General features: G+C 47.3%; 59 protein-coding genes (2 of these 59 cut by a window edge). 48 read left to right on the top strand and 11 right to left on the bottom strand.

Translation table 11 applies throughout. The features are described from left to right. The 26 genes from sleB to QP794_RS25050 all read left to right on the top strand — a co-directional run. Positions 1-658, top strand: partial view of a spore cortex-lytic enzyme gene (sleB, locus tag QP794_RS25175; protein WP_024630277.1) — the 3' portion only. The gene continues 173 nt to the left of window position 1, outside the view; the window shows 658 of its 831 coding nt (coding positions 174-831); the start codon falls outside the window, past its left edge; it ends in the stop codon at positions 656-658. A gap of 125 nt (positions 659-783) precedes the next feature. Then, positions 784-2064: an EF-P 5-aminopentanol modification-associated protein YfmF gene (gene yfmF / locus QP794_RS25170; protein ID WP_285079481.1), complete on the top strand. Its 1281-nt coding sequence runs from the start codon at positions 784-786 to the stop codon at positions 2062-2064. A 3-nt stretch (positions 2065-2067) separates the two neighbouring features. Then, complete coding sequence (yfmH, locus tag QP794_RS25165; RefSeq protein ID WP_285079479.1) at positions 2068-3348, top strand: EF-P 5-aminopentanol modification-associated protein YfmH; 1281 nt, start codon at positions 2068-2070, stop codon at positions 3346-3348. 1 nt (position 3349) lies between these two features. Then, complete coding sequence (gene ymfI, locus QP794_RS25160; protein ID WP_079346906.1) at positions 3350-4120, top strand: elongation factor P 5-aminopentanone reductase; 771 nt, start codon at positions 3350-3352, stop codon at positions 4118-4120. Between the two features lie 172 nt (positions 4121-4292). Continuing rightward, positions 4293-4556: a DUF3243 domain-containing protein gene (locus QP794_RS25155; protein ID WP_024630281.1), complete on the top strand. Its 264-nt coding sequence runs from the start codon at positions 4293-4295 to the stop codon at positions 4554-4556. A 198-nt stretch (positions 4557-4754) separates the two neighbouring features. Continuing rightward, complete coding sequence (locus QP794_RS25150) at positions 4755-5522, top strand: DUF3388 domain-containing protein (protein WP_024630282.1); 768 nt, start codon at positions 4755-4757, stop codon at positions 5520-5522. Between the two features lie 66 nt (positions 5523-5588). Then, on the top strand, positions 5589-6620 hold the full coding sequence (locus tag QP794_RS25145) for a helix-turn-helix domain-containing protein (RefSeq protein ID WP_285079476.1): 1032 nt from the start codon (positions 5589-5591) through the stop codon (positions 6618-6620). A gap of 73 nt (positions 6621-6693) precedes the next feature. After that, positions 6694-6858: a hypothetical protein gene (locus QP794_RS25140; RefSeq protein ID WP_167434746.1), complete on the top strand. Its 165-nt coding sequence runs from the start codon at positions 6694-6696 to the stop codon at positions 6856-6858. A 154-nt stretch (positions 6859-7012) separates the two neighbouring features. Further along, positions 7013-7504: a YajQ family cyclic di-GMP-binding protein gene (locus tag QP794_RS25135; RefSeq protein WP_017689115.1), complete on the top strand. Its 492-nt coding sequence runs from the start codon at positions 7013-7015 to the stop codon at positions 7502-7504. 321 nt (positions 7505-7825) lie between these two features. After that, positions 7826-8413, top strand: coding sequence for a CDP-diacylglycerol--glycerol-3-phosphate 3-phosphatidyltransferase (pgsA, locus tag QP794_RS25130; protein WP_024630284.1), 588 nt, complete (start codon positions 7826-7828; stop codon positions 8411-8413). Between the two features lie 108 nt (positions 8414-8521). After that, positions 8522-9778, top strand: coding sequence for a competence/damage-inducible protein A (locus tag QP794_RS25125; protein WP_285079473.1), 1257 nt, complete (start codon positions 8522-8524; stop codon positions 9776-9778). Positions 9779-10017: 239 nt separating this feature from the next. Further along, on the top strand, positions 10018-11082 hold the full coding sequence (gene recA, locus QP794_RS25120) for a recombinase RecA (protein WP_024630286.1): 1065 nt from the start codon (positions 10018-10020) through the stop codon (positions 11080-11082). Positions 11083-11406: 324 nt separating this feature from the next. Next, the gene (locus QP794_RS25115; RefSeq protein ID WP_285079472.1) at positions 11407-12144 is read left to right on the top strand and encodes a regulatory protein RecX; all 738 of its coding nucleotides are present in this window, start codon (positions 11407-11409) and stop codon (positions 12142-12144) included. A gap of 310 nt (positions 12145-12454) precedes the next feature. After that, positions 12455-13996 carry a ribonuclease Y gene (rny, locus tag QP794_RS25110; RefSeq protein ID WP_285079470.1) on the top strand — a complete coding sequence of 514 codons (1542 nt, stop codon included), beginning with the start codon at positions 12455-12457 and terminating at the stop codon, positions 13994-13996. Positions 13997-14156: 160 nt separating this feature from the next. Beyond that, positions 14157-14951, top strand: coding sequence for a TIGR00282 family metallophosphoesterase (locus tag QP794_RS25105; RefSeq protein ID WP_024630289.1), 795 nt, complete (start codon positions 14157-14159; stop codon positions 14949-14951). Between the two features lie 117 nt (positions 14952-15068). Continuing rightward, positions 15069-15329, top strand: a complete 261-nt coding sequence (locus tag QP794_RS25100) for a stage V sporulation protein S (RefSeq protein WP_019005392.1) — start codon at positions 15069-15071, stop codon at positions 15327-15329. A 90-nt stretch (positions 15330-15419) separates the two neighbouring features. Further along, the gene (locus QP794_RS25095; RefSeq protein ID WP_483311953.1) at positions 15420-16406 is read left to right on the top strand and encodes a dipeptidase; all 987 of its coding nucleotides are present in this window, start codon (positions 15420-15422) and stop codon (positions 16404-16406) included. A 241-nt stretch (positions 16407-16647) separates the two neighbouring features. Continuing rightward, positions 16648-17220 carry a phosphate propanoyltransferase gene (pduL, locus tag QP794_RS25090; RefSeq protein WP_062326117.1) on the top strand — a complete coding sequence of 191 codons (573 nt, stop codon included), beginning with the start codon at positions 16648-16650 and terminating at the stop codon, positions 17218-17220. 307 nt (positions 17221-17527) lie between these two features. Beyond that, positions 17528-19084: a tRNA (N6-isopentenyl adenosine(37)-C2)-methylthiotransferase MiaB gene (miaB, locus tag QP794_RS25085; RefSeq protein ID WP_285079465.1), complete on the top strand. Its 1557-nt coding sequence runs from the start codon at positions 17528-17530 to the stop codon at positions 19082-19084. A 253-nt stretch (positions 19085-19337) separates the two neighbouring features. Next, positions 19338-19802 (top strand): YlbF/YmcA family competence regulator, encoded by a 465-nt coding sequence (locus QP794_RS25080; protein WP_483311952.1) that lies wholly within the window; start codon positions 19338-19340, stop codon positions 19800-19802. A gap of 246 nt (positions 19803-20048) precedes the next feature. After that, entirely contained in the window at positions 20049-20474 is a 426-nt protein-coding gene (locus tag QP794_RS25075) for a PaaI family thioesterase (RefSeq protein ID WP_285079463.1), read from the top strand. 58 nt (positions 20475-20532) lie between these two features. After that, on the top strand, positions 20533-21336 hold the full coding sequence (locus QP794_RS25070; RefSeq protein ID WP_062326181.1) for an NUDIX hydrolase: 804 nt from the start codon (positions 20533-20535) through the stop codon (positions 21334-21336). A 63-nt stretch (positions 21337-21399) separates the two neighbouring features. After that, positions 21400-21969 carry a cysteine hydrolase family protein gene (locus QP794_RS25065; protein WP_285079462.1) on the top strand — a complete coding sequence of 190 codons (570 nt, stop codon included), beginning with the start codon at positions 21400-21402 and terminating at the stop codon, positions 21967-21969. A 201-nt stretch (positions 21970-22170) separates the two neighbouring features. Then, complete coding sequence (locus QP794_RS25060; protein WP_285079461.1) at positions 22171-23625, top strand: nicotinate phosphoribosyltransferase; 1455 nt, start codon at positions 22171-22173, stop codon at positions 23623-23625. Between the two features lie 481 nt (positions 23626-24106). After that, complete coding sequence (locus QP794_RS25055; protein ID WP_285079460.1) at positions 24107-25126, top strand: acrylyl-CoA reductase family protein; 1020 nt, start codon at positions 24107-24109, stop codon at positions 25124-25126. Positions 25127-25200: 74 nt separating this feature from the next. Continuing rightward, positions 25201-25755: a hypothetical protein gene (locus QP794_RS25050; RefSeq protein WP_285079459.1), complete on the top strand. Its 555-nt coding sequence runs from the start codon at positions 25201-25203 to the stop codon at positions 25753-25755. A 41-nt stretch (positions 25756-25796) separates the two neighbouring features. Here the strand turns inward: QP794_RS25050 and QP794_RS25045 are convergent, their stop codons facing one another. Then, positions 25797-26315: a MogA/MoaB family molybdenum cofactor biosynthesis protein gene (locus tag QP794_RS25045; RefSeq protein ID WP_079346873.1), complete on the bottom strand. Its 519-nt coding sequence runs from the start codon at positions 26313-26315 to the stop codon at positions 25797-25799. 172 nt (positions 26316-26487) lie between these two features. Here QP794_RS25045 and QP794_RS25040 point away from each other — a divergent pair, with 172 nt between their 5' ends. Both QP794_RS25040 and QP794_RS25035 read left to right on the top strand, forming a co-directional pair. Continuing rightward, positions 26488-27621 carry a CobW family GTP-binding protein gene (locus tag QP794_RS25040; RefSeq protein WP_285079615.1) on the top strand — a complete coding sequence of 378 codons (1134 nt, stop codon included), beginning with the start codon at positions 26488-26490 and terminating at the stop codon, positions 27619-27621. A gap of 67 nt (positions 27622-27688) precedes the next feature. Beyond that, entirely contained in the window at positions 27689-28024 is a 336-nt protein-coding gene (locus tag QP794_RS25035; RefSeq protein WP_024630302.1) for a four-helix bundle copper-binding protein, read from the top strand. Positions 28025-28205: 181 nt separating this feature from the next. Here the strand turns inward: QP794_RS25035 and QP794_RS25030 are convergent, their stop codons facing one another. Continuing rightward, positions 28206-28526, bottom strand: coding sequence for a hypothetical protein (locus tag QP794_RS25030; RefSeq protein WP_285079458.1), 321 nt, complete (start codon positions 28524-28526; stop codon positions 28206-28208). A gap of 130 nt (positions 28527-28656) precedes the next feature. On the opposite strand from QP794_RS25030, the gene argS reads away from it, so the two are divergent. The 5 genes from argS (at position 28657) to QP794_RS25005 (ending at position 33444) form a co-directional block, all read left to right on the top strand. Next, positions 28657-30387: an arginine--tRNA ligase gene (gene argS, locus QP794_RS25025; RefSeq protein ID WP_285079457.1), complete on the top strand. Its 1731-nt coding sequence runs from the start codon at positions 28657-28659 to the stop codon at positions 30385-30387. A 5-nt stretch (positions 30388-30392) separates the two neighbouring features. Next, on the top strand, positions 30393-31436 hold the full coding sequence (locus QP794_RS25020; protein WP_285079456.1) for an ATP-binding cassette domain-containing protein: 1044 nt from the start codon (positions 30393-30395) through the stop codon (positions 31434-31436). Then, positions 31433-32143: a hypothetical protein gene (locus QP794_RS25015; protein ID WP_285079455.1), complete on the top strand. Its 711-nt coding sequence runs from the start codon at positions 31433-31435 to the stop codon at positions 32141-32143. Before QP794_RS25020 ends, QP794_RS25015 begins: the two co-directional genes overlap by 4 nt. Positions 32144-32245: 102 nt before the next feature. Continuing rightward, positions 32246-32797 (top strand): hypothetical protein, encoded by a 552-nt coding sequence (locus QP794_RS25010; RefSeq protein WP_285079454.1) that lies wholly within the window; start codon positions 32246-32248, stop codon positions 32795-32797. Beyond that, positions 32797-33444 carry a YdcF family protein gene (locus QP794_RS25005; protein WP_285079614.1) on the top strand — a complete coding sequence of 216 codons (648 nt, stop codon included), beginning with the start codon at positions 32797-32799 and terminating at the stop codon, positions 33442-33444. Before QP794_RS25010 ends, QP794_RS25005 begins: the two co-directional genes overlap by 1 nt. Before the next feature lie 44 nt (positions 33445-33488). Here QP794_RS25005 and QP794_RS25000 read toward each other — a convergent pair whose 3' ends face one another. The 5 genes from QP794_RS25000 to QP794_RS24980 all read right to left on the bottom strand — a co-directional run bounded on the left by QP794_RS25000 (position 33489) and on the right by QP794_RS24980 (position 39183). Continuing rightward, entirely contained in the window at positions 33489-33665 is a 177-nt protein-coding gene (locus tag QP794_RS25000) for a hypothetical protein (RefSeq protein ID WP_285079452.1), read from the bottom strand. 13 nt (positions 33666-33678) lie between these two features. After that, the gene (locus tag QP794_RS24995) at positions 33679-34473 is read right to left on the bottom strand and encodes a DUF4097 family beta strand repeat-containing protein (protein ID WP_285079451.1); all 795 of its coding nucleotides are present in this window, start codon (positions 34471-34473) and stop codon (positions 33679-33681) included. A gap of 5 nt (positions 34474-34478) precedes the next feature. Further along, positions 34479-35165: a TetR/AcrR family transcriptional regulator gene (locus tag QP794_RS24990; protein ID WP_285079450.1), complete on the bottom strand. Its 687-nt coding sequence runs from the start codon at positions 35163-35165 to the stop codon at positions 34479-34481. A 169-nt stretch (positions 35166-35334) separates the two neighbouring features. Next, positions 35335-37425, bottom strand: a complete 2091-nt coding sequence (locus tag QP794_RS24985) for an ABC transporter ATP-binding protein (RefSeq protein ID WP_285079449.1) — start codon at positions 37423-37425, stop codon at positions 35335-35337. 12 nt (positions 37426-37437) lie between these two features. Next, positions 37438-39183 (bottom strand): ABC transporter ATP-binding protein, encoded by a 1746-nt coding sequence (locus QP794_RS24980; RefSeq protein ID WP_285079448.1) that lies wholly within the window; start codon positions 39181-39183, stop codon positions 37438-37440. A gap of 530 nt (positions 39184-39713) precedes the next feature. Here QP794_RS24980 and QP794_RS24975 point away from each other — a divergent pair. After that, positions 39714-40010: a HesB/YadR/YfhF family protein gene (locus QP794_RS24975; protein ID WP_024630313.1), complete on the top strand. Its 297-nt coding sequence runs from the start codon at positions 39714-39716 to the stop codon at positions 40008-40010. Positions 40011-40081: 71 nt separating this feature from the next. Further along, complete coding sequence (locus QP794_RS24970; protein WP_024630314.1) at positions 40082-40531, top strand: NUDIX domain-containing protein; 450 nt, start codon at positions 40082-40084, stop codon at positions 40529-40531. A 119-nt stretch (positions 40532-40650) separates the two neighbouring features. Here QP794_RS24970 and QP794_RS24965 read toward each other — a convergent pair whose 3' ends face one another. From QP794_RS24965 to QP794_RS24955, 3 genes are all read right to left on the bottom strand, one after another. Continuing rightward, positions 40651-41166 carry a hypothetical protein gene (locus tag QP794_RS24965; RefSeq protein ID WP_024630315.1) on the bottom strand — a complete coding sequence of 172 codons (516 nt, stop codon included), beginning with the start codon at positions 41164-41166 and terminating at the stop codon, positions 40651-40653. Between the two features lie 185 nt (positions 41167-41351). Further along, a complete protein-coding gene (locus QP794_RS24960) occupies positions 41352-41795 on the bottom strand; it encodes a DUF441 domain-containing protein (protein ID WP_024630316.1) in 444 nt (147 codons plus the stop codon). A gap of 5 nt (positions 41796-41800) precedes the next feature. Beyond that, the gene (locus tag QP794_RS24955) at positions 41801-42799 is read right to left on the bottom strand and encodes a YpdA family putative bacillithiol disulfide reductase (protein WP_285079446.1); all 999 of its coding nucleotides are present in this window, start codon (positions 42797-42799) and stop codon (positions 41801-41803) included. A 176-nt stretch (positions 42800-42975) separates the two neighbouring features. Here QP794_RS24955 and QP794_RS24950 point away from each other — a divergent pair, with 176 nt between their 5' ends. The 6 genes from QP794_RS24950 (at position 42976) to QP794_RS24925 (ending at position 48315) form a co-directional block, all read left to right on the top strand. Further along, positions 42976-43569, top strand: a complete 594-nt coding sequence (locus QP794_RS24950) for a DUF2087 domain-containing protein (protein ID WP_285079612.1) — start codon at positions 42976-42978, stop codon at positions 43567-43569. A 489-nt stretch (positions 43570-44058) separates the two neighbouring features. Beyond that, the gene (gene rsgA / locus QP794_RS24945) at positions 44059-45141 is read left to right on the top strand and encodes a ribosome small subunit-dependent GTPase A (protein WP_285079610.1); all 1083 of its coding nucleotides are present in this window, start codon (positions 44059-44061) and stop codon (positions 45139-45141) included. A gap of 56 nt (positions 45142-45197) precedes the next feature. Next, positions 45198-45536, top strand: coding sequence for a L,D-transpeptidase (locus QP794_RS24940; protein WP_285079445.1), 339 nt, complete (start codon positions 45198-45200; stop codon positions 45534-45536). A 183-nt stretch (positions 45537-45719) separates the two neighbouring features. Beyond that, positions 45720-46259: a GNAT family N-acetyltransferase gene (locus QP794_RS24935; protein WP_285079444.1), complete on the top strand. Its 540-nt coding sequence runs from the start codon at positions 45720-45722 to the stop codon at positions 46257-46259. Between the two features lie 179 nt (positions 46260-46438). Then, complete coding sequence (locus QP794_RS24930) at positions 46439-47914, top strand: aldehyde dehydrogenase family protein (protein WP_285079443.1); 1476 nt, start codon at positions 46439-46441, stop codon at positions 47912-47914. A gap of 248 nt (positions 47915-48162) precedes the next feature. Beyond that, positions 48163-48315 carry a hypothetical protein gene (locus tag QP794_RS24925; RefSeq protein WP_179132691.1) on the top strand — a complete coding sequence of 51 codons (153 nt, stop codon included), beginning with the start codon at positions 48163-48165 and terminating at the stop codon, positions 48313-48315. 125 nt (positions 48316-48440) lie between these two features. Here the strand turns inward: QP794_RS24925 and QP794_RS24920 are convergent, their stop codons facing one another. Continuing rightward, entirely contained in the window at positions 48441-48680 is a 240-nt protein-coding gene (locus QP794_RS24920) for a hypothetical protein (RefSeq protein WP_024630323.1), read from the bottom strand. A gap of 424 nt (positions 48681-49104) precedes the next feature. Between QP794_RS24920 and QP794_RS24915 the strand changes: the two genes are divergently transcribed. The 7 genes from QP794_RS24915 to QP794_RS24885 form a co-directional block, all read left to right on the top strand. Then, positions 49105-49425 (top strand): hypothetical protein, encoded by a 321-nt coding sequence (locus QP794_RS24915; RefSeq protein WP_024630324.1) that lies wholly within the window; start codon positions 49105-49107, stop codon positions 49423-49425. A gap of 55 nt (positions 49426-49480) precedes the next feature. Next, positions 49481-53485, top strand: a complete 4005-nt coding sequence (gene essC, locus QP794_RS24910) for a type VII secretion protein EssC (protein ID WP_285079442.1) — start codon at positions 49481-49483, stop codon at positions 53483-53485. Positions 53486-53501: 16 nt separating this feature from the next. Continuing rightward, the gene (locus QP794_RS24905; RefSeq protein ID WP_285079441.1) at positions 53502-54332 is read left to right on the top strand and encodes a hypothetical protein; all 831 of its coding nucleotides are present in this window, start codon (positions 53502-53504) and stop codon (positions 54330-54332) included. A gap of 6 nt (positions 54333-54338) precedes the next feature. Next, complete coding sequence (locus QP794_RS24900; protein WP_079346819.1) at positions 54339-54887, top strand: WXG100 family type VII secretion target; 549 nt, start codon at positions 54339-54341, stop codon at positions 54885-54887. 193 nt (positions 54888-55080) lie between these two features. Beyond that, positions 55081-55356 (top strand): WXG100 family type VII secretion target, encoded by a 276-nt coding sequence (locus tag QP794_RS24895; RefSeq protein ID WP_017689071.1) that lies wholly within the window; start codon positions 55081-55083, stop codon positions 55354-55356. A 157-nt stretch (positions 55357-55513) separates the two neighbouring features. Next, a complete protein-coding gene (locus QP794_RS24890; protein WP_285079440.1) occupies positions 55514-57604 on the top strand; it encodes a serine/threonine-protein kinase in 2091 nt (696 codons plus the stop codon). 33 nt (positions 57605-57637) lie between these two features. Further along, positions 57638-57671: the 5' portion of a vWA domain-containing protein gene (locus tag QP794_RS24885; protein ID WP_024630329.1), read on the top strand. 719 nt of this gene lie beyond the right edge of the window; 34 of the gene's 753 nt are visible here — the first part of the coding sequence; the start codon lies at positions 57638-57640; the stop codon falls past the right edge of the window.

The raw sequence follows: 57671 nt of genomic DNA, 5'->3' as shown, positions 1-57671 counted from the left end.
TGGCCAAGATGTATATGAGCTTCAAGGCCGACTGAAGTATTTGGGATTTTACAATGGTAAAATTGACAGTAATTTCGGCAGCACCACACTGAAATCGGTAAAATGGTTTCAATCTGAATTCGGGATGAAGGTAGATGGTGTGGTTGGAGCCAAAACCAAGCTGAAACTTTACAATGCTTCAAAACAGTGGTCGCCAACAGAAACGCCGTTGCATAAGGATCAAGGTTCAGGAAATGGTGGCAACAACAACAATACGGCAGACAAAGAGCAGGACAATATGGGCTCAGCCAATTCCATGGGGCTGTCGGAGAACGAAATCAAAATTATGGCTAACGCCGTATATGGTGAATCTCGCGGAGAGCCATTCGAAGGTCAAGTGGCCGTAGCGGCTGTTATTCTGAATCGCGTTAAATCGCCGAGTTTCCCGAACACACCGTCAGGAGTAATTTTCCAGCCAGGTGCATTTACCGCCGTTGCAGACGGCCAGATTTATCTGGAACCGAATGCCCAAGCTAAAAAAGCAGTTGAACAGGCGATAAATGGTTGGGATCCATCGGGTGGATGCCTCTATTATTTTAACCCGAAGACAGCTACATCCAAATGGATCTGGACTCGTCCTCAGGTGAAAACAATCGGGCAGCATATATTCTGTATGTGATGATCTTGGAAGCAACCAGAAGGCGTGACTTCGGTTGCTTCTTGCCTTTTGAATGGGTTAAAATGGTTGTTACGTTTAAGCTTCACTTATTGACGACAAATGACGCCGTAAAGGGGTTTTGACATTTGAATACATCAGGATTTGAACGAGGAAATCGGAAAGAATTCCGCATACATGTTCTTCCTACGAAGCGGTTTAAGACATATGCGATATCACTTTACGCAGGGGTTCCTCTGCAAGAAGATACGGTTACCAAAGTAGCCTTAACACCTTTCGTACTTCGGCGCGGGACCGAATCCTATCCGGAAACAACGCAATTTCGTGAACAGTTGGAACATTTGTATGGAGCGGGTTTTGGCTTTGATGTTTATAAACGTGGAGATTACCAGATCGTACAGTTCCGTATGGACACCATTAATGATTCCTTTGTTGGCGGGGACGAGCAGTTGCTGGACCGTTCTTTTGCTTTCCTTGGAGAGGTGCTTACACGCCCTGCACAGGAGGATGGACATTTCCGAACCTCTTATGTACATGCTGAGCGGGAGACTGTTCGCAAAATGCTGGAGTCTATCGTCAATGACAAAATGCGTTATGCTGCTGAACGCAGTATTGAGGAGATGTGTAAAAACGAACCTTACCGCTTGCACCCGCTTGGTGAACGCAAAGATTTGCCGGGCATAGATCCAGAAACATTGACAGCTTCGTATCAGGAATGGTTGCAGCAGGCAAGTATGGACTTGTATGTGGTGGGCGACACCACGCTGGAAGAGGTAGAAAGCCTGGTCCAGCGATATTTCAATGTAGACCGTGTGACCTCTTCAGACTATCACACACGGGAAGCGGTTCGTGGAGATAAAGAAGTGCAAACCGTGGTAGAACGGCTTAATGTTAACCAGGGCAAGCTGAATATGGGACTTCGTACGTCGATCACTTATGGTGATCCGCAGTATGCAGCAGCTTTGATGTATAACGGCATTCTCGGAGGATATCCTCATTCCAAGCTGTTTGTTAATGTTCGTGAAAAAGAAAGTCTGGCGTATTATGCCTCTTCCCGTTATGACGGACATAAAGGTATTGCGACGATCCAATCCGGGATTGAAATTCCCAATTACGAAAAAGCCGTCAAAATTATCAAGCAGCAGCTGGATGAAATGAAGAACGGGAATATTACTGATTTGGAAATGTCCCAGACCAAGGCGATGATCCGGAATTTGCTTAGGGAAATGCAGGACTCTGCATTTGAGCTGATCGCTTATGATTTCAATCGGCAGTTGTCCGGCAAAGAGCGTACCGCCGAGGAACTGCTGGCCCAGGTAGAACAGATCAGCAAAGAAAATGTTCGTGAGGCGGCAGAAAAATTCCGTCTGGATACGATTTATTTCTTGCGTGATGAGAAGGAGGAATAGTCGGTGGAGAGCATAACTTACGATCGTTTGCAGGAAACGCTTTTTTACGAAGTAATGGATAACGGGCTGCATGTTTATATTTTGCCTAAACCGGGTTTCCAGAAAACATATGCTACATTTGCAACCAAATACGGCTCGGTCGACAATCATTTTCAGGTTGAAGGACAGGAAGAAGTGAAGGTTCCGGACGGAATTGCTCATTTTCTGGAACACAAAATGTTTGAAGAACCAACGGGTGATATTTTTGCCACATTTGCTTCTCATGGAGCGTCTGCCAATGCTTTTACCAGTTTCGACCAGACGGTTTATTTGTTTTCGGCCACGGAACACGTCAATGAAAATATACAAACATTAGTTGATTTTGTGCAAAATCCTTACTTCACCGATCAGAATGTGGAAAAGGAAAAAGGGATTATCGCCCAGGAAATTAATATGTATGCTGATAATCCGGATTGGCGCGTTTATTTTGGCTTGATTGAGGCGATGTATCAGAAACATCCCGTTCACATTGATATCGCCGGAACCGTTGAATCCATTGGCACCATAACGAAAGAAACGTTGTATACATGCTACAACTCTTTTTATCATCCAAGCAACATGCTTCTGTTCGTCGTGGGTGGAGTAGACCCGCAGGAAGTGCTGGATATGGTTCGTTCGAACCAGGCGGAGAAAAATTATAAGCCTCAAGGCCGAATTGAGCGGATATTTGAACAGGAACCGGAGCAGGTGGGGGAAGCCAGACGTGAATCCAAATTGGCTGTGTCTCTGCCCAAATGTTTGTTTGGTTTCAAGGAAACCGATGTGGGGCTTACAGGAGAAGAGCTGTTACGTCGGGATATGACAACCAAATTGATGATGGATTTGCTCTTTGGTTCCAGTACCCCGCTATTTCAAAAACTGTATGATGAAGACCTCATTTCGGACAGCTTTGGACATGAATATAACAGTTCACCGCAATATGCTTTTTCTGCTATTGGCGGGGACACCAAAGACCCGGATCAACTGCTTGCCCGCATCCGTGAAGAAGTTGATGCTATTGTGGAAAAAGGGTTCGATGCAACCGACTTTGAGCGCGCACGCAAAAAGAAAATAGGTGGATATTTGCGCATGCTTAATTCACCGGAAAACATTGCAAATGAATTTACGCGGCAGCAATTCCGTGGTGGTGATTTTTTCAACATGCTCCCGTTGTATGAATCGCTCACACTGGAAGAGGTAAACCGCAGACTGAAAGAGCATATTCGTTGGGATCAGCTGGCGATATCGCTTGTCGTGAGTCCTTAATATGGAGAGGGGAACAGGACAATTGAAGCCAATCGGGGAAATGACGGTACTTGTAACAGGCGCTAGCGGAGGCATTGGAGCAGCCATTGCGGAGCGCTTTGCCAAGGTGGGCATGAATGTCGTAATTCACTATATGAAATCGCATGAAGCAGCTAATGAAGCTGCGAGAAGATGTATGGAACAGGGCAGTGGTAAAGTCATGACGGTGTCTGCTGATCTTCGCAGCCGGGAACAGATCGAACGTATGCGTGAGAAGCTGGAATCACATGGGCTGATGCCGGATATTCTGGTGAACAATGCAGGAATATCACATTATGGATTGCTGTCCGATGTTACGGAAGAGATCTGGGATGAAGTCATGGCGATCAACCTGAAAGGCACGTTCTTGTGTACACAGGGAATGATGCCCCACATGATCTCTCAAAGATATGGTCGAATCATTAATGTGTCGTCGATCTGGGGACTGTCAGGTGCCTCTTGTGAAGTGTTGTATTCTACGACCAAAGGCGGTGTAAATGCATTCACTAAAGCTCTTGCCAAAGAGTTGGCTCCATCTGGCGTGACGGTGAATGCTGTGGCTCCGGGTGCCGTTCAAACATCCATGTTAAACCATCTGGATCAGGATGAACTAAAGATGCTGGAAGAGGAAATTCCGGCAGGAAGACTTGCCCAGCCAGATGAAATCTCATCACTGGTCTACTTCCTTGCACTTCCCGAGTCAGGCTATATTAACGGGCAGATTATAAGTCCAAATGGTGGCTGGCTCACGTAACAACTGAGTTGAATTCAATGTTGATTACTCTTCAGGGTAGTGTCCTGATGGAAATTGTTGATTTGAAGCAGATCTTCGATGAATTCAAAAATGCTCGTATATAAAATGGCCGGGAAGCACATATTACAACTGTTGATTTTAAATCTCATGCGTCAGCAAAGGAGGATTTATCATGTCAACTGAAAAAACAGTGCTCTCAAGTTTTGACACATGGAAGAAGTTTTTGGGTGACCGAGTGAAGCAAGCAGAAAAGATGGGGATGAATGAAGAAACCATCAACAAACTTGCATACGAAATCGGTGACTTCCTGGATGAGAAAGTTGATCCAGCGAACCATTCCAACCGGGCATTGAAAGAATTATGGGATGTCGGCGATGCAGATGAGCGTCGTACGATTGCGTGCCTGATGGTCAAATTGGCCAAACAAAACGCATAAGAGTTTCAGATGGAAAGCTCCCGCAAGGGGGCTTTTCTCTAATGATTACAAACGGATTACAGAGCTGTTCTTGTAATTCATTTTCATTTTATATATCATTAACGTGACCCATTTTTAGAAGATGTCTCAGATTGACGTCCAGTGGATGCGTTCTGTTGCTGTCGAATAATGTGGAATAATGCTTTACGGGGTGTTGAAATGGAATCTAAACAATGGTACATGGAATATAAAATACATAAGAACAGACCCGGTCTGTTAGGGGATATTGCCTCTATGCTGGGGATGCTTGAAGTGAATATATTGACCATTAACGGTGTTGAGGGCAAAACCCGGGGAATGCTGCTGGAATCGGATGATGACGAGAAGATTCGTCTGCTGGGTGAAATGCTTGGCAAAGTGAACAGCATAACCGTGTCTGCTTTGCGTCAACCAAAATTGGTGGATATTCTTGCTGTACGTCATGGTCGATATATTGATCGTGATTCGGATGATCGCAAGACATTTCGTTTCACTCGGGATGAACTTGGGTTACTTGTGGACTTTTTGGGTGAAGTATTTAAGAGGGAAGGCAATCAAGTTATTGGTTTGCGTGGAATGCCGCGTGTGGGTAAAACGGAATCCATTATTGCAGGCAGCGTATGTGCAATGAAACGGTGGACATTTGTTTCCTCCACACTTCTTCGTCAGACCATAAGAAGCCAGATGTCCGAGGACGAATTGAATCCAAACAATGTGTTTATCATTGACGGAATTGTCAGTACGATTCGTTCAAGCGAACGGCATTATAATCTGTTACAGGACATCATGACGATGCCTAGCACCAAGGTTATTGAACATCCGGATATTTTTGTGCAGGAGTCGGAATATGATTTTAATGATTTTGACATTATTATTGAACTGCGCAACAATCCGAATGAAGAAATTATTTATGATACGTTTACGGCCAGCTACACCGACGAACTGTAACGCTCCGTACGGGATCATGAAATAGATAAGCAACAACTATAGAGATAAACATAAGGAGGAGATGGCATGTCTGAACTGGGTCAGCAGTTAAGAGAGGCCCGGCTGCAAAAAGGGATGAGTCTTGACGATGTACAGGAAATGACTAAAATTCGCAAGAGGTATTTGGAGGCAATAGAGGCAGGAGACTACAAAGTGCTGCCTGGAAGCTTCTATGTGCGTGCATTTATCAAAACCTATGCGGAAACCGTGGGGCTGAATCCTGATGAGCTGCTGGAGGGACATAAGAAAGATGTACCTGCAGAAGAAACGGAAGCAACAATGGAGCCGGTTATTCAGAAGCGTTCAAGTCGTCCGGTAGAGCGCAGTAACCGCTGGATGTCTGTTGCACTGATGTGGACTTTTCCGGTGTTGATTCTTGTGCTGTTGTACGTGTACGTCGTGATGAACAAGGATGATTCCGATACACAAGGGCTGGATCAAACGAAGATCACAGACAGCCAGCAGCAGCCTCAAGATAAACCGGATGAGCCTACAGATAATGGTCAGGCTTCTAATCCTCCGGCTGAATCGGGTAGCGAAGGCCAGGCCGGTGGTAACGGTGGTGGAACGGCAGAGGGACAGGCCGATGGACAAACGGATGGTCAGACAGATGGACAAACAGATGGGCAAACGCCTGATGAAAATCAGGGGAACCCAACGGATACGCCATCAACTGCTGTAACTGTTGCTGAAGACGGGAAATCAGGCAATATTACCAACTTTAAAGTGAACGGTAGCGCAGGACAGCCTGTGACGGTTACGATTAAAGCAACAGGGCATAGTTGGCTGGAAGTATACAAGGGCGAGAACTCTAGCGGAGAAAAGTTGGAGTACGGCAACACCGCTGAGGGAGACAGCTACACCTTCGAATTGGATAGTGCAGGAATGTACATCAAGTCGGGTTACGCTGCGGCAACCACAATTGAGGTTGCAGGGCAGGTTGTGACTGACGGAAAAGCGACGAACCGCATTCGGTTAAGACTTGGTGAGGATACGTCTTCCACAGGTACAACTGAAGGCACTACGACGAACGGAAGCACTGGCACTAGCGGCGAATAACCAAAGTTTCTGCGGGAGACACTAACCTTGTCTTAACTTGCAGTCAACTTTTGGTGAAGTGAGGTGGATGGCTGTGACAGTCAGCTGGATCGTAACAGGTTTGGGGATCATTGTCAGCCTCCTGGGTTATTACTTGACTCCAACTGCCTGGGGTTACGGAATTTTGGGTTTTGGACTTGCACATGTGCTTCTGGGCGTGCTCGACATGTTCAGACAGCCTAATCGCAGCCGTTATTAGAATGGCAGCCGCACGGAAAGCATTTTTGGCAACCATCTCAAGTGGCGGCCAAAAATGCTTTTTTTTAATTTGAAAACCCTCATAAAATTAGACTTTTGCTTGGCGTATCCTCTATAATGTTACAGAACATATGATTACTGAAAGGGTGACTGGTTTGAGTTCAGAAAATTCATTTGATATCGTGTCCAAAATGGACTTGCAGGAATTGACAAATGCCGTTACACAAACGGAAAAGGAAATTGGCACGCGTTATGACTTCAAGGGCAGCAAGAGCAGTCTGAAACTGGATAAGGATGCGTTAACGATCGTATCTGATGATGAGACCAAACTCAAGGCTGTTATCGATGTGCTTCAATCCAAGATGGCTAAGCGGGGTTTACCTTTAAAAAACATTGATTATGCAAAAGTAGAGCCGGCTTCTTCAGGCACAGTCCGCCAGCGTTTGAATTTCAAGCAGGGAATTGATCAGGATATCGCTAAAAAAATCAATATTTTGATTCGTGACTCCAAGATGAAAGTGAAGAGTCAGATTCAGGGAGATCAACTCCGGGTAACAGGTAAAAGTAAGAATGATTTGCAAGCTGTGATGCAGTTGTTGAACGGCGCCAATCTACCTCTGGATCTGCAATATACAAACTTTAAGTAATATTTCCTCATTGTAGCTTGCATGTTTTTTGACACTGCAATTGGCGTATATTATACTAAGTGTGCATTGCTGGCAAATAAGCATCAAAGCCCAGTCATCATCGTTTGCTGACTTTGTGAAAAGCAGTATATCTTCTGAAAGTCACCGGAACGTTTAAAACGGTTTTGCGTTTGAACGGTTGACTTTATTTTTGCGTTTTTACATAGTGAGAGCACTTTAGTGCTGATTTGACAGTGAAACTGTAAATTTCATGTTCCGGATGATGAATGCGGGATTAAGATGAATGTTTGGAGTAATGGAGGATAAGAGGGAGGGCGTCTTGTGAATTTACCCAACCGGATTACGCTTGCACGAATTTGCTTAATCCCTTTTTTGATGGTGTTCCTGCTCGTAGATTTTCCGTTCTATCCAGAGCCGTTGCAATTGGGGAGCTTATCGCTTCCGTATAATCAATTGATTGCTGCTGTCATTTTTATCATTGCGGCAAGCACGGATGGAATTGACGGCTATCTGGCGCGGAAAAATAATATGGTCACCAACCTGGGAAAATTGCTTGATCCGCTGGCTGACAAATTGTTGGTTACTGCGGTGCTGATTTCTCTTGTAGAAATGGGTAAGTTGGATTCCTGGATTGCTGTGGTCATTATTAGTCGTGAGTTTGCGGTTACCGGCCTGCGTCAGATTGCATTACTGGACGGTTCGGTTGTTGCGGCAAGTGCCTGGGGCAAACTGAAGACTGTCGTGCAAATTGTCGCGATTGTGCTGCTGCTGTTGAATAATTTCCCGTTCTCATTCACGGGTATTCACATGGACGTTATCGCCGTTTGGGCTGCAGCAATTATTACGATTTGGTCAGGTATTGATTACTTTATCAAAAACAAAAATTTGCTTCATTTATCAAAGGTGTAACGGTTTGCGGTTAAATGGGGAAGCATGAAGAAATCATTTGTACGAAGGGCAATAGGGAATTATCCTATTGCCCTTTGATCACTCACCACGTGTACAGGAGGATGCTGAATGAAGGCAGAAATCATTGCAGTTGGCACAGAATTGTTGCTTGGACAAATTGTGAATACCAATGCCCGATATTTATCTCGTGAATTGGCTGCGATCGGGATTGATGTATATTTCCAAACGGTGGTTGGTGATAATCTAAATCGACTTAGTGACGCGATTCGCATCGCTCAGGGTCGTGCAGATGTCATTTTATTTTCAGGAGGCATCGGTCCTACACAGGATGACCTGACTAAGGATGCGATCGCGGCGGTCTTGAACCGCAAGCTGCATATAGATCGAATGGCTATGGACAAAATTGAGGGCTTCTTCCGAGATCGAAATGTAGATATGACGGAAAATAATCGTCGTCAGGCAATTGTTATAGAAGGCGGGACACCGCTGGCGAATGAAACAGGCCTTGCCGCAGGAAATGCGATCTCTGATAATGGTAAACATTATGTTGTGATGCCTGGACCACCGAAAGAGCTGATTCCAATGTTTGAACAGGAGGTTAAGCCTTGGTTGTTCCAGCATGTACTGACTGAAGAAATGCCCATCTATTCAAAAATGCTGAAATTTGCAGGAATCGGTGAATCGGCATTGGAAGACCGGCTCCTTGATCTGATTGATACACAGACAGATCCTACCATTGCACCGTATGCAAGTGAGGGAGAAGTTACGGTACGTGTATCCACAAAGGCTCCAAGTGAGAGTGGGGCGAAGCTGAAGCTGGATGCAATGGAAGTGCAGATCCGGGAACGATTGCCAGAGCATCTCTACGCGAACGAGGACGTGCCTATAGAGTACACAATTGTGACCATGATGTCTGATATGGGTCTGACCCTTAGCGCGGCTGAGAGCTGCACAGGAGGGCTCGTCATGCAGAGCCTGACATCAGTTCCTGGCAGTGCATCGATGCTTAAAGGCGGAATTGTATGTTACTCCAATGAAATTAAGGAAAAGCTGCTCCATGTGCCGCATGCCTATCTGGAAGGTGAAGATGCACCGGGCGCAGTGAGCCCGGAAGTGGCCAAAGTGCTGGCAGAGCAGATTCGCATGATTGGGGATGCAGATTTCGGTTTGTCAGTTACAGGTGTTGCGGGACCTGGTTATTCCGAGCGCAAACCGCCAGGACTTGTATTTATCGCTCTGGCGGAGCGTGGTAAAGAGACAGAAATTCATGAACTGCGTATTAATGGCAATCGCGAGACGGTTCGAATCCGTTCAGCGAAAGCGATTCTTTACCGTTTGTGGCGCAAGCTTGTGGAGATGGACTAGTTCACAACTCGGATTGCATTTGCTAAGCCAAGCAAGTATAATAAAGGAAGACGGAAGAACCGTAGAATCAGGCTTTGCAGCCTTGTTTACGGTTCTTTTTTCTGTTTAATGGAAAGTTTCCTTGAGGAAGAGGCGCCTCGGCCTTCACAAAAAAAACGAATGTATGTTCGAAAAAAAGCTTGGCAAACGTGTTAAAACAAGGTATCATTATCTTATAAACAGTAAAGGGTGTGAGCTTATTGTCAGACCGTCGTGCCGCGCTTGATATGGCGCTCCGTCAAATAGAGAAGCAATTTGGTAAAGGATCCATCATGAAACTGGGTGAGTCGACTCACATGAATGTGGAAATTATACCCAGCGGTTCCTTGGCTTTGGATATTGCATTAGGAACAGGCGGCTTGCCTAAAGGCCGTATTGTTGAAATATATGGACCTGAATCATCTGGTAAAACAACTGTTGCATTGCATGCGATTGCTGAAGTACAAAGAGCGGGTGGACAAGCTGCATTTATCGATGCAGAGCATGCTCTTGACCCGCAATATGCAAGCAAACTGGGTGTTAACATTGATGAGTTGCTTCTGTCCCAGCCAGATACGGGTGAGCAAGGGCTTGAAATTGCAGAAGCGCTTGTACGTAGTGGTGCTGTGGATATTGTCGTTATTGACTCGGTTGCTGCATTGGTACCAAAAGCAGAAATTGAAGGCGAAATGGGTGATTCCCATGTCGGTTTGCAAGCACGTCTGATGTCTCAGGCGCTGCGTAAACTGTCTGGTGCAATTAGCAAATCCAAAACCATCGCAATCTTTATCAACCAGCTTCGTGAAAAAGTCGGTGTTATGTTTGGTAACCCGGAGACAACACCTGGTGGTCGTGCCCTGAAATTCTACTCTACAGTACGTCTGGATGTACGTCGTATTGAGAGTATTAAATCAGGCAATGACATCATCGGTAACCGTACCCGTATCAAAGTTGTAAAAAATAAAGTGGCACCGCCGTTTAAACAAGCGGAAGTGGACATTATGTACGGTGAAGGTATTTCGAGAGAAGGCAGTATCATCGACATTGGTACAGAGCTGGACATCGTTAACAAAAGTGGTGCGTGGTACTCTTACGAGGGCGAACGTTTGGGTCAAGGACGTGAGAACGCGAAGCAGTTCATGAAAGAGCATGCAGATATTGCTCAAGTCATTGAGCAAAAAATCCGTGTAGCCAGCAACTTGACTACTGCAGTTCCTGCGCCTACTAGTGAAGATCAACAAAAAGAAGCGGCAGAAGAACAAGAATTATTTGAAATTAACGAATAAGCCCTCTTGACTCCCAAAGCTAGCCTGATTGAGCTTGGCTCAATCTAGCTGCTAAGGTGTTGGGTGTGTACTCTCGCTGTCCAACAGCCTCTGTCCAAATGGACAGGGGCTGTTGGCACGCTTACTGTTAGTGTGAGGCCGGACATTGTTTCCGGCCTTTTGTATTAGCGTCAGATGTCTTCAGTGAGATAGCAAAGCGTTTAGTGAAGATGCGTTTCCATTGGAGACAAGCTAGGCGTATGTGAAGAAGTCTTTTGTTTTGCTGTGTGCTTTCACTTAGGCCATGCAGTTCAGACACAAAATGATGTGGAAGGGGAGAACTGAATGGATCAACATGATGAGGAATTATACGAAGAAGCAGAACTTGAAGGAATATCGCAATTCCCGGATAACGAAGAACTTACCATCACACTGGTCGAACGAACGAAGAGCAGGGAAGCTCGTTACCGGATTACCTTTGGTTTATATTCAATCACGGTGCTTGAAGATGTAATGATTAAATATCGGATGACCCGAGGAAATACATTTTTGAAGAAGGACTTGGAAGATATCATTGTAGCGGATGAGCGACAGCGGACGTATGTGCAGTCTTTACGATATTTGGAACATAAACCCCGCACTCGCCACGAATTAAGTCAGAAACTTCGTCAAAAAGAGTTTGCCGCACCGTTGATTGAAGAGGCCCTGGATCGGCTTGAGAGGGAGAATTTGGTCGATGATGAACTGTTTGCGAAGGAATGGACACGTCAGCGTATGGAGGGCCAACGGAAGGGAAAACTGTGGATAAGGCAAGAGCTGCGTCAGAAGGGCATTGCCAGTGAGCTGATTGCTGAAGCGCTGGAAGGTATAAGTACGGATACGGAATTTGAGACTGCTCTAACCGCCGGACGCAAAAAATGGAATCAGGTCAAAGGAGACATCCAGGAGAAGAAACGTAAAACGCTTCCCTTCTTGATGCGACGAGGTTTTTCCATGGATATGGTGCGTCGGGTCGTGAATTGTTTAATTGAAGAAGATGAGGCGGGGGACCCCGAAGATGACGAAGCATTGTTATGGGATTAGCAGACTGGACTCACTATACTGCATTCTCTTGACAATTTCTTTCGTCAAATACTAAAATGGACATGAGTCTGTAAGAAATGGACAACCCTTTTTCCTTCCAAAAAAGCGGTTTCTGTTTTTGAAGATTTATACCATTCATGATTATGGGTTTGCCGGAGACGGTGAATAGTGCGTGGAGACATGTACACTTGAAATGAAAATCGGCGGGGGATCGCCGTAAGTATTCGTTATTCCCAAAAATATGTAAGGTTTGAAAACTGCAAATTGACCCAAGGAATGCCTTGGAGGAACCAACGAGGAGGTGAACAGTATGCCAACTGCAATCATGATCGTTCTCGTTGTTGCCGCGCTATTCATTGGGTTCGGAGTAGGATATTTTATTCGCAAATCTCTTGCAGAAGCTAAGATCTCCAGTGCGGAAGAAGCTGCCGTACAAATCGTGGAGAACGCGAAGAAAGAGGCAGAAGCACTGAAGAAAGAAACGGTGCTGGAAGCGAAGGACGAAATTCATCGCATTCGCGCTGAAGCTGAAAAAGACACTCGTGAACGTCGGAACGAAATTCAACGACAAGAAAGACGATTGTTGCAAAAAGAAGAGTCGCTGGATAAAAAATTGGAATCGCTCGAACGTAAAGAAGAGCAAGTGGCTAACAAAGAGAAACGAATTGATGAGACACAGCAGCAGATCGAGATGATCTACAAAAACCAGGTGACGGAGCTGGAGCGCATATCCAACCTCACCATGGAAGACGCACGCAGTATCATACTGTCCAACGTAGAACAGGAAGTTCGTCATGAGACGGCTCAAATGATCAAGGACATTGAACAGCAAGCGAAGGAAGAAGCGGACAAAAAGTCCCGCGAGATTATTACACTCGCCATCCAACGCTGTGCGGCTGACCACGTGGCAGAGACAACGGTATCCGTTGTTACCTTGCCAAATGAAGAAATGAAAGGCCGGATTATCGGTCGTGAAGGACGTAACATCCGTGCGCTTGAAACCCTTACTGGGATTGACCTCATTATCGATGATACGCCAGAAGCAGTTATTCTGTCGGGCTTTGACCCGATTCGCCGTGAAATCGCCCGTACTGCCCTCGAAAAATTGGTGGCTGATGGACGTATTCACCCGGCACGGATTGAAGAGATGGTGGAGAAATCCCGCAAAGAAGTGGATGAGCGTATCCGTGAATACGGTGAGCAAGCTACCTTTGAAGTGGGCGTGCATGGTCTGCATCCGGACTTGATTAAAATTTTGGGCCGGTTGAAGTTCCGTACAAGCTATGGTCAAAACGTCTTGAAACATTCGATGGAAGTAGCTTATCTGGCTGGACTGATGGCTGGCGAACTCGGAGAAGACGTAACCCTGGCAAGACGTGCAGGTCTATTGCATGACATCGGTAAAGCGCTGGATCACGAAGTGGAAGGATCACACGTCGAAATTGGCGTGGAACTAGCGAAGAAATACAAAGAACATCCGGTTGTAATCAACAGTATCGCGTCCCATCACGGGGATTGCGAAGCGACTTCGGTTATTGCCATGTTGGTTGGCGCAGCAGATGCGCTCTCCGCAGCAAGACCAGGCGCACGCCGCGAAACGCTGGAAACGTATATCAAGCGACTGGAGAAGCTGGAAGAGATTTCGGAGTCGTTCGAAGGTGTCGAGAAATCGTACGCTATTCAGGCCGGACGCGAAGTTCGCGTTATGGTACAGCCTGAGAAAATCGACGATGCCGAAGCATTCCGCCTCGCGCGTGACATTACGAAGATGATTGAGAACGAACTCGATTATCCGGGTCACATCAAGGTCACCGTCATCCGGGAAACCCGTGCGGTTGAATACGCAAAATAGAGCATTACGGAAAAGTGGCCGCAGTAGTGGGCCACTTTTCCTGTTGATAGCCTGTTAAAGGCATTTTCATAATAAAATTGATGAGCAAGAGATAGAGGTCCTGCGAAGTTTGGATGCTTTGAAGAAGGCTGCGCTTGGTAGGGATTAAGGAGGCAGTAAAATGAAAGTTTTGTTTATTGGTGATATTGTAGGGAATGTGGGGCGTAAGGCGTTAAAGGAAAACCTTCCCTACCTCAAAACGAAGTATAAGCCACATGTAGTCATTGTAAATGGGGAAAATGCAGCGGCAGGCCGAGGCATTACCGGTGCAATTGCGAATGAATTTTTCAACTGGGGTGTGCATGGCATCACCCTTGGTAACCATACCTGGGACAATAAGGACATTTTTGATTTTATAGATGATGAACCTCGCATGATTCGTCCTGCGAACTTTCCTCCAGGAACACCGGGGCGCGGTTACACGGTAGTCAAAGGCGAAGGCAAGGAGCTGGCGATTGTCAATCTGCAAGGGCGTACGTTCCTGCCTGCTCTGGATTGTCCATTTCGCGTTGCCGATGAAATTGTGGATGAACTACGTCAAGATCATAAATGCATTCTCGTCGATATGCATGCTGAAGCAACGTCAGAGAAGATTGCCATGGGCTGGCATCTGGATGGACGTGCGTCGCTGGTCGTAGGTACACATACACATGTGCAGAGCAATGATGATCGTATTTTGCCAGGAGGAACAGCTTATTTAACCGATGCGGGCATGGTAGGCCCGCGTGACGGCATATTGGGCATGGAGCGTGAAGCAGTGCTTCGCAAGTTCTACACCCAGCTTCCGGTACGCTTCGTTGTTGACGATGGCAAGTGGCATTTCCACGGTGTTTTTGTGGAGATTGATGAAGCCACAGGTGCTGCAACACGCATTGAGAAAATTCGTCTGATGGAAGACGAGTGGCGCATGGAATAGGGGTATTGTCTCATTTTGCAGGGAAACCCGTCTAAAAAGAAGGAATTTTTTTGCCTCCCGCGAATAACATCTAGTAAGTGGAAACAAACATTCAACATTCCCAGGGAGGTACTTACCATGGAAGTATTAAAAGTTTCAGCAAAGTCCAATCCCAATTCCGTAGCCGGCGCTCTTGCAGGTGTTCTTCGTGAACGTGGAAATGCTGAACTGCAGGCAATTGGAGCGGGAGCACTGAACCAAGCCATTAAAGCGGTAGCGATAGCCCGGGGATTTGTAGCACCAAGCGGGGTTGACTTGATTTGTATTCCAGCTTTTACAGACATTGTGATCGACGGCGAGGACCGAACGGCCATTAAGCTGATTGTGGAGCCCAGATAATACATGCACTTATGCATTGAACCTGTTTACGAAGTAGACAGGTTTTTTTGCGTTTTAATTCCATAACATAACCGAGCAGAAGGAGAGATTATGATGCACAACTGGCGAGTAGCCGATTTTCATTGTGATGCTTTGAGCAAAATACTGATGAACCCTAGCTTTCCATTTGAAAATGCTCCACAGCTGGATGTGAATCTGGAACGTATGAGGGCAGGTAACATTGGTTTACAGGCTTTTGCCGTCTATTTACCCGAAGTGCTTGGCAGAGGCAAGTTTGAACATGTAATGGGCCAGTTGGACATCTATCGAAAACGAGTGGAGATGTCTAAAGACCGAACGGAAGGCACACATACATTGTTATGGCGAGAACAGCTTACGCAGGTAGGGCAGACGAATAGACCGTGGGGACTGCTTACACTGGAAGGTGTCGATGGGCTGGAAGGCAACCTCTTTTATCTGGAGTTATGTTATCAGATGGGTGTGCGGATCGTTGGGCTTACCTGGAACTATGCCAATTGGGCAGCTGATGGTGTATTGGAGAAGCGCGGGGCAGGGCTGACGGAGAAGGGCAGGGAGCTGGTTCACCTGTGTAACGAAATCGGCATGCTGCTGGATGTATCTCATCTGACCGAAAAAGGGTTCTGGGAACTTGCTGACCTTAGTAAGCGTCCTTTTATCGCCTCTCACTCCAACAGTTATGCCATATGCCCGCATGTGCGCAATCTGAAGGATGATCAGATTCGGGCCATTATTGCCCGGGAAGGACGTATTGGACTGACGTTTGTGCCTTGGTTTGTGAAGCAGGAAGGCGAAGTGCGTATCGAAGATCTGTTGCCACATATTGAGCAGATTTGTTCCCTGGGTGGGGAGCATCATCTGATGATGGGGTCTGATTTTGACGGGATATCTACGTATATTCATGAGCTTGAACATACCGGGCAATATCCGAAGCTAATTAATACGCTGCTCAAGCATTACAACGAATCACTGGTTCACGGTTGGATGTGGGGCAATGCGATGCGTTATTTAGGAGATAACCTGCCGGAGAAAAACTTGAAGATGGAACATTCAAAATGAAGAAGCTGTTGGTATGTTGAAGAGTCTCCTGAAGAGTCTTCTGAAGAAAACGGAATGGAAGCAGAAAAGTCTATGTTACAGCAGTGAAATTACTAAATTCAGGATATAATGATTGAAAAATAAGTGTATTTCATGAATTTTCAGCAGTTCGTTTTCATTTCACTTCAAAAAGGGGTATAATACCATAGGATTGTTAAGAGCCTGTCTACAGGCCATAGATAAACAAGGAGTGAAATTCACAATGAGCAAAACAGTATCTGTGGGCGTATCTGCCCGTCACATTCATGTATCTCAAGAGCACGTTGAAATTTTGTTTGGTAAAGGCTATGAATTGACTGAGTTTAAACCTCTGTCCCAACCTGGACAATATGCTGCTAACGAAACCGTAGCGGTTATTGGTTCGAAAGGACAGTTTGATAAAGTGCGTATCCTTGGACCTGTTCGTCCTGAAACACAACTGGAAATCTCGATGACAGACTCTTTCGCTATTGGTGTTAAAGCACCTGTACGTGAATCCGGAAGTATCGAAGGTACTCCAGGTATCACAATTAAAGGACCTGCTGGCGAAGTAACCATTGATAAAGGGGTTATCGTTGCTGCTCGTCACATCCACTTCCATACTTCTGATGCTGCTAAATGGGGTATCGAGGACAAACAAATGCTGAAAGTTCGCCTGGGTGGAGATCGTGGTCTGGTACTGGAAAATGTACTGGCTCGTGTATCGGATTCCTTTGCACTGGACATGCATATTGATACGGATGAAGCTAACGCAGCTGGCGCGCGTAACGGCGATACTGCTGAAATCATCGACTAATCACATGGAACAATCTTCAGCCCTGACTATGGGGCTTGAATGAACGTATAAACCTGAGTATATCCACAGCGTCGCTACATTCGGCCTGAGGATAGCTCAGGTTTTTGTGTGTTTTCGGGCTGTTCAGCAGACCTGCGCAGATTTCGGGATAGGCGAAGGGGCAGCGGCTTTGGATGTGGAACTACAGCCCAATTCATGTTATAATTTGCTGTAATGCTCTTTTGATGTATAAAGCGTGCAAATCACGTGAAACAAGATGAAATAACGATTTTTTATTAATAGAGGCTGTAAGGAGTGACCGAAGGAAATGGCTAAAGACTCAAAAAAGGATTACTCCCAATATTTTGATTTCTCCGATGCCAAAGTAATTTCGCAAGATGAATTCAGCAAAAAGATAAGAATCCGGGGCCGGGAGATTAACATCAAGTCGGAACCCAATCATCGTCAGGAGAAACAACGGGGCAAGGAAGACGTCCAGGTGCTTTACGAAACGGCCGTACCCGATGAACTGAAAAACGTGGGGAAAGGCAAACACTATATCGTATATACGTATGGATGCCAGATGAACGAGCATGATTCAGAGACCATCAAAGGATTGCTTGAATCGATGGGGTATCAGGCTACCGAGGATCGCAAAGAGGCAGATATCATTCTGTTAAACACCTGTGCGATTCGGGAAAATGCGGAAGATAAAGTGTTTGGTGAGTTGGGCCACCTGAAAACCCTGAAAACCGAGCGTCCAGGCTTGTTGCTGGGTGTGTGTGGTTGCATGTCACAGGAAGAAGGCGTTGTGAACCGGATCATGCAGAAGCATGGCTTTGTGGATATGATTTTTGGTACACACAATGTACATCGGCTGCCACATCTAATTCAGGAAGCGCTGTTTAGTAAAGAAATGGTTGTTGAGGTATGGTCCAAGGAAGGCGATATCATCGAGAACCTGCCGAAAAAACGTGAGGGCATGCGCGGCTGGGTGAACATTATGTATGGTTGCGACAAGTTCTGTACATATTGCATCGTCCCGTTCACACGGGGTAAAGAGCGCAGTCGACGTCCAGAAGATGTTATTGCCGAAGTTCGTGAACTGGCAAGACAAGGCTTCAAGGAAATCACACTGCTCGGTCAGAACGTCAATGCCTATGGCAAAGACTTCACGGATCTGAAGTACAGCTTCGGTGACCTGATGGATGACATTCGCAAAATCGATATTCCACGAGTCCGGTTTACGACCAGCCATCCACGTGACTTCGATGATCATCTGATTGAGGTGCTTGCGAAGGGCGGCAACCTGGTGGAACACATCCATCTGCCTGTGCAGTCTGGCAGCACGGAAGTGCTGAAACGTATGAGCCGCAAGTACAGTCGGGAACACTACCTGAAGCTTGCTAACAAAATCAAAACTGCGATTCCGGATGTTGTGTTAACCACGGATATTATCGTTGGTTTCCCGGGAGAGACGGAAGAACAGTTTGAAGATACGTTGTCACTGGTCAAGGAAGTCGGTTACGACTTTGCCTATACATTCATCTACTCTCCGCGTGAAGGTACACCTGCTGCGGTGATGGAGGACAACGTGCCAATGGACGTGAAGAAGGAACGTTTGAAACGCTTGAACGAGACGATTAACGCATACAGCCACAGCAGCAATGAAAAGCAGCGTGGCAAGGTTGTTGAAGTGCTCGTCGAGGGTGAGAGCAAACGGAATTCCAATGTTCTGGCAGGGCGTACACGCAGCAACAAGCTGGTGCATTTTGAAGGACCTAAAGAGTTGATCGGTACTTTTGTACATGTGGAAATCACCGATCCAATGACTTTCTATATTCGAGGCAACCTGCTCTCAGAGCCAGTAGCCGCCAATCAGTAATACACAAACCCTAATAAGATGAATGTCTTTTTGCACTTAGCGGGTTACGGCCTAGCGTAGCGAAGGGGACGGAATCGATTCTGCAGAAGCGAAGCGTTCGCCTTTGTCTCCAAATTTTAACCACAGACCATTACAATCAGAAAAATTTGGAGACAACAGCGATTGAAAGAACGATCCGTAACCGCAGCGGTCACTCAAGCAGTTAACTAAGCTTAGTGCAACATCGAGTATTCATCTTATATCATCTCATAGAATGGAGCGATTTCGAGTGGCGCAGGAAGAAGTGCAGTACAACCAGTATGGAATGCCTACCTACGATACGCGCAATCTGGTCATACGCGACGACATTATGGGAAAAGCCAAAGAATTGGCTGATATGCTTGGAACGAGCGAGGAAGTGAAACAGTTCCAACAGGCAGAGTCCAAAATTCGTGATCATGAACGCATCCAGCAATTAATTGGAACGATCAAGAAGAAACAAAAAGAAATCGTTGCTTTTGAAAGCTTCAAAAATGCAGACATGGTCAGCAAAATTGAACAGGAAATTGAGGATCTGCAGGAAGAGCTGGACAGCATTCCACTGGTTACAGAGTTCCAGCAAAGTCAAAGCGATATCAATTATTTGCTTCAGCTTGTTATTTCTGTAATTCGGGATACCGTCTCCGAGAAAGTGAACGTGGAGGCAGGAACGGATTCACCTCCGACCAGCTGCGGGTAAATGAAGTGAAGGGTGCGGACGCAGTCCGTACCTTTTTTGATCATATCATGCTCCACGTTGTGGGGTTATTTTGTGTGGTGGGCTGTTCAAGACAACTTCACTGGATAAGACCTGTTCCGTAAGAGCAGGCTTAATATAATGACGAAGCACTTTAGATCAACTACGAAGAGAACCAATGCTGGGAATCATCATAACAACATACATCATGGGCTTTATACTTAAAGTGCACTAAAGGGGAAATCAATAATGGGTATTTTGGACAAAATGGTTGAAGAAGGAAGCGGAAGATTTTGGGGCTTTCTGGGTTGTCGTTTTATTAAAGGCGACGGGAAGGAAGTACAGATCGCACTGACAGCGGGCGAACACCACACCAACTCCATGGGGATTATTCATGGGGGTGTGTTGACATCCCTGATGGATCAGGCAATGGGCATGGTAGCTACAGCCGCAATGGGGGTAGACAGTTGTGTGACGACCAATCTGAATGTACATTTTTTGGCACCTATGAGACAAGGCGAATTAATCGTGACGTCCACAATACTGCATCAGGCTGGCCGCAGTGTAACGGCACAATCCGAGGTACGTGATGCATCGGGTACATTGGGATGCATGGCAACCGCAACATTCCGCGTAGTGCGGGCAAAAACGCCAAGCACGGAATCTCAAGGTTGACAAAAGATATTATTATGTCATAATGAAAATATCAAAATGAGAATAGTCGGTGGTGCCCATGAGCGAAAACTACGAACAATTCAATGCTGAAAGCGATGAACAGGCAGCACGTGCCTATAGTTCCAAGAAATATCGTACCCCCGATGGTGTTCCCGCAGATATTGTCATGTTCACCTTGACCAAGCGGGAGCGCAAGACGGTAACCAAGACACTTCCCATTCGGGAGTTGAAGGTGATGCTGATCAAACGCAAAGGTTGGCCTTTTGCCGGAAGATGGGCATTGCCAGGTGGATTTTGTCAGGAAAATGAATCCATCTATGGGGCTGCAAAGCGCGAGTTAATGGAAGAGACAGGTGTGGATGGCGGACATCTGGAGTATTTGAATGTATATAGTCAGCCTGGGCGTGACCCCAGAGGATGGATTATCTCACATGCGTTTTTTGCGCTGGTAGAGGAATGGATGCTGGAACACCGTCAGGCTGCGGATGATGCCGAGGATGTTGGATTGTTTACAATTCAGGAAGCCTTGCAAGAGCTTGAGCTTGCCTTCGATCACCGAACAATTATAGAAGATGCGTACCGACGTATTCAGCAGCAAATGCTGGAAACGACGATTGCACGACAGTTCCTGCCTCGTGACTTTACACTAAGCGAGCTATACCAAGTGATTCAGAGTGTTGTACCTGATTTTGAAGAGCCAAACTTCATTCGTAAGATCACTTCAACTCGTAGTCGTAAAGGCATTGTGGAGGAGGTTCGGGATGAGGAGGGCAACCTGTTAAGCTCCAATCAGTACTCACAGCGTCCGGCCCAGTTATATCGCTTTACGGAGCTTGTACCTCGTCTTTCGATCTATACTTAATTTGCAAGGGAATCATAAAGGATTGAATCAGATCAACCTATTCTCAAAAAGGGAGTGTGGACGATGAAAGCACTGATTGTAATCGATTTTACACGTGATTTTGTGACAGGTTCGTTGCCTGTAGGGCAGCCTGCTGTGGAGATCGAAGAGACGATCGCAGCAATAACGGAGGCTTATTGCAATAATAAGCATGAGGTTATTATGGCTGTGGACTTGCATGAAGAGAGTGATCCTTACCATCCGGAAACGGTCCTTTTTCCGCCCCATAACATCAGAGGTACGGAGGGAAGACAGCTTTATGGTCGTCTGGCTCAGGTCATCGAAGAACGGAAAGCTCAGATCCGATGGATGGATAAAACAAGATACAGCGCATTCTGCGGTACAGATCTGGAGCTGCGACTGCGTGAACGTGGAATAACAGACATTGCGCTGATCGGTGTATGTACGGACATTTGCGTACTTCACACGGCAGTGGATGCTTATAATAAAGGTTTTCACATAACGGTATATGAAGATGCCGTAGCGAGCTTCAATCAAGCGGGACATGATTGGGCGCTTGGGCATTTTCGTTCCAGCCTTGGGGCTCAGGTGATCAAAGCGAGCGATACCGTTCTCGCAGGCCTGAACCTGTAAACGAACCTTTGATCCTATCCCTCATATCCTGTTAAAACAACTGTTATGTTGCTGGGGAATATGGTGAATAGGAATAACCGGAGACTTATGCAATGGTACGTTTACCAAAATCATGAATCATGAGCAATGAATCTCCACATGTTGACCCGTGTCTGCAGGCTGGGCCTGCGGCACAAGCGGAAGTCAGAGAGGATGAGACAAATGCAGACGACTAGCCTGGCTTTACATACGGATAAATATCAAATCAATATGATGTACGCCCACTGGGTGAATGGAACTCACAAACGGAAAGCGGTGTTTGAAGCCTATTTCCGTAAGCTTCCTTTTGGTAACGGATATGCCGTATTTGCCGGATTGGAACGGATTGTGAATTATATCAGCCAGCTTCGTTTTACAATGGAGGACATCAAATATTTATCCAAACAAGAGGAAAATTACGATCCTGTCTTTCTGGAAGAGTTGCTCCAGTTTTCATTTCAGGGGACGATTCATTCCATGAAGGAAGGGGCGATCGTTTTCCCTGATGAACCGCTCATTCGGGTAGAAGGCTCCATTATGGAGACACAACTGGTGGAGACGGCGATACTTAACTTCATGAATTATCAGACGTTAATTGCAACGAAGGCTTCCCGGATCAAGCAGGTGGCGAATCAGGACACGTTGCTCGAATTCGGAACACGACGTGCACAGGAAGCCGATGCGGCCATTTGGGGCGCGCGTGCCTCGTATGTGGCCGGATTCCATGCTACGTCCAATATGCTGGCTGGAGAGCGCTTCGGAATTCCGACAGCAGGAACACATGCCCATTCATGGGTGCAAAGTTTTATGAGTGAGCAGGAGGCGTTTGACGTCTATGCCAAAGTGCTGCCAGATCAAGTGACACTGCTGGTGGATACCTTCGATACATTGAACAGTGGTGTTCCCCATGCCATCAACACAGCCAAGAAGCTGGAGAGCCAAGGCAAAAAGATGAACGCGATTCGTCTGGATAGCGGTGACCTTGCGTATCTATCCATTCAAGCCCGGCAGATGCTGGACGACGCTGGACTGGATTACGTCAAGATTGTAGCTTCCAACGACCTGGATGAAAATACAATTTTCAACCTTAAAGCTCAAGGAGCTCGCATCGATACATGGGGAGTGGGTACACAGCTAATTACCGCTTCCGACCAGCCTTCTTTGGGTGGTGTGTACAAATTGGTGGAGCGTGAAGTGGACGGTGTCATGCTGCCTACAATCAAAATCTCGGCCAATCCCGAAAAAGTCTCCACACCAGGTAAAAAAGAAGTCTTCCGGATCATTGATCCGAAACATGGCAAAGCGATTGCAGATTATATCTGCTATCCAGGAGAAGAACAGCCGCTGCAGGGCGGGCCGCTCAAGCTGTTCAACCCGCTACACCCTTATTTGAAAAAGACGGTAACCCGCTACGAAGCAGTGAATATGCTGGAACCGATCTTTGTGAATGGGCGCAAAGTGTATGAACTGCCTACCCTGGATGAGATTCGTAGTTATCACCGGGAGCAGATGGATCTCTTCTGGCCTGAATATCTACGTAAACTCAATCCTGAGATTTACCGTGTAAATATCAGCCCTGTGGCATGGAATATGAAGCAGAAGCTCATTGCTGAACACGTGCAATCCACCGAAGAATAAATCAAGTATGGGGCATAACCGGAAGGAAGAAAACCGGGTTATGCCCTTTTGGTTCCCACTTTCTCAGCATTGTGTGTCCAACAGGACGAGGGACGGTGTGTCAAACATCATGGACAGACTGCACCTGAACTGAGGTATACTGTACCTTCCAACGGGCGCAGGCTCACTAGGAAATGAAGCAATTATTTCTCGGGAAAGCGCAGGAGACGCCAAATCCCGCATCATTCCGAGCTTGCCTTTCGACATAATCCATTTCTGTGACTGCTGTTTCAACTGTGTATCGGTCGGGGATGAAAGAAAGAGGAGATGCAAGTAACCTTGGCTGCTGACCGTATTTTCGTGGCTTGGGATTTATCCGCGATTTTCGCTTGAAGAGCTTGAGTCTGACGGATTTCCGAATTATGTTTATTTGAGCTGAAGGCGAACAATTCACCAAGTGAATAGAAATATATGTAAATTATAACCAAGGAGAGGATATCAAATGGAAAATACGTTTCCTGCTTATGTCGTACGTAAAGAAGAACAGGGTGGCCTGAAGGCAGCTATGGAGCAGCTGACGAAAGAAGATTTGCCTAATGGTGACGTAACCTTACAGGTTCAATACTCAAGTGTCAATTTTAAAGATGGACTTGCCACAACAGAAAAGGGTGGTGTGGTTCGTGAATATCCGATCGTGCCGGGAATCGATCTTGCAGGAATTGTGGAGGAATCCGTTAGCGGTCGGTTTGCACCTGGGGATCGGGTGATCAGCACAGGCTTCGAGCCGGGCGTGTCTCATTTTGGCGGGTATAGTCAATATGCGCGTGTGCGCAGCGAATGGCTCGTTCCTCTACCCCATGGACTCAGTGAGAAGGAAGCGATGGCGATTGGAACGGCAGGCTTCACGGCAGCACTTTCGGTAGATGCTTTGCTGCGGGCTGGAGTGACTCCGGAGATGGGCAATGTTCTGGTGACAGGAGCTACCGGAGGGGTAGGCAGTATGGCGGTGGCTATTCTGGCGAAGCTGGGATTTGAAGTGACTGCAAGTACAGGCAAAAAGGATCAACAGGAGCAGCTGCTTCGGAATTTGGGTGCTACTCATGTCATTTCCCGTGAAGAAGCGGATGCGCCAGCCAAGGGTGCGATGGGCAAACAGCTCTGGGCAGGAGTAATTGATCCTGCAGCTGGCCCTGCACTGGCTGAGCGTCTGAAACAGATTCAATATGGAGGGGCTGTTGCCGTATCAGGATTAACCGGAGGAGCTGCCTTCGAGTCCACCGTATTTCCGTTTATTTTGCGGGGGGTTCAATTGATTGGGATTGATTCAGTCTATTGCCCGATGGAACGACGGGAGCGGATATGGAAGCTGCTTGGCGGAGAATGGAAGCCGGATCGTGCACTTGAGCTGGGGATTCAGGAAATCTCATGGGCACAGCTGCCTCAGACACTGGAGACGATCCTTAAGGGCGGTGCCGTAGGTCGTACTGTGGTTAATACGATGTCTGAGGTGCCTGCCGAATAAGATTCTTTTCCCCTAGACATGCTAACTCTACCTGAGAGCGTCACGGTGCATGTGGCGGGAAAGGAAGGATGAGTATGCGTGATAGCGGAAAAGGATTGCACTCTAACTCTGGACGTGTGAAGTCTGCCCTGTTCAGTACAATTATGGTGATATGTGTATTATCCATAGTGGCTTGTTCGGCATCATCAGTTGAGCAGGAGCGGAAAATATATACCCGACAAGCGACGGATGAAGGCATTGTACGGGCAAAGAGCCAGGGCCACGGGTTAAACGGTCGATTGATTCAGGAGCTGGATGACGCTTTTGCTGCAAAAGGCATCAAATTGATGAATAACATGTCCGCAGACGACGGTGAGGGCGGAATCTCTTATGTGTATCTGTTGAATGGAAGTGGCAGGCATATTGTAAAGGTCCACATTTTCAGTGATGTCGGTACACGAATTGCCCGGATGAATGAAATGTATGGTAATGATAGCGATGAGGCTGTAATGGAAAATGTTCTTGGCAAAACAACGATTCGCAGCAAAAATTACGTTTCATTGGTCTATACGGCTTCAGGTGGAGAAAAGGATGATTATGAAGAGGACGTCATGCAGGTATTCCAGCATGTGCTTGAGCAGCTGAAGTAATGGACTCGCCTAAAATAAACCCGAAAAACCCGTCTGATCCTTCAGACGGGTTTATATATTTCACGCATGACATGCCTAAGTTCCGGCAAAATGAGCTTTTCCATTGCCAGTTTAACCGCTCCCTTGGAGCCTGGCATAGAGAATACGGCTGTGCGCCCAATCGTTCCGGCAACCGCCCGGCTAAGAATGGCAGCAGAACCGATATCCTCGGTATAACTGAGGAAGCGAAAGATTTCTCCAAAGCCCGGCAGCTCCTTATCGAGTAGTGAGGATACCGCCTCGTAAGTCGTATCACGGGGGGCTATTCCGGTTCCACCGCTGAGCAGCACGGCTTCGATATCGTCTCGAACCGCTGCATCTTGCAGGATGCTTCGAATGGTTTCGGTCTCATCCGGTGTAATGATATAATCGACGATCTGATAGCCTGATTCAGTCAGCAGCTTATGCATAAGCTGTCCGCTTGTATCCGTGTCCTTGGTTCGGGTATCCGATACGGTTACAATCATGCAAGATACCGTGTCAGGGGCTTCCTGACGATGTTGTTCCACTGAATTGGTCATAACACATCCTCCTCCAATCAACATGTTCTCATAGCATAGACCATTCAGTAGATTGAGGCAATGGACGTATAGAGAAGAGAAGGTCAGGATTGCGCAAAGATTGCAGGATAGTGTACACTCGCTAGGATAGAGATAGACCAGTTTCATTGGACAAACAGAGAGGTGAACTATGATGAGTGAATTAAAAGTAAATGAATCATCCATACCTGTATATATATTGTCAGGATTTTTGGGAAGTGGCAAAACGACACTGCTTGTTCAATTGATCGAACATTGGCAACAACAGGGTCTCCGACCCGCAGTGGTCATGAATGAATTGGGTGAAGTCAACCTGGATGGTCAGATGGTGGATTCTAGCGTTCCGATGACAGAAATGTTGGGAGGATGCATCTGCTGTACCGTGCGCGGTGATTTGGGGCTGCAACTTGCCGATCTCGTGCAGGAGGAATCGCCAGATGTCATTATCATCGAAGCAACGGGAGCGGCGAACCCGATGGAGATATTGGATGCAGTAACGGAAACTTCACTCTATATGCGACTGGAGCTGAAAAGCCTGATTACCGTGGTGGATGCTGCGCATCTGTCAGGACTGTACCAGGAGCAGAAGGGACAAACCTTCAAGCTGATGCAGGAGCAGATTCGCTGTGCTTCGGTACTACTTCTGAACAAAACGGACCGTCTGAATGAGCAGCAGCTGGCAGATCTGAGGGACCTGTTAACACGCTGGAATGGTTTTGCTCCCGTCATCCCTACGGTGAGGTGTGAAGTCGATATGGATGTACTGCTTCGTAGTGGAGATAACGTACATGCCTATCAATCTGTCGATGAAACGAGTAAAGACGCGAAAAAGGAACAGCACGTTCATTCCGAAGCTTGTGCAGAGCATGGCTGCAGCCATGAACATGAACATGAACATCATAAGCATATGGATCAGGAAGCACATCAACATTCCGTCGTGAATGTCCAAGGTCATCCTCATGATCACGACCATAGTCATGTCCATCCCCATGCTTCGCATGAGCATGTCATGGTGTACACCCACTATTTCACCCAGCCGGTGAACAGTGAAGCTTTTGAGCGTTTGATTGCTGAGTTACCACGGGATGTGTACCGGGCAAAAGGGATTTTATCTTTTAGTGATACATCCAGTCGGTTCTGGTTCCAATATGCTTATCGGGAATCGGATTATATGAAGATCACGCCTCAAGGTGATGTGCCGAACGTAGCTGTGTTTATAGGTGAGCACTTTGATCAAACGGTCATCCGCAACCAATTGCTGGAATTAGAAGCGATAAATGAGTCTTAATGATTCAAGGTTCCTCCAGACGGGGTATTAAGAAGCATAGCAAACTTAGTCTGGGAGGTAACTTTAAATGACACAACAACAATATCAGCAATGTATCGATGCTTGCCTGGAGTGTATGAATGCTTGCAACGTATGTTACATATCGAGTCTGAAGGAATATGATCTGGCAATGTTGCGTGATTGCATTCGTTTGGATCGGGAATGTGCAGAAATCTGCAGCTTTGCTGCTCAAGCCATGACACGCGGAAGTGATTTTATCTCCGAAATTTGCGATCTGTGTGTGAAAGCATGTGAAGCTTGTGCTGCTGAGTGTGGCAAACATGAACATGATCACTGTCAGGCTTGCGCGGAAGCTTGCCGCAAATGTGCAGAGGCTTGCCGTATGATGGCCGCAGTAGCGTAAATATAAACTCAATTAAATTAAACATACAAAGCCGAGTCATCTGCATGATATTAGGCTGATCCCCTCATAGTAGGAAACGAAATAAGGACATCGGACAGATGGACTTCAACGTTGCCTGCTGGAGGGGATTTTTTACGAATACAGCAGGATAAGAAAGAATCTTCGCAATCCGATGGTGAGATCAACTATCGCCAGCAGGGCCTTCATTGGCAAATGCATGTAACAGGTTGCCAAAGCAGATTGTGATCTGTATAATGATGGCAATGAATTGAAACGAGAAATATCCGTGATCGGGAGAGTAGCCAGAATTCATGCATGACAGCGAGCCGGGGCAGGTGGAAGCCGGTATGACATGACCTGAGTGAAGCGCACCCGTGAGATGGTTGTCCGAAGCAATGCCTGCATTCTTGAGAGGGTGCAGAGCATGGATTAGAGGGCAATCCGGCAGGCGGCCGTTAATCGCACCGAGCGGAGCAGGCTGGGAATGTATATCAATGTGCATTCACGACCTGCTCACCTAGAGTGGTACCGCGGGAACTGTGAAGATCAGCTCTCGTCTCTGATATAGAGACGAGGGCTTTTTTTGTTCTCGATATTACAGCCAAATACGATAATGAATAGGAGTGTTCAACATGTTGATGAAACAGGCAGCAGCACATATTGCTCCCTTAACGGGACTGGAGCAAGAAGAGGTGTTGAGATTATTGGAGGTTCCACCACAGGCAGAGCTGGGAGATGCTGCGTTTCCCTGTTTTACTTTGGCAAAGTCACTGAAGAAAGCGCCCGCGGTGATCGCGGCGGATATCGCAACTGGAGTGCAGACAGTTGGGTTGGATGCTTCACCAGCAGGACCCTATGTGAACATACGTTTCAATCGGGAAGATCTGGCTCCGAAGCTGCTGCAAGAACTGGGACATGAAGCATTTGGCAAGCTGCAGCTGGGTGCAGGTGCACGTGTCGTAATCGACATGTCGTCGCCCAACATTGCCAAGCCATTCGGAATTGGTCATCTGCGCTCCACCGTGATTGGGGCAGCATTGTATCGGTTATATAACGAGGCAGGCTATACTTCGGTCAGTGTGAACCATCTGGGCGATTGGGGAACGCAGTTCGGCAAACAGATTGCAGCCTACAAGCGTTGGGGCAATGATGAAGAGCTACAGGCTGAGCCGATTCGGACATCATTGGAACTGTATGTGCGTTTTCACGATGAGGCCGAGAATGATCCATCTCTGGAGATGGAGGCAAGAGATTGGTTCCGCAAGCTGGAGCAAGGAGATGAAGAGGCGCAGAGGTTATGGGCCTTTTTTGTAGAGGTGAGCATGAAAGAATTCAACCGGATGTATGAGCGTCTGAATGTACAGTTTGACCATACGCTGGGTGAAAGCTTTTATAATGACAAGATGGGTGCGGTGGTCGAAGAACTGAAAGGCAAAGGGTTGCTGGAAGAGAGTGAAGGGGCTTTGGTGGTACGTTTGGAGGAGGAGAATATGCCGCCATGCCTGATTATCAAAAAGGATGGGACCACCATCTACCCAACGCGGGATTTGGCAACAGCAGTTTATCGTCATGATGTGATGAAGGCGGATAAAATGTTGTACGTGGTCGGGGGTGAGCAGAAGCTTCATTTCCGGCAGGTATTTGCGGTATTATCCCGGATGGGGTACGCGTGGTCTGAGATTTGTGAACATATTCCGTTTGGCTTGATGCGTTTCGAGGGACGGAAGATGTCTACCCGCCGGGGTAAAGTCGTTTTCTTGCAGGAGGTACTGGATGAGGCGGTTGCCCGGGCATTACAGATTATCCAGGAGAAAAATCCGAATCTGCCAAATCCGCAGGAGGTTGCGGAAGCGGTGGGTGTAGGTGCAATTGTATTCGGTGATCTGCGTAATAACCGGTTGAACGACGTCGATTTCTCGCTCGAAGATGCGGTGAGCTTTGAAGGGGAGACAGGACCTTATGTGCAATACACTCATGCCCGGATTAACAGTGTGCTTGCGAAGGCAGCAGAGGCAGAACGCGTGGAAAATGAAAATCATTCGCAACAGGCTAACAGCATAAATGCTGCAGCCAGCACCGAGAACAAGCCAGTCATTGTCGGTGACACATCTTGGGCATTGCTGAAACTGCTGGCGGATTATCCGCAGCATCTGGAAAAAGCAATTCTTCGCAACGAGCCTTCGGTCATTGCCAAATATGCGATCGATGTTGCCCAAGCCTTCAACCGCTTCTATCATGCAGAACGGATTGCCGACGCGCCGGCTGACGTGAAACCCTTCCGGGTGGCGCTAACAGAGCGTACGGCGGAGCGTCTGGCCTACAGCCTGTATTTACTTGGGGTCCAGGCTCCTGAACGGATGTGACACCTATGGGATGGATGGGAATTGGAAGTTTCGATAAAGCAGGAAAAGCCGCAACGGACTCAACAGGACGAAATATATCACTTCAACGTGTGAGCAAACGACTTGGGGATGCGCAGGTACTGAATGATATCAATTTGGAAGTAGGCAAGGGAGAGTGTATCGTCCTGGTGGGCAGAAATGGCTCAGGCAAAAGCACGTTGCTGCGTGTGCTGGCTGGCATATTACTGCCTGAAGCCGGTTCGCTGCACAAGCCCATGCATGGACGGGTTATGTATGCACTCGATGGACTGCCACGTTTGCCCTTCACCTCAAGAGAGTACCTGTGGGAAATGGGACGAATACGTGGCATGCGTCCTGAAATACTGCGTCAGCGGATAAGTGAACTGAGCGAGCTGTTATTCTTGGGCACGGCACTGGATCAAAACCTGCCACAGTTGTCCAAAGGTACCTTGCAGAAGGTGAATCTGATTCAGGCTCTTCTGCCTGGACCTGATGGGTTATTGCTGCTTGATGAACCATTGTCCGGTCTGGACGTCCCTGCGCAGGAAGCGATCGTAGCCTTGCTCGGACAGTGGAAAAAGGAAGGAAGTCAAATCGTTACAGCTTGCCATGAACCCTTACTTATAGAACGTCTCGCGGATCAGGTCATCGTATTACACAAGGGAACAGTGCTGCGTCGCTGGAATCAGGAAGATTTACAGCAAGCTGGAGAGCCCGCTGTGAGCATCCGGAGTGTGATGGAAGGATGGGAACAATCCGTTATTGATGCGCTGGTTATTGAACAACCGGGAGTCATTGCATGCCATCGCAGCGTAGTTCGTCAGGATTATGAAGGCGAAGTATGGGATTGGAGGGTGTCACGCAGTTCGGCAGACCGGATCATTGGAAAGATTCTGGCTTTGGGCGGTTCCATCCTTTCCGTGAATCCGGAAGAAAGCCGATTACATATGGAAGGATTGATGGAGGGGCGTCATCCGGGTGAGGCTATGAACAGGGAAGAGGCAGAGATCCTTTCCTCCATGTCTAAGGTAAGAGGTGACCTCCAATGATCCACTTGACCCGTTATTTGTTAAAACATTACATACGTTCACAGAAATATGTTGCACCGGTGATCTTTTATATCATTACAATGCTGCTCATCTATTCCTACAAACCTAATCCTGTTGCGGACAGTTACAGCGTTACGGCCATGCTGCTTTTTTTTGGTGCGGCCTGGCTGGGCTTAACGGTAATGAATACGGAACCTGCAGGGCAGTATCAATTGCTCGTTCTCCATGCAGGAAACAAACGCAAGGTTGTCTTTGCACAATTGATCTGTGCGTTAATCATGCAATTCGGCCTGACAGCAATTACCGTGCTATATCCAGTTGTTACGGGCATGTTTGGAAGACTGCCGAGTGCTGGGGAGTGGATCATGGCTTGGGCCGGGCATCTGGCGTTGTCGCTCCTGGGTCTGGGCCTCAGTGTTTTCTTTCAAAAATCATACATTCCCATGCTGAGCCGCAGTATGCCGCCGTTCATTGTTGTACTGTTATTATCGTTAGTCCAAGGTTCATTAAGCGGACGTTTGCCTGAATCCATGCAATGGGTTGTCAAGGTCTTGCCTCCGGCATTTTATCTGGTTCGTGAAATGATGTTATTTGAAGAATCAAAGCTGGGGGCTGTTCTTCTGACGACAATGTGGGCTATACTCTATGCCGTAGTTCTGCTCATCATTCATATATGGCTATCGGGAAAAAGGGATTTGCGGAGTTAGAGGCTATTATTCCCCTTAACTTGAATGTTGCTCTGTGTTTCGTTACCATAGAGGGACGTTGGAATGCATAGTAATGTACGGAGATAAAGGGGGCGCTCGCTTATGCAAAATACAGACATGCAAAATACAGACATGCTGGACAGCGAACACTCCAGAGAATTGTTTGCCTATTACGGATTGGCTGTATATTATGGACAGGCGCTTGAACAGCAACTGGTCAATCTGATTTTATTAATGAAATTGTCTCAGGGCAAGGTTGTATCCGAAGAAGATCTGGAAGATCTGTATGAACGAAAGATGAGCAGTTCACTCGGGCAACTCATTCATGAGGTGCGCCATCATTTTACCTTTTCTGAGGAAGAGACTCGCCAGTTGAACGAACTATGGAAGCAGCGTAACAGCATTGTACATCACTATTTCAAGGAACGGATTCATGAGACATTCAGTCCTGAAGGAAGATCGCGCATGATTAAGGAACTGGAAGATTTCAAAGATCGTGCGCAGAAGCTGGAGATTAGTCTTCAGCAGTACACAGGTGCCTGGATTGCAGAGCTGGGATTGGATGCAGAATCCGCGGCAGCGTTGCACACACTCGAACGTATGCATGCAGTGAGTATGAACGCCCGGGCGCTGGAAGAGGATGAATCATTGTGATGGAAGGCAAGTCCCGAATTCGTAAAATAAAAAGTAAACACTGGCTGGCAATCTCCATTGCATCGCTCGTGTTGATTGGAGTCATATGGACTATAACTACGGCGTTGCTTATCTGGACGTACACTGATGAGGAATCCTCCAGACAGAGTGATGCAGCCATTATCCTCGGTGCAGCCGTAGAAGGGGAGAACCCTTCACCCGTATTTCGCGAACGTATAGAGCACGCCATTTTATTATATCGCCAGGGGACGATCAGCCATCTGCTCTTTACTGGTGGTTCTGGCCGGGCTGGAGAGCGTTCTGAAGCCGAAGTTGGACGAGATTACGCCGTTGCACATGGTGTAGATCTGGCAGATATTCAAATCGAGACGGAATCGAAAATTACGGAGGAAAATCTGGTGAATTCGTTTAGTGTCGGGGAACAGGCGGGGTTTCACACCTACACGATTGTAAGTGATCCGTTACATATGAAACGGGCGATGAAGCTTGCTAGCGGACTCGGCATGGATGCTGTCCCATCCCCGACACGAACGACGGCTTACCAGACCTGGCGCACCCAATTTCCTTTTCTGGCAAGAGAGACGATATTATATATGGGGTATATGGCTAAAGGATGGATAGACAATCCGCAGCAGCACGGAAAGTGACTGACTGCGCGATTGTCTTTTTTTGCGCAAGTTGCCCATCGTATCTATGTACCGGGATAATTGATCGCTGCACTGACCAACGCGGCTACTCCAAAACCGATGAGCCACCAGGGCCAACGTCGATGATTTTTGCTTTTGCGTATGCTGATGAACAAACTGATGATCCCCACAAGTAATACGAGGGTAGCCAAGCTGCTGCCAACGATCCAGCCGATGCTCATATATTTACCTCCTCTATGTGGAATGTAATGAATAGCTGCCTATGGTGAGCTTTCCACCTCTGACCTCAGCTTTAAATGGATACATTCCGTTACGATACGTGTGTTGATTATGATTGGAGTGAAGCGGAAAATCACTGTTAAATCGGCCCCCGGCCTGCTTGAAGTCTAACTTGAATCCATCTTTATCTGGTGGGATGCGCACTTCAACGTTACAACCTGTGGAGCGACTATCCAGAGATTGAAGCATCGTTGAGGAGTTTATGCTAAGCTGGCTGGCTGTCACTCTGGATTGAATATGTGAGAATTGACCGGACAACTGAACAGGTGAAGAGGTGGCTTGGAGTTGGATATGGTTTGCATGCAGGTCTGTTGCTGTAACCCGACCGCCCACGGATTGCAGATGGATATGCTGGGCATGCCCTGATAAGGTGAGCTTGCCGGATGTACATTGACAATCCCAGTGTTCGGAAGAAACGTTATCCACAACAAAGCGGGAACCCACCCCGTTGATCGACAGTCTTTGCAATACTGTAGGCGGCAGTACGATGTGAAGCGATGTGCGATGGAAGTTTATACCCAGGGGAAAAGCTTGTTTTCGTCCATCGATTAGATGTAATAATCCATTGCTGACTTTAGTTTCAAAACATCGGGTCCTTGGGAAACGAGCGGAGCCCCGTTGAGTAACACGGATAACAGCTTCTGTACCTTGGCTAATATGCACTTCGCCTTGCATCCATTCCAGAGAAAGGGCGTGAAAGGGGTCTTCAGACAACCATTCTTTGCAAATCATATGTCCATTAAGTTTCAAAATGGTTATCCCTCGTTTCTGCTATTGTCTTGATCATCCAACTTAGGGTAAGCGCCGATTGCAGCATGTTGGTCTAGAATACGCTCAATGAGCGAATCACTCACAATATCGGCACCGAGCATATTCATCAACCGCTGTAAAAAATAGAGACGCTGCTTCGTTTCACTGAAATTGCGGCCGAACAGTGTGGGATTAATCCATATGTTGACTAGCATCATAAATACTTCTGCACAAGCTTCGGGATCTTCGGTATGGATAGATCCATCTGTAATGCCTTCATGCAAAATCGCTGCAATCACCGGAGCATCTATTCGCACGGCCTGTTGGATACCGCGTACAATAAATACCGGATTTTTGATCTGGGTTCGAAGTACGTGATCCAGGGAATGGGCCTGCTGATCAGAGACAACATGCTCCAGAATCTGAATTAACTTCTCTCGAGCTGTGGTGGCCGTTGTATTTGAAACTAATCGATCCAGCATTTCAGCTGAATAGTTGAATTGTTGCTCCATGACCGCGTCCAATATTTCCTCTTTGGATTTAAAGTGATGATACACAGCCCCCTTGGACATGCCTAGGGCAACAATGATGTCCTGAATACTTGTCTTCTCAAATCCTTTATCTGTGAACAACTGGGCAGCAACGTTCAGAATCTGCTGTACCGTTTGTTCAGGGTGCTTATTTCTAGCCATAATACCCTCCTTTATTTAGATACCGACCGTTGGTATGTATAATACAGGCAGATGTTTCTATTGTCAATAAGAGGAACGGACAAAATAAAAAACCGATCTGCCGCAGACCAAGAGGTCCGCGGGCATATCGGTTGGTTAATGTATTTATGTTCATTTATTCCCGTTCTACTTACACGCCGCCTCCAGCAAAGGAGGAAGTGGTTCGAATGGCCTCGCCCAGTGCGTTGTTTCCATTCATATCCGGTGCTGATTGAGCACCTTGCTGTAACTGATACATCTGATAATAGCGTCCCTTGAGTTCCATCAGCTCATCATGTGCACCTTGTTCCACAATACGTCCGCGGTGCAGGACCAGAATCTGGTCTGCTGAACGAATGGTGGACAGACGGTGGGCGATGATGAAGGTGGTACGTCCTTTTTTGAGGACTTCGAGTGCATTTTGAATTAAGGCTTCCGTTTCGGTATCAATGTTAGCTGTAGCTTCATCGAGAATCAGAATCGCTGGATCGAAGGCCAGTGCTCGAGCGAAGGAGATTAATTGCCGTTGTCCGGCAGATAACGTACTTCCTTTTTCGATAACCGGCTCGTCGAATCCTTGCGGAAGATGGGCGAGAATTCGTTCTGCACCTACGTCTCGCAGCGCCTGTTCGATCTGCGCACGCGTAATCTGCTCATCACCCAGACTGACGTTGGAGGCTACAGTACCTGTGAACAGGTAAGGATCTTGAAGTACAATGCCCATATGTTCTCGAATCCACTGTTTAGGCAGGTCCTTCACGTTCTGACCGTCGATCGTGATCTTGCCTTTCTGTGGGTCATAGAACCGAAACAGCAGGTTGATGATCGAGCTTTTACCCGAACCGGTATGGCCCACCAGGGCGACCGTTTGACCTTGTGATGCTTTGAACGAGATGTTGTTCAGCACATAATCTTTTTTGTAAGCAAAGGATACATCGTCAAACACGACATTTCCCTTATATCTCGGCATCGAGCCATCAGTTACCGGTTCACCTTTCTCATCCATCAACTCAAAGACACGTCCGGCCGATACAAGGGAGGAATCCAGGTTAGCCAGTTGGTTTACCATACCCGTAATCGGCTGGAACAAACGCCCGAGGACGTCAACGAATGCATACAGCACACCCAGCGAGATGATACTTGTGCCGTCCAGCACACTGGAACCGAAGTACCACAGGACAACCGCAAACGCCATATTCCGCAGTACGTTAACCAGGTTGTGTGAGGTGAAGGCGTTCAGATTGAGCATTTTGTTCTGGTGTTTCATATAATCATCATTCAGATCCTCGAATTCCTGCTTGGTCTGCTTCTGATGACGGAATACCCGGATAATGGACATCCCCTGGATGGATTCATTAATAATGGCATTAATCTCACTCAGACGTGAACGAATAATCGTGTTGTAACGAGTCGCGATTTTACGATAGAGCACAATCCACAGCACCAGCATCGGTACAACGAACAATGAGATTAATCCGAGGCGGAAATCCAGCAGGAAGAGCGCAACATATACGCCCGTAATCGTAATGATCCCTGAGAAAAAGTTCGACAGAACTGCAACGAACAGATCCTTGACGGCTTCGGTATCGTTGGTGACCCGGGAAACCACTTTACCTGCAGGCAGGTTATCAAAAAAGTGTACCGGCAATCGTTGGATATGTGCATACACATCGTTACGCAGTCTTTGAATGACTTTGTTGGCAGATGATTGCAGCCAGTATGTTTTACCAAACTCCATAATGACCGAGATGACAAGGAAAATCATGTAATACATAATCAGTTGATAGATGCTTGGCATTTCCGGTTTGTAAAAGGCAAAGAGTTCACCAGCGGATAGTGGCACCGCCGCATATTGACCCGTCACTTCGCCTGCGCGTGTAACCGTCAGTGTTCCGTCTGCATAGGTACGATCCCCATCGGGGGCACTAACGGGTTCATTCACAAAATAAAAACTTCTTCCGGCCTGCAGTACGCGTACCTCTGTACCTTTTGTTTCATTCGGTTCATACCGGCCTTCACGTTTGTAGTTCTTTCCATTGTAGACCGCAGCTTCACTTGAAGCTGTAGTCTCATAGAAAGGCTGCTCAATGGCGAGCAAATGATTGTCGATCATGGACTTGGCGATGAAAGGGCCGGCAAGCTCAGCCGCAACCCCGATTGTAAGCATAATTAAAGCGGCAATAAACGTACCTTTGGCTTTTAGGGCGTATTGAAGCAGCCGTTTGCCTGTATTAGACTTCAAAGCGTTGACCTCCTACGTGGACAAATTAGACTCCACCTGCTGCCGTTCATACTGTTCACGGTACCAGCCGTTCATAGCAAGCAGTTCTTGATGGGTTCCTTCTTCCGTAATTTTCCCGTGCTCCAGTACGATGATTCGGTCAGCGTGTTCGATAGCGGACAGGCGGTGAGTCGAGATCAGCGTTGTTTTGTTTGAGCGTTTGTTGCGTATATTTTCAATAATTTTGGCTTCGGTTCGTGCATCGACGGCAGATAAGGCATCATCCAGAATCAATATGTCCGGATCGGCGATAAAGGCACGGGCCAGCGATACCCGCTGTTTCTGTCCACCGGACAGCGCAATTCCTTTTTCACCAACGAGTGTGTCCAGACCATCGGATAATGTACCCAAATCTCCATCAAAGGCTGCGGTGCGAATCGCTTCCATAATCACACCATCATCTGCACCTGGTTTGCCGAATTGAATGTTCTGGCGGACAGATTTGGAGAAAAGCACCTGTTCCTGAGGAACGTATCCAATCCAGCTGTGCAGGTCGTCTTTGGCGATATCCTGAATTGCATGACCGGAGATGCTTAACTTACCCGATCCGGCCGGGTATTCATGAAGCAATTGTTTGAGCAGGGTGGACTTGCCGCTACCTGTACGTCCCACGATACCAAGTGTCTGCCCACGTCGAAGCGAAAAGCTGACATGACTGAGATTGTCGATGGTGGAACTAGGGTAACGGAAGGTGACGTCCTGCATCGCAATCTCTTCCGGATTCGTAATGTGAGCAGGCTGCTCAACATCTTTTACGGCAGGTTCTACAGATAGCGTCTCGTTAACACGATCGAGTGAGGCGCTACCACGCTGCATCAAGTTAATCAATTCGCCAATGGCGAACATTGGCCAGATCATCATCCCCAGGTACATATTGAACGATACAAGATCCCCCAGGGTAATTTCATTGTGAAAAACAAGATAGATGCCGTAGGCAAGTGCTATCACATAACTGAGTCCGACAAATAACCGGATGGTGGGTTCGAACAGCGCATCCATCTTGGCAACCGCCAGATTTTTGCGGTACACATCTTCGGTGACATCGGCGAATCTTTTCTCGTCCAGACGTTCCTGCACATAGGCACGCACGACTCGAATGCCGGCAATCGATTCAAGCACCTGATCGTTCATATCCCCGAATGCATCCTGTGCCAATGTGTATCTTTGGTGCACAGCTTTACCATAGATCATCATGGCGATGGCGATAAAAGGCAGAGGCAAAATTGCAGCTAGGGTCAGCTTCCAGCTAACCAGGAAACCCATGGCGAATAATACGGTTGCCAGAAAAGCAGTGGAGTCGGTTAACGTCAGCATGCCGAAGCCTGCTGTGGTGGCAATGGAACGAAGATCATTCGTAGCACGTGCCATCAGATCGCCAGTTCTGTTTTTCTCAAAAAAAGGCGGGGTCATCCGCAATAAATGGTCCATAAAGCGTGACCGCAGCAAGCGTTCAACCAGATTGGCACCGCCAAACAGTTTGTGCATCCATATGTACGTTGTCAGATAGATAATGATGACCGATCCAAGGATAAGAAAAATGTAACGTGTGAGTGAGGCGCCGGTAATGGAACCGCGTACAATCTCGTCAATGGCATTGCCCAGAAGACGAGGTGGCAGCAGTTCAATGATGCCCACCATAATAAGCAAGGTGACACCAATGAGGTATCGTTTGCGTTCCAGCCGGAAGAACCAGGCCAGATTTTTAAGTACAGAGAACAAGTGGTATCCCTTCCTTTCAAGTTCGTGAAATGCATGTTCCGTTCATGTTTAGCCAGCTGAACCCACAAAAAAAGACATACCGCACGCAGGCGGTATGTCTTGGGTATCATTCATACGGCAGCATGGCTCCGAGAGCAGAGCCACCACCGTAGATAAAGTTCGATTGTGAGAGTACAAAACAGCAAACCTGATTAGAGGCTTCTGTGATGCGGTCTTATGAACGGAATAACGATTTCATGGGTGCTCCGGTATTTAGTTGTGTGCTGAATTGATGTAGATCGTCATAGTTAAACACCGTAATCACCCTTTCTTTTTTGGTAATAAATTGCATGTGGATCTCGTATGTTTGCATCTTAACACCGACTTTTACAATCTGTCAAACGTTTTTCAAAACAGAAGATGCTGCGGATTGTGATGGAATAATGAGGCGTGAATCAACTTTTTTTGTGTATTTGGTGTGGTTGAGGTTTGTAATCAGGCCATTCTAGCGATATGATGGAACATATATATAGAGAAGGAGCTGACACCAAATGAGTACCATACATGTATCTGACCGCGCTGCTCGCTGGTATAAGGAAGAACTGAATTTGAACGAAGGAGACAGCATTCGATTCTTCGCCCGTTATAGCTCCGGCGGAGGTCTTCATCCCGGCTTTTCCCTCGGGATCGCTGTGGAGGAACCGAGACATCCTGCGGATCAAACGAAGGTATCGGGTATCCAATTTTTTATGGAAGATCATGATTACTGGTATCTGAAGGGTCATCAACTTCATGTAGATGTCGTTGAAGAAGGACAGGATATCGAATATCGCTACACTGAGATTTAAAGTGATATCTCTGCGTATATAGAATGGCTCATCACCGGACGCACCAATTTTCGAACAGGAGGAGATACGAAGTGAATCCGCCAGCCCGAGATTTGGCCCAGTATATCGCGAACCGCTCTCATATTGTTGTAAAGGCGGCGGTTCGGGCCGAGAATGAAAAAGGTGAATTATTGCTGATTCAGCACGCTGAACACGGACATTGGCGTATTCCTGCGGGACAGATGCGCCCGGGAGAAGCCATTGAGGACACCGCACACAGGGAACTGTGGGAAGAGACGGGGTGGACCGCCACTCATATGACACTTGAAGGTTTGCACTCCGGTCCGAATCTGAGACATTTGCATGCCAGTGGGGATGAAGAATATTTTGTTATTGCCCTGTTCAGGGCGCACATTGTTCAGGATTCGCTCGTAGAATCACGAGTGAATAGCGAAGCCGGACTGAAGTTTTTTGATCTCAAATCATTGCCCAGGCTGAATGATCTTAGTCGCTTATTGCTGAGGTACTCCGAGATAGAATAAATACAACAAAGAAGAAGCCTTTCCTCCCGGGAAGGCTTCTTCTTTGTTATGGCAATCAGCAATCGATGGACCAATATCCATGAGTACGATGACCCTTATCATAAACTAGGGTTTCCTACCTAGACTTGATCAAGTGGTTCTTCATCATCCATCGCAAAATCAAAATCGTCAATATCGAATACCTGCACAGGGGATGCCGATTCAATGATGCGTGCAATCAATTCGACCTGATCAGTAAGGATAGGGGTATCCAAACGCTGTGAAGTGAGAAGCAGTTCGGTCTCAATTGGATCAAAATATTCACCATATTGTGCGGTATCAATCGCATTAATGATGGCAATGGAGACCTGATCACCAAACAGGATGGACGGACTTTTGGCCCAGGGAACAGCAAGGGCACGCTCTATTTTTTTCTTATTCAACGGTTCTTCAAAATAAGAAATGATTTCGTTAATCTTGGATTTCACATGCTGGTCATCTGCCGGATTATCCATCAAAGGGTCAGGGCTGGTCTGGAATTCATATAACTCAAGGATGGTGGTATAAGGAACAATATATTCAACAGGCGCCGGCGGCGCGAGTAATTGACCGTAAATTGCCACCATCACGGCTTCTGTAACAAACTGACGTGACATGGGTTCCTGAATCCTCCTGCGGCCATTAATAGTTGCGAGGTGAATCAATTTAATACGGAATGAAGGATCATTCAATTGATTTCTCTGCTATGGACTTGGGTGCTTGAATTGCATGAATAGAAGTATATCATACAACGGTGGGAAAAACAGCCAGTCGGCAGAAGGATGTCAAGTCCCAACTTTGATTATGATTTTCCCAGCAGTAAGGATAAAATTCCTGCTGCAATCAGTGGGCCGACTGGCACACCCTTAAACAAGGCAACGCCAAGCACAGTACCTATAAGCAGTCCGGCAACGACAGTAGGCTGTGTACTCATCAGCGTAGCTCCTCGTCCTCCCAGATGGGCGACAAGTAATCCGACACCAATGGCGAGCAATGATTTCCAGTGCAGAAAAGACTCTCCAATCGTCTGCAAACTGATCTTGCCGCTGGCAAGTGGTGCCATAACACCAATAGTCAGGATGATGATACCGATCGTGAGTCCATACTTTTCCAGCCAGGGAAAAGCCTGATTCAGGTTCAGTACCCGCAGCAACAACAGAAATACCATGGCTACGGTTACGGGTGTATTACTGCTGATAATACCTAGCGCCGCAAACACGAGCAACAGCAGTGAGGTCATATCCATTGATTTCATTCCCCTTCGGTCTGCCCGCGATGACGACCTACGATATGTTCTGCAATATATCTTCCATGCCAGCGCCCGGATTCGATAAACACTTCATTGGCGTTGCGTCCTGATGCGATTACTCCGCCAACGTATATACCTGGTACGCTGCTCTCCATTGTCTGCGGATTATATACTGGTTTATCCATATCCTCGGACATCTCGACACCTACGGAAGAAAGCAGTTTGCGGTCAGGACGGAAACCGGTCAAGGCCAGCACAAAGTCATTTTCCAGTTCACTTGTTGATCCATCAGAATGCAGCAGACGAATGGAATCGTCCAAAATTTCATTTACACGTGAGCCAAGATGAAGTGAGATTTTGCCTTTTTGCACCATACTTTCGAACAATGGACGAACCCACGGTTTAATGTGCTCTGAAACACCGTTCCCACGATAAACCATGTCGATATGTGCGCCGACACGAACGAGTTCCATGGCAGCATCGACAGCTGAATTACTACCTCCAATGATGGCGACACGTGTACGTGTATAAGGATGAGCTTCGCGGAAATAATGAGTGACTTTATCCTTGTCTTCTCCAGGGATGCCAAGATAGTTAGGGTGGTCAAAATAACCTGTAGCAACAACAACATTTCGTCCTTCATGAACGACTACCTGCCCACGACGATTGACTGTATGTACCTCGAACGTGCCATCGTCCTTGTGTTTGATTTCTTGGGCTTCCTCATAATTATGAACGCGAAGACCGAAATGTTCGGCTACCTTGCGATAATAGGCGAGTGCCTCGTAACGAAAAGGTTTGTCGTTCGGTGTGCTGAACGGAACATTCCCAATCTCTAGCAATTCCGCTGTACTGAAAAACTGCATATGGGTTGGATACAGATAAATAGATTGGACGATATTGTATTTCTCAACAATGACAGCGGACAGTCCCAGCCGCTCGCATTCAATGGCAGCAGACAGACCGCATGGGCCTCCGCCGATAATAATGACATCTTCCATGTTCTTAATCCTCCTTATTTCAAGCATTATAATCCTACCGTAAATACGGGCTCAATGCCAGTTCTAGAAGGATTCTGACGCAAAGATATGATCTTGATGCTGGGGAATTGACTTAGGAGAGGGAAAAGACTAATATCAAATTAGATGAACATCTAAATGAAAGTGAGTTGAATGAAATGCAACTGGAGAAGATTGTGGCTTACCATAAAGCCCTGGCTGATCCTACCCGGCTTCGGATGCTGCTGCTGTTGTCCCAGGGAGAACTTCACGGTCAAGCGCTTGCTGAGAAGCTTAACCTGTCACAGCCAACCGTTACACATCATGCATCCAAGCTAAGAGAAGCGGCGCTAATCAAGGAACGAAGAGAGAAAAATACGGTGTTTTTCTCGCTCAATCCCTATTTTATTCGGGAGCATGCGCAGGCTTCAGTTGATTTTATTTTTAGACAAGAGGAGGTTGCCGATATGAGTGATGTGAATGAAACGCTGAAGGCATCCGTGATGCGGAATTTTTTCTCCAAGGATGGACGACTGCGTCAAATCCCGGCTCAATATAAGAAAAAGCTGATTGTGCTGGGTCATTTGGTGGAGCAGCTTGAATTCGGACAGAAGTATACAGAGAAAGAAATCAATACATTTATTCAAAATTATCATGAGGATTTTGCCACCATTCGTCGGGAGTTTATCATGCACCAGTTCATGTACCGTGATGATGGGATCTATGAGCTGAATCCGAAGGAGATGTGGACACGGTGGGATCAAGTGAAATAAGTGAATAAATAATTAGACTTGACAAGAGCGGTTGAAGCTGTGTAACATGATGGATAATTCTACAAGGGAGGCGATGTTAAATGACAAATCTAATGGCAGTATACGTTAATTTGAATATGAACAGCGTCTCCGGAACGGATCAATGCATGTAATTTTACGGCAGTTGGCAATATTGTTCGCAATATTGTCCATGTACGTAAAATACAATAACATGCACAAATGAAGCCACGGGTGACGTACCCGTGGCTTTTTGTATGCCGAAAATGGGTTGTTTCTGGATAACGAGTATTGGATTGTCGTAATGATGCATCCAATATGAATACCGTACAAACAATCATTTATTCGGCTAACTTCTAATTGTCGCGGGTGCAGTGCTGCTCGTGGCTTATTTGCTTTTGATGCCGGATCGGAGCGCTCAGTGTTGATCGTTGTCAATGTCAATGAAGGATAAAACACCATATATCGGGAGGAATTTTTATTTTGAATAACATGATGGAGAAATACGGCTGGTCTGCAAAGTGGCAGGAGCAGTGGCAGCAGACGGGTATGGAAGAACAAGCAAGAAAACCGGCAAGAATTATTGCGGATCACGGGCAATTGCTTCGGCTGATTACGTCTGAGGGAGAATGCTGGGGACGGGTATCCGGACGGATGCGTCATGATCATCTGGAAACGGGCGTTGTGCCTGCCGTTGGGGACTGGGTCGCTGTTACAGGGCAAGCTGGAGAAGAAGCCATCATTCACAGCATTGTGCCGCGTCAGAGCAGGGTATCCAGACAAGCCGCTGGTTCGGTGACCAAAGAGCAATTGATTGCGGCGAATGTGGATACATTGCTGATCGTTGCTGCTCTTAATCATGATTTTAATCTGAGACGGCTCGAAAGGTACATTATGATGGCCTGGAATGGTGGTGTCAGACCGGTCATCATTCTAAGCAAAAGCGATCTGTGTGAGAATGTGGAAGAACAAATTTCGCTGGTGGAGGGCATTGCTCCAGGGATTGAAGTGTTGGCATTGTCAGCTGTTCAGGATCAGGGCAAGTCTTTACTTGAAAAATTTCTGTCTCCAGGCACAACGGTTGCCTTAACAGGTTCTTCTGGTAGTGGCAAGTCGACTCTCGTCAATTGGATGATGGGTGAGAGTGTACAGCTCACGCAGGCCGTTCGTGAGGATGACAGCCGTGGACGGCATACGACCACTCATCGGGAATTGTTCGTACTGCCGCAGGGAGCGGTATTGATTGACACGCCGGGAATGCGTGAACTTAATCTGTGGGATGAAGGTCAGGATGGTTTGTCTCACGCCTTTGGTGAAATTGAGCAGCTCGCTGCGGAATGCAGGTTCCAGGATTGCACCCATACCCGGGAAGCCGGTTGCGCAGTGAAGGAGGCCATTCAGGAAGGTTCATTGGATGAAAAAAGGCTGGGTAACTACTTGAAAATGCAGAAGGAACTGAAGTTTCAACAACGCAAAGAAGAGATAGCCTCCAAACGACGGACCGCTTCAAGCAAACCTGTCAGTTCCCGCAAACCAAAACATGTCCGCAGTACAAAAGACTGGGAAGAGGCCTGAGACCAGGTGGGCATCCCTTTGTATCCTGCATAGGATAGGTTAGGAGGGATGTCATCATGCCTGATTACAGCATCATCGTAGACCTGTCGGATCACATGTTATATCTTGTGGATGGCTCGCAGGTGGTTAAGGGCTATCCTGTCGCAATAGGCAAGATGCTTACGCAAACGCCAAACGGTGTGTTTACAATTATTAACAAGCAGGAGAATCCTGGAGGGCCATTCGGTGTTCTTTGGATGGGGTTGTCGGCGCCGCATTATGGAATTCATGGAACCAATGATCCTTCATCCATTGGCAAGTCTGTTTCCCATGGATGCATACGCATGTATAACTCGGATGTGCTGGACCTGTCTTCCAAAGTGTCAGTAGGCACACAAGTAACGATCCGGCCCTAGGGCCGGATTTTTACGCCAACGAATAGAAGCGCTTAGCGATATCCATAGAGAAGGACCAGACTCCTCCACTGATCTGGAGAATCAATTCGGATAATGGTCCATATGGATGGATTTGGAATTGATACGCATTGCACATATACTATTGTAAAGCCACGGAAGTGATGAGAGAAAGTGAGTGATTACATGCGGATTAGACCGGCGCGTGAAGGGGATGCGGAAGCCGTAGCTCATGTACATACAGAGAGTTGGAAGACGACTTATCGGGGGATCGTGCCTGATGATTTTTTGGATAATCTGACTACGGAATCAAGGCTGCCCCAATGGGAGCGAAATATTCGCTCTGGCGAAAAGGATCAGATTCTGGTGGTGGCTGAACAGGACAACGGGGAAACTGTCGGATTTGCCTGCGGTGGGAAGGAACGTGAAGGCAAGCTGCCTTACGATGCTGAGCTATATGCCATTTATTTACTGAAAGAAGTGCAACAAACGGGGATTGGCCAGCAACTGGCAAGACACGTTGTTCGTTATCTCCATTCCCTGAACATGGGGAGTTTGTTGATCTGGGCACTGGAGCAAAATTCAGCCTGTCGTTTCTATGAAAAGATGGGCGGAATTCCTGTCCAAACACAGCAAATCCGGATTGGCGGTCAAGATCTGGCAGAGGTTGCTTATGGCTGGGAGGACTTGACGTTATTTGGAGGAAAAGACCTGACCAGACAGTAGGGTGATGAAAATATGGCTGAATATGTAGCTAAATATGTAGACCATTGATGAGCTTTTTCCTATGTTAGGATGAAAGGATTCGACTGTTCTTCACGTTTGCGTAATCCTTAACAAGGTTAATGAACTATTACACCGCTTTAAGGTGTGACATTCAATCTTGATTGGGAGGCGTTATTCAGATGACTTTAATGGAGACAGAACATACAACATGGACGAAACAATTTATTAATGGCGAATGGGTAGAAGGCTCCGGCGAGAAAACACTGGAAAATAAAAATCCGTACACGGGAGAGGTCATCGCAACCTGGCGATCCTCGAACAAGGAAAATATAGATCAGGCATATGAGGCCGCCCAAAAGAGCTCGGTGGAATGGAAGAAATCCCTGCCAGCGGTAAAAGAAGGTGTACTTCGCAAAGTGTCGGCTCTCATGACAGAGCGCAAAGAGGAAATTGTAAAGCTGCTGATTACGGAATCCGGAAGCACACGCATCAAGGCTGAGGCAGAGTTTGCTTCTGCGAAACGGATTGTGGATGAAGCTGCTTCGTTCCCTTATCGAATGAAGGGGGAAATACTACCTTCAAATACACCAGGGAAAGAGAATCGAGTTGTGCGCGAGCCCAAGGGAGTCATTGGTGTCATTGGCCCTTGGAATTTTCCTTTGCACTTGTGTCTACGTTCTGTAGCTCCAGCTATTGCTCTGGGTAATGGAGTCGTTATTAAGCCTGCGTCCGATACCCCGATTACGGCTGGTTGGCTTATTGCAGATCTGTTTGAGCAAGCAGGATTACCTGAAGGCGTACTGAATGTGGTTGCTGGAAGCGGGAGTGAGATAGGCGATTATTTTGTAGCGCATCCCATACCTAAAGTCATTTCCTTTACAGGCTCCACAAAGGTGGGGCAGGGCATCGGCAAACTGGCTGGTGAGCATTTGAAAGAAACTGCGCTTGAGCTTGGTGGCAACAATGCGATGGTTGTCCTGGAAGACGCGGACATTGAACGTGCTGCGGAGTCTGCGGTGTTCGGTAAATTCCTGCATCAGGGGCAGATCTGTATGGCCCTTAATCGTATTATTGTGCATGCTGATATTTACGACAAGTTCGTAGAATCTTTTCTCGCTAAAACAAAAAAAATTCAGGCTGGTGACCCTGCCGATGCCCAAACGCTGGTTGGCCCGCTTATTCGTGAGAAGGAAGTGGAACGGCTGCTTGACTTGATTAAAGGAGCCAAGGCGGAAGGAGCCAGATTGCTGCTGGGTGGTACAAGCAAAGGCAGTGTGCTGGAGCCCACCGTGCTCGCGGATGTGAAACCGGATCAGCATATTGTACAACAGGAACTGTTTGGACCTGTCGCGGTAATCATGAAAGCGCAGGATGAGCAGGAGGCCGTGCGCCTGGCAAATGATACGCCTTATGGATTAAGCGGCTCCGTATTTACCCGAAATCTCGAAAGAGGGTATCAAATTGCTCAGCAGATTGAATCGGGCATGGTGCATGTCAATGATCAATCCGTGAATGATGAGGCTCATGTCATGTTTGGTGGCGAGAAATCCTCAGGTATTGGCCGTTTCGGTGGCGATTGGGCTATCGAGAAATTCACGCGGACTCGCTGGATCAGCATTCAGCATCAATATCGGGATTATCCTGGAGTGCAATAGTTCGACAGCTAGCGTGGCTTAGAAACTACTTTGTTTTATAATCAGATAGGTTTCGGTAAAGCGTGACATAGATCGCGCAAAACCCGCCTCAAGCTTGATGGGGCGGTCTTTTGCATGTTTTTACATGCTTGAAAAACAGGTGAGGAAATGATGTGGAAAAGCTGTTTGGAGCTTCTGAAATCTGGTTATTTATGGGTACACGGGCAGAAGAGATCCGTAAATCCAATAGGTAAAGGGGCCTGAACTTCATGTCCATTGACCGTTTCATTCTGAGAAAGCTGAATACTTGTCAGGAAGAAAATACACGTGATAATCTGGTTCGATTGTTTGTCATTCGAATCCAGAAGGCCGAGATGGAAGAAGAACACGAAACCGCCTATGTCGTCAGCAGATTGCATTAGAGATAGATAAAAGGGATTTGATACACAAAAAAGGAAGCTTGTCCTCAACGGCAAGCTTCCTTTTCCTTATGTTCGCGAATGAATGAATTCGCAGTTTCCAAGTTGAAGTAAACAACTGACTCATCTTAATAAAGTGATAAGGCGAGGGAGTCATTTTCGCTACGGCTGTGAAGAATGGCTTCACCACCGACAATCTCAATACTAATCAATGATTGCAGACATTTCTGTAAAGCACGTTTACCATTGCTAATCTTATGCTCAAGGGCACTGCTAAGCAATCGGAGTGTCTTTTGCACAGGTTGTTTGTTTTCTTGATTGAAATATACAGGGATTGATTTGTTTTGAAAAGTTATTAGTGTTCTCACTAGAAATCACCTCACGAGAGTTATTTCTTACTGGTTATATTAAATACCAATGCTTAAAATTACCTTAAAATCAGCTTATGAAAACATAAAGGTGGGCATTGTTTGAAAAGTGTTCACAATTCAATTGTGGGCGAAGCAATAAAAAGTCCCGAAAAACCAGCTTGTCATTTCCATTTATATGGAAGGTATTCGTGTGGTTTCGCATCTTTGCAATAATTAATGTGACTACTGCCTCGAAAGTTCTGAGTCGAATGGACGATATTTTAATATATACGTGGGTCATATGTAACAAAATTACAGGTTGCACATTGCAAACAGGGTGTTTATGTAAGAAAATAGGGATGGAATAGCGTTTCATCAACTTTTTTTTGATTTAATTTGACACTAGGACAATTTACATATGAGACCATGGGAGGGATTATTTTTGATTCTTACCGTGTATTCCGGCCGGGAGGAAGGCGAGTGGTTCGACATCGAGGTCCCGGATGAATGTACTATTGAACATCTGAAGACATTGCTGGGGGTTCGTATTTTCGGCCAGGCACCTGGAGAGGGCATTCAGTACATCCTTGAAGCCAAATTTCCGGAAGGATTGTGGTTCTCACCACAGAACGCACAACAGTTAATGGAAACAGGGCTGCGTCAAGGCAGTTGTGTGCGAGTCCAGCGGGCATTCTCCACCACTTCTGAAGAAGCGCCTGTCTATGGAAGACGTTCATTGTTTCAGCAGGACAGCAACGAATGAACGTTCTGAACGTATATATTGATTACGGCAATGAAATAAAGGAGGTCTTCTCTTCGTGAATGTGTTATATCAGCGTTCTCCAAGAATGACACCGGTTCTCAAGGAAGAAAAGCTGGAGATTCTAAGGCCTCCGGCTGAACCCAACAAACCTACTTTTTCAATGATTTCTATTATAGTACCCATCATGATGACGATGGTTAGCATCGGTTTCTACGTATATATCAATATTAGCGGCAATATGGGCAATAGCAATTATATGATGTTTCAGATGATGACGGTTATGATGATGCTTACGTCATACACGATTCCGTTTTTTGTGTATCTGAGCAACAAAAAGACCTATCGCCAAAAGCTGGAAGAGCGTACAGCCATGTATCGTGCACAGCTGGAGAAGCACCGTGAAGAACTGAAGGAAGCCCAAGCGGAGCAAGTAAAAAGTCTGTATGAAATTCATGGGGATCCCAATGTATGTCTGCAAGTGGTGAAGAACCGCAACAGTTCGCTATGGGAACGTTCGCCTGAGGATGATGACTTCTTGCAGGTGCGTATTGGCACGGGCGAGATTCCGTTTCGAATCAAACTGCAGGTTCCTCGTGTGGACGGGTATGAAAAGGATGAGTTGATTGAAGCGGCTCATGAATTGGCTGCTGAATTCGAAACGGTGCCTGATGCGTCGATTACATTACCGCTATTTCAGTCCAAAGTGATGGGCCTGGTCGGTAATCGAGAGGAAGTGCTCGCTTCATTACGGGTGATTATCTCACAACTGACGGTTCGTCATTCACCGGATGAATTAAAGATTGCTGCCTTTTACGAAGAAAAGGAAACAAAGGAATGGGATTGGCTGCGCTGGCTGCCCCATATCTGGGATGAAGATCAGGGACAACGCTATATGGCCGACAGGCACAGCGGTGCGCATCAATTGGCGGACAGCTTGTTTTCCGTGTTGAACCGGAGGCGTAATAATAAGGAAGATCGCTACAAGAAAACCGTGCAAACGCCATGTTACGTGGTAGTTCTCTCGGATACTCAATTAATAGAAGAAGAACCGCTACTTCCCTTGCTGCTGGAATCGGCCCAGGAGATCGATGTATGTACCATCATACTGGCAAACCGCAAGGAATCATTACCCATGCATTGTCAGTTAATTATGGAGGCTTCCAAAGGCAAAGGGCTGTATATCAAAAAAACCGAGGATGCCGACGTGATCAGGCAAACGTACTTGCCGGATGTGATCTCCAGAGAGTCCGCAGAGGCGCTCTCTCGTTATATGTCACCAATTCGTCTGAAACGTTCCTCAGCTTCGGATATACCACAGGTGCTCCCGCTGTTTGATATGTTGAGTACATCACGAGTGGAAGATCTGGACGTGGTTACACGCTGGGGCCAGACACGATACCCGGACACCCTGCCCGTACCTATGGGTGTGCGAGCTGGTGGCAAGAAAATTGCGATTAACTTACATGATAAAATTGAACGTCAGGGTCATGGCCCGCATGGTCTGATCGCAGGGACTACCGGTTCAGGCAAAAGTGAAGTTATCCAGTCGATTGTGGCCTCTCTGGCAGCAGAGTTTCACCCGCATGATCTGGCCTTTATGTTGATTGACTATAAGGGCGGCGGAATGTCGAATACATTTGTGGGCTTGCCTCACGTCGTCGGTACGATTACCAATCTGGATGGGAACTTGATTGAACGCGCGAATATTTCACTTCGGGCCGAGTTGGTCAGAAGGCAAAAAATCTTAAATGATGCCGGAAATCTCCAGCACATTGATGAGTATTACAAAATTCTGCGTTCCAGACATGAACAGCCGCTGCCGCATTTAGTTATCATCATTGACGAGTTTGCGCAGTTGAAGCGGGATCAGCCGGAATTCATGGATGAATTAATCAGCATAGCGGCCATTGGCCGGACACTGGGTGTACATCTGATACTGGCAACCCAAAAGCCTGCCGGTGTGGTCGATGATAAAATTTGGAGCAATTCCCGTTTCCGTATCTGTCTTCGTGTTCAAAGCGAACGGGACAGCCGGGATATGATCAAAATTCCGAATGCGGCCTGGATCACCAAGCCGGGTCGGGGATATTTTCAGGTTGGCAGTGATGAAGTGTTTGAGGAAATGCAATTTGCCTGGAGTGGTGCGCCGTATAATCAACAGGAAGATACAAGCACGGTATTGCCTGTGATGGAGGTGCGTTTAAACGGGAAGCGTGAGCCACTGTTGACTGGAGAGCGCAGAGCTGTGCTTAAAGGTGAGGATGTGCCCAAGCAGCTCCAGGTATTTATTGATTATGTGGCAGAAGCGGCTGCAGAGGCGGGGATCACCCGATTGCCAGGACCCTGGTTGCCACCTTTGCCTGAGACACTGGAATGGGAGAGCCTCAGCGACTGGCAGGAGGAAGAGAATCGTGAGGCATTGCTTGACGGCGGTGCCAGCGGCCTGAAACCTGTGGTTGGCCTGCTGGATGATCTTCCTAATCAGCGACAGCAGCCGCTAGCGCTTCCGGTGGATCAGGGACATCTGGTTGTATACGGTATGCCTGGTCTGGGCAAAACGACGTTTGTTCAAACCTTGCTGATGTCACTGGCTCGTTCTAAGCGGACTGAACCTTGGCATGGATATATCATCGATATGGGCCGGATGATGAAGGATTTCGCTGGCTTGCCTCAGATCGGTGCTGTAATGATGTCTGAAGAGGAGGATCGGATCAAGCGCTTGTTCCGCTATATCCTGAAACTGTCTGCACAACGCAAAGATATGATCTCGGAAGCCGGGGTTAAGACGATATCAGCCTACCGTCGCACAGCCCATGCCGCCGTGCCGCAAATTGTAGTGGTTATCGATGGATATCTTTCCTTCCGGAATGCGTATCCTGAGGAGAATGAACTTCTGGAAACGATCCTTCGTGAAGGCGGCAGCCTGGGAATTACATTTATCCTCACGGCCAATCGTGTCACGGATGTATTTGAGAAATTCAGAAGCAATATTCCCAATGCGGTATCATTTGAATTATCTGATCCAAGCGACTATTATTACGCAGTGGGACGGCCGTCCAAGGCACCTAGCCAGCTTCCGCCTGGAAGAGGACTAGTCAAAGGACAGGTTCCTCCATTGATGTTCCAGGCGGCGTTGCCGTCATCCGGAGCAGATGAGGGCAAGCGTTCTTCCGCTCTGCGCCGCATGATAGCAGAGATCAGAGAAAGCTGGAACGGAGAAGAAGCGCCGCAGATTGCACCACTCCCGGAAGAGGTGAAGCTCAAAGATGTGCTTATCCGTACAGGGACCTTCGGGCAAGTCGGAGACATCTCTTCTTTAACCGTACCCGTAGGTTTGCTGACCGATGATCTGGAACCCTTCCAGCTGAATCTGCGCGAAGGGCCGCATTTCATGGTTACGAGTCCGATGGAAGGCGGCAAAACGACATTTTTGTTGACCTGGATGTTATCACTTGCGTATCATGCGTCTCCAGAAGACGTGCAAATATACACGGTAGATATGCGGTATGGTTCCGGAGGACTGGGGGAAATCAGCAGTTTGCCCCATGTCCGTGGACATGTATCCCGTGAAGAACAGCTTGCACCTGTGATCCAACAGTTGTACGATGAAGTTCTAAAAAGAGGCGAGCTAACCGGTGGTCCGGAGATCGTTCTCGTTATCGACGATGCGGATACGTTATCCAAGCAATTAAATGATTTTAATGTGAAGGATCAATTGGGAGCGATCGTTCGTCAAGGCAGGGATCGAGGCATACATGTGATTCTGTCAGGAGTTCCGGCAGACTTCCCAACCTTTGGATCTGACTGGGTGAACGATGTGAAGGCTTCCCAGAGCGGATTGTTGTTTGGGACTTTAGACCCTAATGATCTCTCGTTCTTCCGTATACCTTATTCGGAATCCGGGGGGAGTTCAACTGGGCTGAAGGTACTGCCTCCGGGTCAAGGTTATTATGTAAAACGTAAATATTCCAGGGTTAAAGGTGCAATTCCATGTGATGGCACCTGGAAAATGACCGATTGGATTTCTGAAATTCGTGACCGATGGCATGTTGTAGTTTGAGGGGAGGTGGCTCATAATGTTGACGGTTCATGATTCCAAGCAAAAGGTAGTCACTTTGCAAATAAAAGAGCTTTTTTTCCTGGCCGGTATTCTCGGTTCAGACCGTTTGCTTGGCGTGGAAGATCCGTTCCGCGGATATATGGCGGAAGACATTGCTTTGGAGTGGGAGCGCGTAAAAACATCCCTGCTCGACAAAGGATATCTGATTCAGGATCAGGACAGCAATGAGCTGATCATGACACCGACCGTTTTCTCCAGGGTAGCCATTGCGGGACTGTCCGACAGGGCTTGCTGGATTCGCTACACGCACAGCGGCAAGTCGTATGAAAGTTATGTGCACTGCACGGATGAACGTGTCGTTGAAGTATCCCGTGTTGCAGACGAACCGGATTCGTTCCGGCTGAGTGATTTGGGAAACGTTCGTGAAGCAATTGATTTTCTGATTCAAAGGATGAACTGGAGTGGTCATTCTCCGGCGGAAAAGCCGGCTCTAATGTGCTCCAAGAAAAAATTTTATGATGTGATGAATGATCTGAAGAACAAAGAATCTCAGACAGTGGCGGATGAGTTGGTACAGGAGACGAGCGATCCCGAGGGGTCACTTGCGCTTGCACGCTGTCTGGTGAGCAAGGAATCAGAGGGAGAACTGCGGTTGCTCGTATGGAACGGAGAAGAATGGAAATCACAGTCTGCGGCTTTCGCTGCAAGCGCGGTATCCAACTGGCTGTTTCGCATGAGTACTGCGGCTTCGGATGATTGGCTTGTTGCAGCACTGACGACGAGAGAACAGTTTCACGAGATGCTGCTGGACTGGCTTAAACAGCCTGCAGGGGAAGAGGAAAGGTGATGGTAAATGCGCATTCGTGTGGAACCGGATGTGCTTCGGGCACTGAGCAGGCAGATTCAGTATGCGGCGGAGCAAATACAGCAAAAGATGACAGTATTGGATCAGGCGATTCATTCGCTGGAGTGGGATTTTGAAGCCCGCGCCGCGGTAATGAATGAATGGAATCACAGTAAGCGGCTCTGCGAAGCAGCGGTACGTCGTTTTATGGACTTGAGCGTACAGCTGGGACGCAAGGCCGTGTTATTCCAGCAGGTGGACATGGAGTATCGTACAGTGTTGAGTCATGTGAACACAGCCTATGGCAATGCGGTCAATATGTTGAATGTTCTTCAGACGGAGCGTGCAGGAGAGATTATGCCTGCGCATTCGGCAGCTGCTGCTGTTGTATCCGACCCGTTTTCTGCGGTAGCGGCAGTATACCGTGTCCAGGATGCTGCGCCGCCTGACGGCTCACCGGCGACTCTGATCCAGGCCATGCAGCCTGAACCTGTGGCATGGAGATTCACAGATCCCTCCTTTCGTGGGAGAAGAGGAACCGAACCTGTGGTTTCTTGAACCCACGGGCTACAAGGCTGAGTAAGCAGGACAGCAGAAAGTGAATTTTTTATAAACAGGATGTTAAGTGAAGTTTAGAATGCCAAAAATGGGGTAAATAGGATTAGGTCCTTCGGCTTTTGTCCGATCGATCCTTGTATAGTACAATTTGAACAAATGAATTTAATTGCACAAACCAAGGAGGAATTTACAAATGGCAGGACGTATTTTAGTTACCCCAGAACAGCTTGATCAGGTTTCCAACCAATTTAAACAAAGCGGTGAGCAAAGTCAGCAAATCGTATCTACATTGACTCAATCCATCACAAGCATGGAAGGACAATGGGAAGGTATGACGAAACAACGCTTCTTCCAGGAATTCCAGGAAGCCAGCAAACAAATGCAATCTTTCGTTCAAACGTTGAATAGCATCAGCGCGGAACTGACGGCTATTGCCAACAAATTCCGTACGGCTGACCAAGCTCGCTAATCTGCGATACATAGTTCGGGCAGGTTCCGTATCCGAATTCGCCCAGAATCATAAGCAGGAAGCAAGCTGAAGACTTACAACTACAGCAAAAACCGGGCGTTTTCACAACACCCGGTTTTTGTTGCACTATGACAGAATGACAGAGAGAGGGATGAGCATGTCTTTTCAACCAAATCCCGGGGATGAAGTGGTGATTAACGACATTGCCTATACCATTGGGCAGCATCCGGCTGCGCCCGGTCTGGCTTACGCCCAAGCCGGAAGGCAGGGGATCGTCTATCAATTGTTACCCCGTAACGGTTCCATAAGTGGGGCCAAAGCACTAAAAGTATTTTTTCCGAAATTTCGTATCCCGGCTATGGTGTATCAGTCTGAGCATATGGAGTCTTATAGTGAACTGCCAGGTTTGCAGGTATGCAAGCGTGATGTGCTCACTCCGGAAAGAAACGGAGCGCTCATTGGAGAACATCCCGATCTGTTGTATGCGGTATTGATGCCGTGGGTGCATGGTCTGACCTGGTTCGATGTAATCAGCGATCAGAAACAGCTGACAGCGGAGGAAAGTCTGAAGCTGGCAAGAGCACTGGCTGGGACCGGTTCGGCCATGGAACAGCGTGGACTGGCTCATTGTGATTTGTCCGCACCCAATGTGATGATTCCGTTTTTTTCCGAAGTGGAGAACCTGCGAGGGGTTTCAGCTGTTGAACTGGTAGATGTAGAGCAGATGTATGGCTCCAGAATGGACCGTCCGGATGCGTTGCTTGCCGGTTCACCGGGGTATGCGGCCCATCGGACAGTGCACAGTGGCTTGTGGAGTGCGTATGCCGATCGTTTTGCCGGAGCAGTTATCATTGCTGAAATGTTAAGTTGGTCCGATGCAGCGATTGTGGAAAAAGCATGGGGAGAAAGTTATTTTGACCAGCACGAAATGCAAACGGTAAATGAACGGTATTATGCTATGAGAGATTCGCTTCAGAAGCGCTGGGGCTCCAAGGTATCCGATCTGTTTATTCGTGCCTGGGAGAGTCATGATCTCAGCAGCTGCCCTACGTTTGGCGAATGGTTCGTAGCGTTGGCTGCTGTGGACATCCATCTGGCAAGCGCAGCATCAGTTGAAGAAGCTGTAGTCAAGGCTTCAGAACAGACGGATGCGGTGGGGACGGATCAGATCAAAGGGACAGAAGCAGCAAGCGGTTCATTGGATAAGCTGGGAATTACGGATCTGAACGTGTCCCCTGCCGAACATCCACCTGGTCAGGAAGCGGTTGTGAACCGTCTCTTCCTTCAAGCGAGAGCATTGGAGGATGAAGGTAAACCGGCTGCGGCGTTGGAGGTATACCGTTCACTGCATCATTTTATTCCGAATAACAGTGCCATGCAGATGGAAGTTGAGGCTGCGATTCAAGAGCTGAACGCCAAGCTGAATCCTAAGAATGATGAGGCCGCACAGCCAGTCAAGGTTCCTTTTTACCGTTCCAAAAAATTAATGATTTCTTCGGCTGTGTTGATCGTTCTGTTGGCTGGAACTGTGCCGACGGTTAAAATACTGGCTGATCAGGCCGAGGTTAAACAGAAGGAGCAGGAGGCAGCTGCCAAACAGGCAGAAATGAAGGCTGCGGAAGAGGCTGAAGCTGCGAGGGCGACCGCTCTGAAGCAACAGGAAGAAAAAGAGAAGCAAAAAGCGGCAGATGCGGCGAAGCTTGATGCCGAGGAAAAGAGAAAGCTTGCTGAAGCGGAGAAAAAGCAGGCAGAGGCCAAGAAGAAGGAAGAAGAGCGTAAGGCGCTTCAGGCCAAGTACGACAAGCAGGCGAAATATGAGGCGTACCTTGCCAACCAGAAACAACAGAAGCTTGAAGCAGCCAAGAAGGCAGAACAGGAAAAGTACGACAAACAGGCAAAATATGAAGCCTATCTGGTCTGGAAAAAAGAGAATGACGCCAAAATTGCTAAGCAGGAAGCCGAGCGCAAGGCAGCAGCCGAGGCTCAGCGCAAACAGGAGGCGGCCCAGAAAGCTGCGCTTAAGAAAAAACGTGCCCAAAATGTCGTCACACTGATTGCCCATTACAATAAAACGTATAATGCGCAAAAAGGAAAAAAAATTGAGAATGCCGAATCCTACGCGCGTGATTTCAAAAATCTGTACAATACGGATGCAACCTATTTCAAAGGTGTCGGTAAAGTGGCAGCACGAATGAATGCGATCAATAAGTTCCTGAGCGATACCGATTATACATTGCCCAACTTGTAAAATAACGTGAACAACGGAGGTGACACATCCCAGATGAACTACACGATTCAAGCATCCCAGCGCACAC

Source organism: Paenibacillus sp. UMB7766-LJ446 (assembly GCF_030226665.1).
Classification (GTDB): Bacteria; Bacillota; Bacilli; order Paenibacillales; family Paenibacillaceae; genus Paenibacillus; species Paenibacillus vandeheii.
The sequence above is the reverse complement of the archived record's forward strand: the minus strand, read 5'-3'. Positions and strand labels throughout refer to the sequence as shown.

Coding starts and splice junctions, on each gene's coding strand:
- ymfI (WP_079346906.1), top strand. CDS start 3,350: ATGGAGAGGGGAACAGGACAATTGAAGCCAATCGGGGAAATGACGGTA.
- QP794_RS25155 (WP_024630281.1), top strand. CDS start 4,293: ATGTCAACTGAAAAAACAGTGCTCTCAAGTTTTGACACATGGAAGAAG.
- QP794_RS25150 (WP_024630282.1), top strand. CDS start 4,755: ATGGAATCTAAACAATGGTACATGGAATATAAAATACATAAGAACAGA.
- QP794_RS25145 (WP_285079476.1), top strand. CDS start 5,589: ATGTCTGAACTGGGTCAGCAGTTAAGAGAGGCCCGGCTGCAAAAAGGG.
- QP794_RS25125 (WP_285079473.1), top strand. CDS start 8,522: ATGAAGGCAGAAATCATTGCAGTTGGCACAGAATTGTTGCTTGGACAA.
- QP794_RS25115 (WP_285079472.1), top strand. CDS start 11,407: ATGGATCAACATGATGAGGAATTATACGAAGAAGCAGAACTTGAAGGA.
- rny (WP_285079470.1), top strand. CDS start 12,455: ATGCCAACTGCAATCATGATCGTTCTCGTTGTTGCCGCGCTATTCATT.
- QP794_RS25105 (WP_024630289.1), top strand. CDS start 14,157: ATGAAAGTTTTGTTTATTGGTGATATTGTAGGGAATGTGGGGCGTAAG.
- QP794_RS25100 (WP_019005392.1), top strand. CDS start 15,069: ATGGAAGTATTAAAAGTTTCAGCAAAGTCCAATCCCAATTCCGTAGCC.
- QP794_RS25095 (WP_483311953.1), top strand. CDS start 15,420: ATGATGCACAACTGGCGAGTAGCCGATTTTCATTGTGATGCTTTGAGC.
- pduL (WP_062326117.1), top strand. CDS start 16,648: ATGAGCAAAACAGTATCTGTGGGCGTATCTGCCCGTCACATTCATGTA.
- miaB (WP_285079465.1), top strand. CDS start 17,528: ATGGCTAAAGACTCAAAAAAGGATTACTCCCAATATTTTGATTTCTCC.
- QP794_RS25080 (WP_483311952.1), top strand. CDS start 19,338: ATGGAGCGATTTCGAGTGGCGCAGGAAGAAGTGCAGTACAACCAGTAT.
- QP794_RS25075 (WP_285079463.1), top strand. CDS start 20,049: ATGGGTATTTTGGACAAAATGGTTGAAGAAGGAAGCGGAAGATTTTGG.
- QP794_RS25070 (WP_062326181.1), top strand. CDS start 20,533: ATGAGCGAAAACTACGAACAATTCAATGCTGAAAGCGATGAACAGGCA.
- QP794_RS25065 (WP_285079462.1), top strand. CDS start 21,400: ATGAAAGCACTGATTGTAATCGATTTTACACGTGATTTTGTGACAGGT.
- QP794_RS25060 (WP_285079461.1), top strand. CDS start 22,171: ATGCAGACGACTAGCCTGGCTTTACATACGGATAAATATCAAATCAAT.
- QP794_RS25055 (WP_285079460.1), top strand. CDS start 24,107: ATGGAAAATACGTTTCCTGCTTATGTCGTACGTAAAGAAGAACAGGGT.
- QP794_RS25050 (WP_285079459.1), top strand. CDS start 25,201: ATGCGTGATAGCGGAAAAGGATTGCACTCTAACTCTGGACGTGTGAAG.
- QP794_RS25045 (WP_079346873.1), bottom strand. CDS start 26,315: ATGACCAATTCAGTGGAACAACATCGTCAGGAAGCCCCTGACACGGTA.
- QP794_RS25040 (WP_285079615.1), top strand. CDS start 26,488: ATGAGTGAATTAAAAGTAAATGAATCATCCATACCTGTATATATATTG.
- QP794_RS25035 (WP_024630302.1), top strand. CDS start 27,689: ATGACACAACAACAATATCAGCAATGTATCGATGCTTGCCTGGAGTGT.
- QP794_RS25030 (WP_285079458.1), bottom strand. CDS start 28,526: ATGCACATTGATATACATTCCCAGCCTGCTCCGCTCGGTGCGATTAAC.
- argS (WP_285079457.1), top strand. CDS start 28,657: ATGTTGATGAAACAGGCAGCAGCACATATTGCTCCCTTAACGGGACTG.
- QP794_RS25020 (WP_285079456.1), top strand. CDS start 30,393: ATGGGATGGATGGGAATTGGAAGTTTCGATAAAGCAGGAAAAGCCGCA.
- QP794_RS25015 (WP_285079455.1), top strand. CDS start 31,433: ATGATCCACTTGACCCGTTATTTGTTAAAACATTACATACGTTCACAG.
- QP794_RS25010 (WP_285079454.1), top strand. CDS start 32,246: ATGCAAAATACAGACATGCAAAATACAGACATGCTGGACAGCGAACAC.
- QP794_RS25005 (WP_285079614.1), top strand. CDS start 32,797: ATGGAAGGCAAGTCCCGAATTCGTAAAATAAAAAGTAAACACTGGCTG.
- QP794_RS25000 (WP_285079452.1), bottom strand. CDS start 33,665: ATGAGCATCGGCTGGATCGTTGGCAGCAGCTTGGCTACCCTCGTATTA.
- QP794_RS24990 (WP_285079450.1), bottom strand. CDS start 35,165: ATGGCTAGAAATAAGCACCCTGAACAAACGGTACAGCAGATTCTGAAC.
- QP794_RS24975 (WP_024630313.1), top strand. CDS start 39,714: ATGAGTACCATACATGTATCTGACCGCGCTGCTCGCTGGTATAAGGAA.
- QP794_RS24965 (WP_024630315.1), bottom strand. CDS start 41,166: ATGTCACGTCAGTTTGTTACAGAAGCCGTGATGGTGGCAATTTACGGT.
- QP794_RS24960 (WP_024630316.1), bottom strand. CDS start 41,795: ATGGATATGACCTCACTGCTGTTGCTCGTGTTTGCGGCGCTAGGTATT.
- QP794_RS24955 (WP_285079446.1), bottom strand. CDS start 42,799: ATGGAAGATGTCATTATTATCGGCGGAGGCCCATGCGGTCTGTCTGCT.
- QP794_RS24950 (WP_285079612.1), top strand. CDS start 42,976: ATGCAACTGGAGAAGATTGTGGCTTACCATAAAGCCCTGGCTGATCCT.
- rsgA (WP_285079610.1), top strand. CDS start 44,059: ATGATGGAGAAATACGGCTGGTCTGCAAAGTGGCAGGAGCAGTGGCAG.
- QP794_RS24940 (WP_285079445.1), top strand. CDS start 45,198: ATGCCTGATTACAGCATCATCGTAGACCTGTCGGATCACATGTTATAT.
- QP794_RS24935 (WP_285079444.1), top strand. CDS start 45,720: ATGCGGATTAGACCGGCGCGTGAAGGGGATGCGGAAGCCGTAGCTCAT.
- QP794_RS24930 (WP_285079443.1), top strand. CDS start 46,439: ATGACTTTAATGGAGACAGAACATACAACATGGACGAAACAATTTATT.
- QP794_RS24925 (WP_179132691.1), top strand. CDS start 48,163: ATGTCCATTGACCGTTTCATTCTGAGAAAGCTGAATACTTGTCAGGAA.
- QP794_RS24905 (WP_285079441.1), top strand. CDS start 53,502: ATGTTGACGGTTCATGATTCCAAGCAAAAGGTAGTCACTTTGCAAATA.
- QP794_RS24900 (WP_079346819.1), top strand. CDS start 54,339: ATGCGCATTCGTGTGGAACCGGATGTGCTTCGGGCACTGAGCAGGCAG.
- QP794_RS24895 (WP_017689071.1), top strand. CDS start 55,081: ATGGCAGGACGTATTTTAGTTACCCCAGAACAGCTTGATCAGGTTTCC.
- QP794_RS24890 (WP_285079440.1), top strand. CDS start 55,514: ATGTCTTTTCAACCAAATCCCGGGGATGAAGTGGTGATTAACGACATT.